General features: G+C 70.6%; 38 protein-coding genes (1 of these 38 running past the window's edge). 21 read left to right on the forward strand and 17 right to left on the reverse strand.

The features are described 5' to 3' along the window. The 4 genes in view from ACIQM3_RS23915 to ACIQM3_RS23930 are tightly spaced (at most 55 nt apart) and all read right to left on the reverse strand, a layout consistent with a single transcriptional unit that may run on beyond the window. Positions 1-551, reverse strand: partial view of a 1,4-beta-glucanase gene (locus ACIQM3_RS23915; RefSeq protein ID WP_401627360.1) — the beginning only. 1,687 nt of this gene lie to the left of the window's left edge; 551 of the gene's 2,238 nt are visible here — the first part of the coding sequence; its start codon is at positions 549-551; its stop codon lies beyond the left edge, outside the window. Between the two features lie 55 nt (positions 552-606). Further along, the gene (locus ACIQM3_RS23920) at positions 607-1,542 is read right to left on the reverse strand and encodes a carbohydrate ABC transporter permease (protein WP_401627450.1); all 936 of its coding nucleotides are present in this window, start codon (positions 1,540-1,542) and stop codon (positions 607-609) included. Positions 1,543-1,547: 5 nt separating this feature from the next. Beyond that, a complete protein-coding gene (locus ACIQM3_RS23925) occupies positions 1,548-2,564 on the reverse strand; it encodes an ABC transporter permease (RefSeq protein WP_401627362.1) in 1,017 nt (338 codons plus the stop codon). Position 2,565: 1 nt separating this feature from the next. Continuing rightward, positions 2,566-4,239 (reverse strand): extracellular solute-binding protein, encoded by a 1,674-nt coding sequence (locus ACIQM3_RS23930; protein WP_401627364.1) that lies wholly within the window; start codon positions 4,237-4,239, stop codon positions 2,566-2,568. A 412-nt stretch (positions 4,240-4,651) separates the two neighbouring features. Here ACIQM3_RS23930 and ACIQM3_RS23935 point away from each other — a divergent pair, with 412 nt between their 5' ends. Both ACIQM3_RS23935 and yicI read left to right on the forward strand, forming a co-directional pair. Continuing rightward, the gene (locus ACIQM3_RS23935; protein WP_401627366.1) at positions 4,652-7,534 is read left to right on the forward strand and encodes a glycoside hydrolase family 3 C-terminal domain-containing protein; all 2,883 of its coding nucleotides are present in this window, start codon (positions 4,652-4,654) and stop codon (positions 7,532-7,534) included. Continuing rightward, a complete protein-coding gene (gene yicI, locus ACIQM3_RS23940) occupies positions 7,531-9,798 on the forward strand; it encodes an alpha-xylosidase (protein ID WP_401627368.1) in 2,268 nt (755 codons plus the stop codon). Before ACIQM3_RS23935 ends, yicI begins: the two co-directional genes overlap by 4 nt. A gap of 69 nt (positions 9,799-9,867) precedes the next feature. Here the strand turns inward: yicI and ACIQM3_RS23945 are convergent, their stop codons facing one another. After that, on the reverse strand, positions 9,868-10,515 hold the full coding sequence (locus ACIQM3_RS23945; protein ID WP_401627369.1) for a nitroreductase family protein: 648 nt from the start codon (positions 10,513-10,515) through the stop codon (positions 9,868-9,870). Positions 10,516-10,809: 294 nt separating this feature from the next. Between ACIQM3_RS23945 and ACIQM3_RS23950 the strand changes: the two genes are divergently transcribed. The 8 genes from ACIQM3_RS23950 (at position 10,810) to ACIQM3_RS23985 (ending at position 20,761) form a co-directional block, all read left to right on the forward strand. Next, complete coding sequence (locus ACIQM3_RS23950) at positions 10,810-12,342, forward strand: aldehyde dehydrogenase family protein (RefSeq protein ID WP_401627371.1); 1,533 nt, start codon at positions 10,810-10,812, stop codon at positions 12,340-12,342. Positions 12,343-12,415: 73 nt separating this feature from the next. Further along, positions 12,416-13,987 (forward strand): GMC family oxidoreductase, encoded by a 1,572-nt coding sequence (locus ACIQM3_RS23955; RefSeq protein WP_401627372.1) that lies wholly within the window; start codon positions 12,416-12,418, stop codon positions 13,985-13,987. Further along, the gene (locus tag ACIQM3_RS23960; protein WP_401627373.1) at positions 13,984-15,036 is read left to right on the forward strand and encodes a glycine betaine/L-proline ABC transporter ATP-binding protein; all 1,053 of its coding nucleotides are present in this window, start codon (positions 13,984-13,986) and stop codon (positions 15,034-15,036) included. The genes ACIQM3_RS23955 and ACIQM3_RS23960 overlap by 4 nt, the downstream gene beginning before the upstream one ends. Beyond that, positions 15,036-17,018 carry an ABC transporter permease gene (locus ACIQM3_RS23965; protein WP_401627375.1) on the forward strand — a complete coding sequence of 661 codons (1,983 nt, stop codon included), beginning with the start codon at positions 15,036-15,038 and terminating at the stop codon, positions 17,016-17,018. Before ACIQM3_RS23960 ends, ACIQM3_RS23965 begins: the two co-directional genes overlap by 1 nt. 1 nt (position 17,019) lies before the next feature. Further along, positions 17,020-18,003 carry an ABC transporter substrate-binding protein gene (locus ACIQM3_RS23970; protein ID WP_401627377.1) on the forward strand — a complete coding sequence of 328 codons (984 nt, stop codon included), beginning with the start codon at positions 17,020-17,022 and terminating at the stop codon, positions 18,001-18,003. Positions 18,004-18,127: 124 nt separating this feature from the next. Then, complete coding sequence (locus ACIQM3_RS23975; RefSeq protein ID WP_401627379.1) at positions 18,128-18,697, forward strand: PadR family transcriptional regulator; 570 nt, start codon at positions 18,128-18,130, stop codon at positions 18,695-18,697. Beyond that, positions 18,694-19,440: an ABC transporter ATP-binding protein gene (locus tag ACIQM3_RS23980; protein WP_401627381.1), complete on the forward strand. Its 747-nt coding sequence runs from the start codon at positions 18,694-18,696 to the stop codon at positions 19,438-19,440. The genes ACIQM3_RS23975 and ACIQM3_RS23980 overlap by 4 nt, the downstream gene beginning before the upstream one ends. Beyond that, complete coding sequence (locus tag ACIQM3_RS23985; RefSeq protein WP_401627383.1) at positions 19,430-20,761, forward strand: FtsX-like permease family protein; 1,332 nt, start codon at positions 19,430-19,432, stop codon at positions 20,759-20,761. Before ACIQM3_RS23980 ends, ACIQM3_RS23985 begins: the two co-directional genes overlap by 11 nt. Here the strand turns inward: ACIQM3_RS23985 and ACIQM3_RS23990 are convergent. The 4 genes from ACIQM3_RS23990 to ACIQM3_RS24005 form a co-directional block, all read right to left on the reverse strand. Beyond that, positions 20,754-21,950: a low temperature requirement protein A gene (locus ACIQM3_RS23990; protein WP_401627384.1), complete on the reverse strand. Its 1,197-nt coding sequence runs from the start codon at positions 21,948-21,950 to the stop codon at positions 20,754-20,756. The two genes, ACIQM3_RS23985 and ACIQM3_RS23990, sit on opposite strands and share 8 nt — an antisense overlap. Before the next feature lie 76 nt (positions 21,951-22,026). Continuing rightward, the gene (locus tag ACIQM3_RS23995; protein WP_401627452.1) at positions 22,027-22,422 is read right to left on the reverse strand and encodes a DinB family protein; all 396 of its coding nucleotides are present in this window, start codon (positions 22,420-22,422) and stop codon (positions 22,027-22,029) included. 21 nt (positions 22,423-22,443) lie between these two features. Next, positions 22,444-23,538 (reverse strand): zinc-binding dehydrogenase, encoded by a 1,095-nt coding sequence (locus tag ACIQM3_RS24000; RefSeq protein ID WP_401627385.1) that lies wholly within the window; start codon positions 23,536-23,538, stop codon positions 22,444-22,446. A gap of 43 nt (positions 23,539-23,581) precedes the next feature. After that, on the reverse strand, positions 23,582-24,049 hold the full coding sequence (locus ACIQM3_RS24005) for a DUF4334 domain-containing protein (protein ID WP_401627387.1): 468 nt from the start codon (positions 24,047-24,049) through the stop codon (positions 23,582-23,584). A gap of 168 nt (positions 24,050-24,217) precedes the next feature. On the opposite strand from ACIQM3_RS24005, the gene ACIQM3_RS24010 reads away from it, so the two are divergent. Continuing rightward, a complete protein-coding gene (locus tag ACIQM3_RS24010) occupies positions 24,218-24,586 on the forward strand; it encodes a VOC family protein (RefSeq protein ID WP_401627389.1) in 369 nt (122 codons plus the stop codon). 64 nt (positions 24,587-24,650) lie between these two features. On the opposite strand, the gene ACIQM3_RS24015 is transcribed toward ACIQM3_RS24010, so the two are convergent. The 3 genes from ACIQM3_RS24015 to ACIQM3_RS24025 form a co-directional block, all read right to left on the reverse strand. Further along, entirely contained in the window at positions 24,651-26,543 is a 1,893-nt protein-coding gene (locus tag ACIQM3_RS24015; RefSeq protein ID WP_401627390.1) for an ABC transporter ATP-binding protein, read from the reverse strand. A 96-nt stretch (positions 26,544-26,639) separates the two neighbouring features. Beyond that, positions 26,640-28,007, reverse strand: a complete 1,368-nt coding sequence (locus ACIQM3_RS24020; protein WP_401627392.1) for a cytochrome P450 — start codon at positions 28,005-28,007, stop codon at positions 26,640-26,642. A gap of 111 nt (positions 28,008-28,118) precedes the next feature. Continuing rightward, complete coding sequence (locus ACIQM3_RS24025) at positions 28,119-29,174, reverse strand: LacI family DNA-binding transcriptional regulator (protein WP_401627394.1); 1,056 nt, start codon at positions 29,172-29,174, stop codon at positions 28,119-28,121. A gap of 222 nt (positions 29,175-29,396) precedes the next feature. Between ACIQM3_RS24025 and ACIQM3_RS24030 the strand changes: the two genes are divergently transcribed. The 8 genes from ACIQM3_RS24030 (at position 29,397) to ACIQM3_RS24065 (ending at position 43,684) form a co-directional block, all read left to right on the forward strand. Then, positions 29,397-30,983 carry a glycoside hydrolase family 43 protein gene (locus tag ACIQM3_RS24030; protein WP_401627396.1) on the forward strand — a complete coding sequence of 529 codons (1,587 nt, stop codon included), beginning with the start codon at positions 29,397-29,399 and terminating at the stop codon, positions 30,981-30,983. A 380-nt stretch (positions 30,984-31,363) separates the two neighbouring features. Next, positions 31,364-32,383 (forward strand): hydroxyacid dehydrogenase, encoded by a 1,020-nt coding sequence (locus tag ACIQM3_RS24035; RefSeq protein ID WP_401627398.1) that lies wholly within the window; start codon positions 31,364-31,366, stop codon positions 32,381-32,383. Continuing rightward, positions 32,380-34,494: an alpha-galactosidase gene (locus ACIQM3_RS24040; protein ID WP_401627400.1), complete on the forward strand. Its 2,115-nt coding sequence runs from the start codon at positions 32,380-32,382 to the stop codon at positions 34,492-34,494. Before ACIQM3_RS24035 ends, ACIQM3_RS24040 begins: the two co-directional genes overlap by 4 nt. A gap of 38 nt (positions 34,495-34,532) precedes the next feature. Beyond that, a complete protein-coding gene (locus tag ACIQM3_RS24045; protein WP_401627402.1) occupies positions 34,533-35,597 on the forward strand; it encodes a LacI family DNA-binding transcriptional regulator in 1,065 nt (354 codons plus the stop codon). A gap of 303 nt (positions 35,598-35,900) precedes the next feature. Then, positions 35,901-37,232, forward strand: a complete 1,332-nt coding sequence (locus tag ACIQM3_RS24050) for an ABC transporter substrate-binding protein (protein WP_401627404.1) — start codon at positions 35,901-35,903, stop codon at positions 37,230-37,232. 19 nt (positions 37,233-37,251) lie between these two features. Further along, the gene (locus ACIQM3_RS24055) at positions 37,252-38,181 is read left to right on the forward strand and encodes a carbohydrate ABC transporter permease (protein ID WP_401627406.1); all 930 of its coding nucleotides are present in this window, start codon (positions 37,252-37,254) and stop codon (positions 38,179-38,181) included. Beyond that, the gene (locus tag ACIQM3_RS24060; protein ID WP_401627408.1) at positions 38,178-39,107 is read left to right on the forward strand and encodes a carbohydrate ABC transporter permease; all 930 of its coding nucleotides are present in this window, start codon (positions 38,178-38,180) and stop codon (positions 39,105-39,107) included. Before ACIQM3_RS24055 ends, ACIQM3_RS24060 begins: the two co-directional genes overlap by 4 nt. A gap of 68 nt (positions 39,108-39,175) precedes the next feature. Beyond that, a complete protein-coding gene (locus tag ACIQM3_RS24065; RefSeq protein ID WP_401627410.1) occupies positions 39,176-43,684 on the forward strand; it encodes a Tat pathway signal protein in 4,509 nt (1,502 codons plus the stop codon). Positions 43,685-43,717: 33 nt separating this feature from the next. Here ACIQM3_RS24065 and ACIQM3_RS24070 read toward each other — a convergent pair whose 3' ends face one another. Next, positions 43,718-44,518: an alpha/beta fold hydrolase gene (locus ACIQM3_RS24070; protein WP_401627411.1), complete on the reverse strand. Its 801-nt coding sequence runs from the start codon at positions 44,516-44,518 to the stop codon at positions 43,718-43,720. Between the two features lie 104 nt (positions 44,519-44,622). Between ACIQM3_RS24070 and ACIQM3_RS24075 the strand changes: the two genes are divergently transcribed. Then, the gene (locus tag ACIQM3_RS24075; protein ID WP_401627454.1) at positions 44,623-45,324 is read left to right on the forward strand and encodes a ThuA domain-containing protein; all 702 of its coding nucleotides are present in this window, start codon (positions 44,623-44,625) and stop codon (positions 45,322-45,324) included. A 59-nt stretch (positions 45,325-45,383) separates the two neighbouring features. After that, complete coding sequence (locus ACIQM3_RS24080) at positions 45,384-46,625, forward strand: alginate lyase family protein (RefSeq protein ID WP_401627413.1); 1,242 nt, start codon at positions 45,384-45,386, stop codon at positions 46,623-46,625. Between the two features lie 50 nt (positions 46,626-46,675). On the opposite strand, the gene ACIQM3_RS24085 is transcribed toward ACIQM3_RS24080, so the two are convergent. From ACIQM3_RS24085 to xylB, 4 genes are all read right to left on the reverse strand, one after another. Then, positions 46,676-49,651 (reverse strand): glycoside hydrolase family 2 TIM barrel-domain containing protein, encoded by a 2,976-nt coding sequence (locus ACIQM3_RS24085; RefSeq protein ID WP_401627415.1) that lies wholly within the window; start codon positions 49,649-49,651, stop codon positions 46,676-46,678. Positions 49,652-49,814: 163 nt separating this feature from the next. After that, positions 49,815-50,639 carry a hypothetical protein gene (locus tag ACIQM3_RS24090; protein ID WP_401627416.1) on the reverse strand — a complete coding sequence of 275 codons (825 nt, stop codon included), beginning with the start codon at positions 50,637-50,639 and terminating at the stop codon, positions 49,815-49,817. Next, the gene (locus tag ACIQM3_RS24095) at positions 50,639-51,919 is read right to left on the reverse strand and encodes a VWA domain-containing protein (protein ID WP_401627418.1); all 1,281 of its coding nucleotides are present in this window, start codon (positions 51,917-51,919) and stop codon (positions 50,639-50,641) included. Before ACIQM3_RS24095 ends, ACIQM3_RS24090 begins: the two co-directional genes overlap by 1 nt. A 71-nt stretch (positions 51,920-51,990) precedes the next feature. Beyond that, positions 51,991-53,472 (reverse strand): xylulokinase, encoded by a 1,482-nt coding sequence (xylB, locus tag ACIQM3_RS24100; RefSeq protein WP_401627419.1) that lies wholly within the window; start codon positions 53,470-53,472, stop codon positions 51,991-51,993. Between the last annotated feature and the right edge of the window lie 324 nt (positions 53,473-53,796).

A 53,796-nucleotide genomic window follows, 5' to 3' on the forward strand; every position in this document is an offset into this window, starting at 1 on the left:
CCGCTGTCGCGGGGATCGACGAGGAGCCGTTCGCCGCAGCCCCGGCCGTCCTCGTTGGCCCCCAGCCGCACGGTGAGATCCGTGCGCGCCCACGTCGCGCCACGGTCCTCGGACCTGAGCACCGCACCCGGGGAGGCGTACGCCTGCGTGTACGTCCCCAGCGCCAGGTACAGCCGGTCCGGATGTGCCGGGTCGACGGCCATCGCCTCGACGCCCAGCAGATTCCAGTCGTCCCAGCCGATGTGGTCGATGAGCGGGGTCCACCGGGACCTCCGGTCGTCCCACCGGTAGGCGCCGCCGATGTCCGTGCGGGCGTAGGCGAGACCCCGCACGGCGGGATGGAACAGGATGCCCGTCACGAAGCCCGTACCGCCGATCGCCGCGGTGCGCCAGCGGTGCGGCTGCGTCTTCGCGGGCCGCCGGGAGGCCTTGGCCGCGCCCGCCGCCGGCAGCACGGTGGCCGCGGCCGCGGCCACCGCCGCACCGGCCAGGACGGTTCGGCGGCGGGGACGCGGTGCGGGTTCTGGCTGCGGAACGGGCGAAGCGCGCATGACGAAGACCCTCCGGTTCGGGGAGTGACGGGTGGATGCGGGTCAGGGACGGAGCTCAGCCCTTGACGGCGCCGGTGAGCATGCCTTCCTTGAAGTGCTTCTGGACGAACGGCGACAGGAACGCGACCGGGATCAGAGCCAGCACCATGACCGCCATCTGGATGGCGAGCGGCGACAGATGGCCGGTGTTGATGGCCTGGGCGAGGCCGGTGGGGCGCTCCTGCTTGAGGACCAGCTGGTTCATCACGTTCTGCAGCGGCAGCATCTGCGGGTCGCTGATGTAGATGGACGCGTTGAACCAGGCGCTCCAGTAGCCGACCGCGTAGAACAGCGTGATCACGGCGATGACCGCGCGGGACAGCGGCATGACGATCTGCCACAGGATGCGGAAGTCGCCTGCCCCGTCGATCCGGGCGCTCTCGATGAGCTCCTGGGCCGTACTCATGAAGAAGGCGCGCAGGACCAGGATGTTGAAGACGTTCAGCGCGCTCGGCAGGATCAGCGCCAGATAGGAGTCGGTGAGACCGAGCCCCTGGACCACCAGATAGGTGGGGATGAGACCCGCCCCGAAGAACATCGTGGCGAGCATGAACACCAGCAGCGGCCGGTGCAGCACGGACCCGGTACGCGAAAGGCCGTACGCGCACATGATGGACACCGTCATGCTGAAGAGCGTCCCGACCACCGTCACACAGAGGCTGATCACGGTGGCCCGGGTGACCTGGCCGCCGCCGAGGAGCTCCTGGTAGGCGACGAAGGTGACGCCGCGCGGGATCACCACCAGCCCGCCCGCCTCGGTGATGGCCCTCACCGAGGAGAGACTGGTGACGATCACCACCCACAGTGGGAAGAGGACCGCCAGGCAGATCAGGACCAGGACCACGCCCTTGGAGGCGAGACCCGTCCTCGACGGTTCCTCCTCCCACACCGGGCGCAGCCGGCCGCGCGTACCCGGCTTCACACCGGCCAAGCCGGTCAGTCCGGAGAGCAGGCTGCTCACTTCTTGTACACCCCCTGCTCACCCATGAGATGGGCGACCTTGTTGGCTCCGAGGACCAGCAGCAGACCGAAGATTCCCTTGACGATCCCGACGGCCGCCGCGTAGCTGAATCCGCCGTTGGTGAGGCCGACGTTCCAGACGTAGGTGTCCAGCACCTCCGAGGCGCCCGGGCCGACCGCCGTGCGCTGGAGCAGGATCTGCTCGAAGCCCACGGTCAGCGCGTTGCCGACCTGGAGCACCAGCAGCAGGGCCACGACGGGGCGCAGGGCGGGCAGGGTGATGTGCCACATCCGGCGCCAGCGGTTCGCGCCGTCCATGGCGCTCGCCTCGTACAGGTCGGGGCTGACCGCCGCCAGGGCGGCGAGGAAGACGATGACGCCCCAGCCGGCGTCCTTCCAGATCATCTCGAAGGTGATCAGAAACTTGAACAGACCGGGGTCGGTCATCAGGTCGATGCCCTCGTGACCGTGCTCCCGCAGCGTCTGCGCGATGAGCCCGGCCCCGCCGAACATCTGCTGGAACACAGTCACGACCAGGACCCACGAGAAGAAGTGCGGCAGGTAGAGGATCGCCTGCGCCACCGCCCGGACCCGGGGCCGCACGAAGCTGTTGATGAACAGCGCGAGCAGGACCGGCACCGGGAAGAACAGGGTCAGCTGCAGGAGGAAGATCGCCAGCGTGTTCCGCAGCGCGGACCAGAACAGCCGGTCGTCCACCATCTGCTGGAACCACTCGAACCCGACCCAGGGGCTCTGCGCGATGGCCTGGAACGCGTTGTCCGCGATGTACGGGTCGTAGTCCTGGAAGGCGACGACGTTGCCCGCGAGCGGGACGTACGCGAAGACCAGCAGAAGCAGCATCGCCGGCAGGGTCATCAGCAGCAGGGTGCGATCCCTGCGCAGCCGGTGCCGCAGGGGCACCTTCGTGGCGAGGGGCCCGCCGCCGGCCGCCCGTGTCTTGACCGGCGGCGTCCGTGACTCCTGCGCGCGCCGGTCCTCTGTGCTCAGTGACATGTCAGGAAGCCGACTCGCCGGTCTCGTCGAGCAGCTTCTTGTACCAGTCGCGAAGCTTGTCGCCGCCCTTGGTCTTCCAGTCCGAGACCTGCTGCTGCATGTCGCTGACCTTCTTGCGGCCGCGCACGATGTCCTTCTCCAGGTCCTCGAACTGCGCGTTGAGCTCGGTGTAGCGGGTCGGCTCCTGGATCTGCATGCCGTGGAAGAGCGGCTTCTTCAGGTGTGCACCCTGACGCTGCTGCCATTCGATGACGCCCTTGGCGACGTCGGGGTGGTCGGGGTAGGCCCGGAACGGGGCCGAGGTGGCGACGTACTCGTAGGTGGCGAAGACCTGGTTGTTGCCCTTCTCCGTCTTGGTGAGCACACCGTCCTTGAGGGTGTGGTGGGTGCCCTCGATGCCGTACGCCTTCAGGCGCTGCTCCTTGGTGCCGTAGGGAGCGGCGGTGTAGTTGGCGAGGGCGAGGATGTCCTCGATCGTCTTCTTGTCCGCGTTCTTGTTGACGAAGCACCAGATGTTGGAGGGCGCGGCCTCGTAGATGACCGGGTCGCCACCGTCATGGGCGAAGAAGTCCATCGCCCCCATGCGGAAGCCCGGCTTGTCCAGCCGCTGGATCGCGGTGGCCGCGTACCAGTCCGAGATGTCGGCGTTGTACATGAGGGCGTTGCCGGACGAGAAGGTGGTCCGCATGTCACCCGTCTCGGCCTTCGCGTCGGGGTGCACGAAGCCCGCCGAGTACAGGGAGCGCGACCACTCCAGGGCCTCGAGGTACTCGTCGGTCTCGTAGCGGTTGACCAGCTTGTCGTCGACGAGCTTCCAGTAGTACGGCTTCTCCGGCAGCACGCCGAAGAAGACGAACGCCGACCAGGTCATGTCGCTGCACGCCCACACCTTGCTCTTCGGGGCGTTGATCTCCTTGCAGAGGTCGTAGAACTCCTGCGTGGTGGTCGGGACCTCGTACCCCTTCTCCTCGAAGATGTCCGCGCGGTAGAAGGGGGTGATGTTCGGGGTCGCCTCGGCCGGCATGGGCAGGCCGCGCAGCTTCTCGGCGAAGACCCCGCGCTGCCAGGCGCCGGTGGGGATGGCAGCCAGGTTCGGGTAGGCCTTGACCTTGTCGCCCGAGAGGTAGGGGCCGAGGTCGGCGAACTTGTTGGCGATGGCGGACGGTATCTTGCCGCCAAGCTCCCAGCCGGGGACGACGACGGCGTCCGGGATGCTGCTGGAGGCGAGCACCGCGCCGAGCTTCTGGCCGTAGACGTTGCCGTCCTGGTTCTGCCACTTGACCTTGACGCCGACGGCCTCGTCCATGGCCGTCCAGTACGGGTTGCCCTCACCCGGCGAGGTGCCCCACAGCGGCGCCATGACGGTGAGCTCGCTGCCCTTGCCGAGCCTCTTCGGCACCGAGACCGCCAGCTCCGAGGCCGGGAGCGCGGTGGTGAATCCGACCGCGGAACCGTTCTTGCTGGGGATGTCCGGGGTGACCGCCTTCGACGGCACGTAGGTGGGAAGCAGGTCCTTCAGCTTCTTGCCCGTGGTCGTGCCCTCGTTCTTCGAACCGCCGGCACCGCCGCCGCAGGCGGCGAGGAGCGGCATCCCGCCGCCCACGGCTGCCGCGACAACCACGGAGGAGGCGAGGATTCGTCTCCGACTGGGAGCGGAGGGGGAGTTCGGCGTCATGGGGTCAACCCTTCGTGGTGCAACAGGACGGCCCGCGGCGGCGATTGCCGCTCGGCCCTGTGTCTGAGGTAGGGGGCGTTACCGGCCGAGCCGGTGGCACTGCACCGGCTGAGCTGAAGCGGTCAACGGACTGCCTCGTCGAAGCGCTTCGATGTTGCAGCGAGGTTAAGTGAAGGGTCACGGCCACACAAGAGCTCGTTTCGATATTCCTCGGACCTGTTTCCGAACCGTTTCCCGCCATGGTGCGGCTCCCGTATGCCCGGGGGAGCTCTCCGACGCGGCAACGCCCTTGACACCTAAGGGGTAGGCCACGGAGCATCGAAGCGCTTCGAAAGATCTTCTCTTCGCGTCGAAGGACCACTCGGCGCACGCAGAGCCCGAAAACCTCCCACCTCTCCAAGGGGACCCGCACGTGACGGACCATCCGTTTCCCTTCCGCGACCCGCAGCTGTCCTTCTCCCGGCGCACCGACGATCTGCTGGGACGGCTCACGCTCGACGAGCGGATCGCGATGCTGCACCAGTTCGCCCCCGCGGTGGAGCGGCTGGGTCTCGGCCCGTTCCGTACCGGGCAGGAGGCCCTGCACGGGGTCGCCTGGATGGGGCCCGCCACCGTCTTCCCGCAGGCCGTCGGTCTCGGCGCCACCTGGAACGACGACCTGGTCCGCCGGATCGGCGAGGCCGTCGGCAACGAAGTACGGGCCAAGCGCGCCCAGGACGACCGTGTCGGGCTCAACGTCTGGGCACCGACGGTGAATCTGCTGCGTCACCCGCTGTGGGGCCGTGGCGAGGAGGGGTACTCCGAGGACCCGGCCCTCACCTCCGCCATCGCCGTCGCCTACACCCGGGGGCTGCGCGGGGAGGACCCCCACTACTGGCGCACCGCCCCCGTGCTCAAGCACTGGCTCGCGCACAACAACGAGACCGACCGCGACACCGCCTCCTCCTCGGTCCGCCCGCGCGTCCTGCACGAGTACGACCTGCGCGCCTTCCGCGACGCCGTACGCGCGGGGGCCGTCGCCGGGGTCATGCCGGCCTACAACCTCGTCAACGGCCGCCCCAACCACGTCTCGCCGCTCCTCGGCCAGTACCTGCGGCGCTGGACCGACCAGCCGCTGGTCGTCTGCTCGGACGCGGGCGCGCCCTCCAACCTGGTCGACTCCGAGCACTACTTCGACACCCACGAGGAGGCCACCGCGGCCTCTCTGAAGGCGGGCGTCGACAGCTTCACCGACCACGGCACGGACTCCACGGTCATGACCGGCCGCATCCGCGACGCGCTCGCCAAGGGACTCATCGACGAGAGGGACATCGACACGGCGGTCCGCCGGCTGCTCACCATGCGCTTCGCACTCGGCGAGTTCGACCCGGAGCTCGATCCGTACGCGAAGGTGGACGCCCTGGACACCGAGGAGCACCGGGCGCTCGCCCGGGAAGCCGCCGAGCAGGCCGTCGTTTTGCTGAAGAACGACAGCCTGCTGCCCCTGGAGCCGAAGCGCGGCCGTACCGTCGCCGTCGTCGGGCTTCTCGGCGACGCCTGCAAGCTCGACTGGTACAGCGGGACACTCATGCACCGCTCGTCGCCGCTCGACGGGATCCGCGAGCGGTACGGCGCCGAGAACGTCCTCTTCGCGGAGGGTGTGGACCGGATCAGGCTGAAGTGCTCCCAGGGCTGGCTCCAGGTGCCCGTGGCCGAAGGGGCGGCGGACGGAGAGGCGCGCGGCTCGGAAGGCGCCCTCGACCCGGCCCTCCTCGCCGGACGTACCGATCTGCCCCCGCTGACCTGCGGCGAGGAGGCCACCGAACTGGCCCTCGTCGACTGGGGCGACGGCGTTCTCACCCTGCGTACCGACGACGGGCTGTACCTCTCCGTCGCCGACGACGGATACGTCAGGGCCTCCGCGGACGAGCCGGGCGGCTGGGTCGTCCAGGAGACGTTCCGCCTGGAAGCGGTGGAGGGGCACGACGGCGGGCACCGCCTTCTGCACATCGGGACCGGTGGGTACGTGTCTGTCGCCGCCGGCGGAGCGAAGGTTGCCGAGTCCGGCGAGAAGATTTCCCGGGACGCCGCCACGGTCTTCGAGCGGGAGACCGTCGAGCACGGCACCGACGCCGTGGCCCGGGCCGCCGCGGCGGCCGACACCGTCATCGTCGTCGCGGGCAACGACCCCCACATCAACGGCCGCGAGACCGAGGACCGCACGACCCTCGCCCTCCCCGGCCAGCAGGACCGGCTGTGGCGTGCCGCGCACGCCGCGAATCCGCGTACGGTCCTCGTCCTGACCTCCGCCTACCCCTACGCGGTCGGCGACGCGGCGGACGAGCTTCCAGCCCTGCTGTGGACGGCGCACGGCGGCCAGGCCGCGGGCACCGCGCTCGCCCGCGTCCTCGCCGGCGACGTGTCCCCGGCCGGCCGTCTCCCGCAGACCTGGTACGCGAGCGACGACGACCTGCCCGGCCTGTTCGACTACGACATCATCGGTTCCCGGCAGACGTACCTCTACTTCGAAGGCACCCCGCTCTATCCCTTCGGACACGGCCTCGGCTACGCCGACTTCACCTACTCCGCGCTGCGGACGGAGGTGGACGGCGAGCGCCTGCGGATGTCGCTGACCGTCACCAACGACGGCAGTGTCCCCGCCGACGAGGTGGCCCAGCTCTACGTCCGCGCGGCCGGGCCGGGGGAGACGGACCTGCCCCTGCGCAAGCTCGTCGGCCATCGCAGGCTGCACCTCGCGCCGGGTGCGGTGGAACGGGTCGAATTCGACGTGCCTGTGGAGGAGTTGGGGTACTGGAGCGTGGCACACGGCCGGTGGGCCGTCGAGCCGGGCGCGTACGAGATCCTCGCCGGCGCGTCGAGCGCCGACATCCGGCTCACCGCCACGGTGGCCATCGACGGCGAAGCGCAGGGCCCGCGCCCGGTGGCGGCGCACGGTCTGGAGGCCGCCGACTACGACTGGCAGCGGGGTACGGAGATCGTCGACCGCACGAAGAAGGAGGGTGACGCCGTCACGCCCGACTCCGCCGACGGCGAGGGACAACTCGTCTACCGGGCATGCGACTTCGGCGACGGAGTGGACGGCCTGAGGTTTTTGGCCGCGGGGGAGGGGACCATCACCGTGCACGCGAACGGCCGCAGCCTGGGGCTCCAGCTGCCGGATACCGGCGGACCGTACGACTACCGCGTCCTCGAAACCGCGCTCGGCATCCAGGGGGTGCAGGGGCTGCGTATCGACCTCACAGGGGCCATGCGTCTCGCCCGCATCGACGTCATCCACGGCAAGGAGACCGCATGAGGTTCACCGACGGTTTCTGGCTGATGCGTGAGGGCGTCCGAGCCTCCTACGCGACCGAGATCCGTGATCTGCGGGTCGACCCCGACCGGTTCACCGCGTACGCGTCGGTCAAGCGTGTCGCCGCGCGCGGCGACACGCTCAACACCCCGCTGATCACGGTCGAATGCTTCTCCCCGGCCGAGGGTGTCATCGGCGTACGCACCACCCATCACGCGGGCAGGGCCCGGCGCGGGCCGGACTTCGCCCTCCTGGCGGACAAAACCACGGGGTCCGGGGCTCTCACCCGCAGGGACGGCGCGGTCACCGAACTCACCAGCGGGCCACTGACGTTGCGCATGGACGGCGACGGGCCCTGGGGGATCACCTTCCTCGACGGCGACGGACGCCGCCTCACCGGTGTGGACCCGAAGGGGACCGCCTTCGCGACCACACCTGACGGCATCCACCACATGATCGCCCAACTCGCTCTGGAGGTCGGCGAGAACGTCTACGGCCTCGGTGAACGCTTCACCCCGTACGTGAAGAACGGCCAGACCGTCGACATCTGGCAGGCGGACGGTGGCACCAGCAGTGAACTCGCCTACAAGAACATCCCGTTCTACCTCTCCTCACGCGGCTACGGTGTCTTCGTCAACCACCCCGGCAAGGTCTCCTTCGAGATCGGGTCGGAGTCCGTCGGACAGGTGCAGTTCAGCGTCGAGGACCAGTCGCTGGAGTACTACGTCGTCGCCGGCCCGACCCCGAAGGAGGTCCTGTCCCGCTACACGGCCCTGACCGGCAGGCCCGCACTGCCGCCGGCCTGGTCGTTCGGCCTCTGGCTGACCACGTCGTTCTGCACGTCCTACGACGAGGGGACCGTCACCTCCTTCGTCGACGGCATGGCCGAGCGCGGCATCCCGCTGAGCGTCTTCCACTTCGACTGCTTCTGGATGCGCGAGTACCAGTGGTCGGACTTCCTCTGGGACCCCGAGGTCTTCCCCGACCCGGAGGGGATGCTGGCCCGCCTCAAGGAGCGCGGGCTGCGCATCAGCATGTGGATCAACCCCTACATCGCCCAGAAGTCGGTTCTGTTCGCGGAGGGTGCCGAACAGGGCTACCTGGTACGGCGGGTTAACGGCGACATCTGGCAGTGGGACCTGTGGCAGCCGGGCATGGCACTGGTCGACTTCACCAACCCGGCGGCCCGCGCCTGGTACGACGACAAGCTGCGTCTGCTGCTCGACCAGGGCGTCGACTGCTTCAAGACGGACTTCGGCGAGCGCATCCCCACGGACGTCGTCTGGCACGACGGCTCCGATCCGGAGCGGATGCACAACTACTACGCGCAGATCTACAACCGCACCGTCTTCGAGCTCCTGGAGAAGGAGCGGGGCGCGGGGGAGGCGGTGCTCTTCGCCCGGTCGGCGACGGCGGGCGGGCAGCAGTTCCCGGTGCACTGGGGCGGCGACTGCTTCGCGTCGTTCACGGCGATGGCGGAGTCACTGCGCGGCGGTCTCTCCCTGTCGCTGTCCGGCTTCGGCTTCTGGAGCCACGACATCGGCGGCTTCGAGGGCACCCCCGACCCGGCCGTATTCAAGCGCTGGCTCGCCTTCGGCCTGCTCTCCTCGCACAGCCGGCTCCATGGCAACGTCTCCTACCGGGTGCCGTGGGAGTTCGGCGAGGAAGCCGTCGACGTGGCACGGAAGTTCACCCTGCTCAAGCACCGGCTCATGCCCTATCTGTACGGAGTGGCCGTGGAAGCGCACCGTACCGGCGTCCCGATGATGCGGCCGATGCTGGCGGAGTTCCCCGGCGACCCCGCCTCCCGCACCCTGGACCGGCAGTACATGCTCGGCCCGGACCTGCTGGTCGCCCCGGTCTTCACGGAGGACGGCGAGGTCGAGTACTACGTCCCCGAGGGCACCTGGACCTCGCTGCTCACCGGCGAGCGCGTCACCGGCCCCGCCTGGCGGCACGAGACGCACGGCTTCGACAGCCTGCCGCTGCTGGTCAGGGACGGCGCCGTACTGCCGTGGGGCGCCGACGACCAGCGCCCGGACGGTGACTGGCTGGGCGGCCTCACCCTGCGGGTCTTCGGCACCGGCACGGACGAGCGCACGGTCACCGTGCCGGACCTGACCGGCGCCCCTGCGGCCACGTTCCGTGTCGTACGGGACGCGACCGGCGTGCACGTCACGGTGGAGGGCAGCGGTCTGCCGTACCGCGTGAGCGTGGAGGCCTCCGGTGCGTCGGGGGAGGGGGCCGGGAAGGTGACCGTCGCCTGACCCGTACGACGGGCCCGAGAGGCTTCCCCGGCGGCCCGGAGCGTTCTCACGCTCCGGGCCGCCGGGGTTTCACCAGGTGTCCCAATGGGTGATGTCGTCCGGGCCGACACGGGGCCCGGCGCGGAAGTCCGTGCCGATCGTGTGCGCGACCGGTACCAGAGCGGCCTGGAGCACCTTCCCGTACGGGATGCCGAGCAGCTCGGCCGCCTCACGCTCGTAGTGCAGGTGCGGTGTCGTCCAGGCGGTTCCCAGCCCCCGGGAACGCGCGGCGAGCATGAACTGCCAGACGGCCGGCAGCACCGATCCCCAGGTGTTCGCCTGCCCCACGTGCGAATCGGTCTCGTGACGTCCCTCGACGCGGATGCACGGAATGAGCAGCACGGGTACCTCGTGCAGGTGGTCGAAGAGGTACCGCGCGCTGTCCGCGATCCGCTGCCCGCGTACCGGATCGCCGCGGTTCACGCCGTCCTGGACGACCCGTCCGCGAGGGCGGGAGAGGCCCAGCCGGTACAGATCCGCCAGCGCGGCACGCTTGGCCGGGTCCGTGACCAGGACGAAGTCCCAGCGCTGGCGGTTGCGCCCGGTGGGGGCCTGGGTGGCGAGCTGTAGACACTCCTCGATCAGTTCGCGTTCCACCGGACGGTTCAGATCGAGCCGTCTGCGGACGGCCCTGGTGGTGGTCAGTACTTCGTCGGCGGTCAGATCGAGCGGCGGCATGAGGTTCCGTTCGTTTCCTCAGGGGTCCGGCGTGCGGACCACCGGTACGGAGACGCTTGTCTGCCAGTCAATCATCTACATGAAGATTAAATATTGCGGGATTGTGTCGCTTTCTCCCGCGTTCTCGTTTCCGGCCAGTGAGTCATGTCACCCAGGGTGAGTTTCTCGGCATACATTCCGCCGGACCGGAGAGGATTCCCGGCTGCTGGTGCGCCCTCATCCCGGCCACCTGCGTACGACAGTGCTCGGCCGGACCGGTGCGGAGCAATTCAGGCACGGAAGGCAGACCACTACATGTCGGCTCCCACATCGTCGGCCCCCACTGCGGCGGCGCTCGAGACCGTCCACATCGACGGAACATGGCTCCCCGCCGTCTCCGGAGCCACCCGGGAGATCCTCGACCCCGCCGACGCCACCGTCCTGGCCCTCGTCTCCGAGGGCGGCGCCGAGGACACCGACGCGGCCGTGGCCGCCGCCCGTCGCGCCTTCGACGACGGCCCCTGGCCCCACCGGCCCGTCGCCGAGCGCGCCGAGCTGCTGCGCCGGGTCGCCGGGCTCCTCCAGCGGGACCGCGAGGAGATCGCGATCACCGAGAGCCGCGACACCGGCAAGACCCTGGAGGAGGGCCGCGTCGACGTCGACGACGTCACCAACGCCTTCCGCTACTTCGCCGACCTCGTCATGAACGAGAGCGGCGGCCGGGTCGTCGACGCCGGCGACCCCGATGTCCACAGCGTCGTCGTGCACGAGCCGGTCGGTGTCTGCGCCCTGATCGCACCGTGGAACTACCCGCTGCTCCAGGCCAGCTGGAAGATCGCCCCGGCGCTCGCGGCGGGCAACACCTTCGTGCTCAAGCCCAGCGAGGTCACCCCGCTCTCCACCGTCCACCTGATCCGGCTGCTCGCCGAGGCAGGACTGCCCGACGGTGCCGCCAACCTCGTCACCGGCGCGGGCGACCCCGTCGGCGCCCGGCTCTCCGAACACCCGGACGTCGACCTGGTCTCCTTCACCGGCGGGCTCGCCAGCGGTACGAAGGTCGCCCAGGCCGCGGCGCCCACGGTCAAGAAGGTCGCCCTGGAGCTCGGCGGCAAGAACCCCAACGTCGTGTTCGCCGACGCCTGCGCCACCGACGAAGGCTTCGACACCACCGTCGACCAGGCGCTCAACGCCGCGTTCTTCCACAGCGGCCAGGTCTGCTCCGCCGGGGCCCGCCTCATCATCGAGGAGTCCGTCCGCGACCGTTTCGTCACCGAACTCGCCCGCCGCGCCGACGCGATCCGGCTCGGCCGGGGCACCGTCGACGGCGTCGAGTGCGGCCCGCTGGTCTCCGCGCAGCAACTCGCCAAGGTCGAGGCGTACGTGGCGTCCGCCCGCGAGGAGGGCGCGGTCGTCCGCTCCGGCGGAGCGCGCCCCGAGCCCTCGGACGTCAGGCCGGCGAGCGGCTACTTCTACCGGCCCACCGTCCTGGACGGCTGCCACCGGGAGATGAAGGTGGTCCGCGAGGAGACCTTCGGCCCGATCCTCACCGTCGAGACCTTCCGTACCGAGGAAGAGGCCGTCACGCTGGCCAACGACACGGACTACGGCCTCGCGGGCGCCGTGTGGACCACCGACGCGGGCCGCGCCCGGCGCGTCGCCGGCCGGCTGCGGCACGGCACCGTCTGGATCAACGACTACCACCCGTACCTCCCGCAGGCCGAGTGGGGCGGCTTCGGCAAGTCCGGCACGGGCCGCGAGCTCGGCCCCACCGGGCTCGCCGAGTACCGCGAGTCCAAGCACATCTACCAGAACCTCAACCCGCGCCCGCAGCGCTGGTTCGCCGGCTGAACGCAACCGCCCCTCCCCGCCCGGCTGTTCGCAGCACCACGCACACGCCAGCACCTTGCAGAAGGAGCAACCGATGCCACCGTCCCCCAGCACCGCACGCCCCGAACCCGTCGACTACGTGATCGTGGGAGGCGGCACCGCCGGCTCGGTCATAGCCTCCCGCCTCACCGAGGACCCCGATGTCACCGTCACCGTCATCGAGGGCGGCCCCACCGACATCGACCGCGAGGACGTCCTCACCCTCCGCCGCTGGCTCGGCCTCCTTGGCGGCGACCTCGACTACGACTACCCCACCACCGAACAGCCCCGCGGCAACTCCCACATCCGGCACAGCCGCGCCCGCGTCCTCGGCGGCTGCTCCTCGCACAACACACTGATCAGCTTCAAGCCGCTGCCCGGGGACTGGGACGAATGGGCCGAGGCCGGCGCCGACGGCTGGGACGCCGCCGCGATGGACCCCTACTTCGCCCGGCTGCGCAACAACATCGTGCCCGTCGACGAGAAGGACCGGAACGCCATCGCCCGCGACTTCGTCGACGCCGCCCAGGCGGCGGCCGACGTCCCGCGCGTGGACGGCTTCAACAAGAAGCCCTTCCACGAGGGCGCCGGCTTCTTCGACCTGGCCTACCACCCGGAGAACAACAAGCGCTCCTCCGCGTCCGTCGCCTACCTCCACCCGCACATCGAGGCCGGCGACCGCCCCAACCTCTCGATCCTGCTGGAGACATGGGCGTACCGCCTGGAGTTCGACGGCAACCGGGCCACCGGGGTGCACGTACGCACCAAGGACGGCGAGGAGATGCTGCTGCGCGCCGCCCGTGAAGTCATCGTCTGCGCGGGCGCGGTGGACACGCCCCGGCTGCTGATGCACTCCGGAATCGGCCCGGCGAAGGACCTCGCCGAGCTCGGAATCCCGGTCCTCCACGACGCACCGGGCGTCGGCGAGAACCTGCTCGACCACCCCGAGTCGGTCATCGTCTGGGAGACCGACGGGCCCATCCCGGAGAACTCCGCCATGGACTCCGACGCGGGCCTCTTCGTACGGCGCGACCCCGGATCCCGGGGCCCCGACCTGATGTTCCACTTCTACCAGATCCCCTTCACCGACAATCCGGAGCGCCTCGGCTACGAGAAGCCCGAGCACGGCGTGTCGATGACCCCGAACATCCCCAAGCCGCGCAGCCGCGGCCGCCTCTACCTCACGAGCGCCGATCCCGAGGTCAAGCCGGCCCTGGACTTCCGTTACTTCACCGACGAGGACGACTACGACGGCCGCACCCTGGTCGACGGCATCAAGCTCGCCCGCGCGATAGCGAAGACCGAACCGCTGGCCCACTGGCTCAAGCGCGAGGTGTGCCCGGGGCCCGAGGTCACGTCCGACGAGGACATCAGCGAGTACGCCCGCAAGGTCGCGCACACCGTCTACCACCCGGCCGGCACCTGCCGGATCGGAGCCGAGGGCGACCCGGCGGCAGTCGTCGACCCCCAGCTGCGGATCCAGGGCCTCGAGGGCATCCGGATCGCCGACGCGTCCGTCTTCCCGACCATGCCCGCGGTGAACCCCATGATCGGCGTCCTGATGGTGGGCGAGAAGTGCGCCGAACTGCTCCGAGCGACCCCGACCGACGGAGGCGATGTCCGATGACCGAAGCCAGCACTCCTGTGTTCAGTGTCAAGGACCTCTGGAAGGTCTTCGGCCCCAAGGCCGACCGCATCCCCGGCAGCGAGTACGCCGCTCTGCCCCCCGCCGAACTGCGCGAGCGCACCGGCTGCACCGCCGCTGTGCGTGACGTCTCCTTCGACGTCCAGAAGGGCGAAGTCTTCGTCGTCATGGGCCTGTCGGGCTCCGGCAAGTCCACCCTCGTACGCTGTCTGACCCGGCTCATCGAGCCCACCAGCGGCACCCTCGCCATCGACGGCGAGGACGTCCTGGCCATGGACACCGCCCGGCTGCGTGAACTGCGCCGCCACCGCGCCGCGATGGTCTTCCAGCACTTCGGGCTGCTGCCGCACCGAACCGTCCTCGACAACGTCGCCTACGGCCTGGAGATCCAGGGCCTCGGCAAGGCCGAACGCCGGGCCAAGGCCGCCGAACTGGTGGAGAAGGTAGGCCTCGCCGGTCTCGAGGACCGCCGCCCCGCCCAGCTCTCCGGCGGTCAGCAGCAGCGCGTCGGCCTCGCCCGCGCACTCGCCGTCGACCCGTCCGTCCTCCTCTTCGACGAACCGTTCAGCGCGCTCGACCCGCTGATCCGGCGCGAGATGCAGGACGAGGTCGTCCGGCTGCACCGCGAGGAGGGCCGCACGATGGTCTTCATCACCCACGACCTCAGCGAGGCGCTCCGGCTGGGGACCCGCATCGCGCTGATGCGTGACGGCGGCATCGTCCAGCTCGGCACCCCCGAGGAGATCGTCGGCTCGCCCGCCGACGACTACGTACGCGAGTTCGTCCGGGACGTCCCCCGCGAACAGGTACTCACCGTCGCCACAGCCATGCGCCCGCCGACCCCCGGCGAGGGCGACAACGGCCCCGCCGTCCGGCCCGGCGCCACCGTCTCCGAGGCCATCGAGGCCGTCGCCCGCTCCGGCGACCCGGTCGCGCGGGTGATGGAGGGCGGCAAGCTGCTCGGTGTCGTCGACCACGCGTGCCTGCTCGACGTAGTCGCGGGTTCGGAGCCCCGCGAGGTGGCAGTCTGATGGCCACCGCCCAAGCCACCGCCCGTACCGCGTCCGGACCCCCGGGTACCGGCCCCCTCGCCGCCCTGCGCGCCCGGCCGGCTCTCGGAAAGATCCTTCTGCTGTTGGTGATCGCCGCCGTCGCCGTACCCTTCGCGCACGCCCGCTGGGGCGGCGGGGTCTGGCCCGGCGCCCTCACCGTCGACCTGAGCGGACCGCTCGGCGATGTCAACGACTGGATCATCGGCAACCGCGACAGCCACCCGCTGTTCCTCTACTTCTTCGGCCACATCAGCAACGCCGTCGTCCTGTCGGTGCGCGGGGTCTACCTGGCGCTGCTCGCCCTCGGCTGGGCCGGTGTCACCGCCGTCGCCGCGCTCGTCGCCTGGCGTACGGCGGGATGGCGCCTCGCGCTGACCGCCGGGCTCTCCTTCCTCGTCTGCGGGCTGCTCGGCATGTGGGTGCCGACCATGCAGACCCTCGCCCTGATGACCGTCGCGGTCCTCACCTCCGTGGTGCTGGGACTGCTCCTCGGACTCGCCGCCGGCCTCTCGGACCGTACGTTCCGTGTCCTGCGCCCCGTCCTGGACACCATGCAGGTGTTGCCCGCCTTCGCCTATCTGCTTCCCGTCGTGCTGGTCTTCGGCATCGGCGTGCCGGGCGCGGTCCTCGCGACCGTCGTCTACGCGGCTCCGCCGATGGCCCGGCTCACCGCACTCGGACTGCGCGGCGCCGACGCGGGCGTCATGGAGGCCGTCGCCTCGCTCGGCGCGACCGGCAGGCAGCGCCTGCTCAGCGCGCGGCTGCCGCTGGCCCGCAAGGAACTGCTCCTGGGCCTCAACCAGACCATCATGATGGCGCTGTCCATGGCCGTCATCGCCTCCGTGATCGGCGCCGGCGGTCTCGGCGACCGCGTCTACCAGGCGCTCTCCTCCGTCGACGTCGGCGCCGCGCTCGCCGCGGGCATCCCCATCGTGCTGCTGGCCGTCGTGCTGGACCGCACCACCGAGGCGGCCGGCCGGAAGATCGGTACGGAACCCACCGGTCCCCAGGCACTGCGTGGGGTACGCGGCTGGGGGCTCGCCGCCCTGATCGCCGCTGCCGTAGCCCTCGTGGGCCGCTTCACCGGAGGCCGCATCTGGCCCGAGGGCGGCATCGTCGCCATCGCGCAACCGGTCAACGCGGCCAAGGACTGGATGGTCGACCACCTCTACACCGGCATCCCCGTCATCGGAGGAACAGCCGACTGGGCGGCGCACTTCACCAACTGGATCCTCAACCCGCTCCGCAGCGGACTGCAGGGCCTGCCCTGGTGGGGCGTGCTGCTGATCGTCGCCGCCCTCGCCTGGACCATCGGCACCTGGCGGACCGCGCTCACCGCCGTGCTGGCCATGGCCGCCATCGGTGTCCTCGGCGTATGGGACCTGTCGATGGACACGCTCAGCCAGGTCATCGCCGCCGTCGCCGTCACCCTGGTCCTGGGCTTCGGCATCGCCGTCGGCGCCGCGCGCAGCAGGCGCCTCGAACGTCTGCTGCGCCCCGTCCTGGACGTCTTCCAGACGATGCCGCAGTTCGTCTACCTCATCCCGGTCGTCGCCCTCTTCGGCGTCGGCCGCGCCCCCGCCGCCGCGGCGGCGGTCGTCTACGCGCTCCCCGCCGTGGTCCGCATCACCACCCAGGGACTGCGGGGCGTCGACCCCGCCGCGATGGAGTGCGCCCGCTCGCTCGGCGCCACCAGCGGCCAGCAGCTGCGCCAGGTCCAGATCCCCCTGGCCAGGCCCGCACTGCTGCTGGCCGTCAACCAGGGCGTCGTCCTGGTCCTCGCGGTCGTCATCATCGGCGGTCTCGTCGGCTCTGGCGCACTCGGTTACGAGGTCGTGTTCGGCCTCGCCCAGGGCGACCTGGCCACCGGCCTCGTCGCGGGCGCCGCCATCGTCTGCCTGGGGCTGATGCTGGACCGTGTCACCCAGCCCACCGCCCGCCGCCAGCGGAAGGAGAGCTGAGATGGCTCGCACCCGTACCCGCTCCCGCCTCCGCACGTCCGCGATCGTCGCCTCGGCCGGCGCGCTGCTGGCCGTCACCGGCTGCGGAGCGGCGGACATGACCAAGCAGGCCTCGCCGTTCGCTGCGCCCGCGGACATCAAGACCGTCACCCTCTCCGTCCAGTCCTGGGTCGGCGCACAGGCCAACGTCGCCGTCGCGCAGAAGATCCTCGAGGACAAGCTCGGCTACCGCGTCGACCTCGTCCAGACCGACGAGGTGCCCGCCTGGGACGCCCTCAGCCAGGGCCGGGTGGACGCCATCCTGGAGGACTGGGGCCACCCCGACCAGGAGCAGCTGTACGTCAAGGACAAGAAGACCATCGTGTCCGGCGGCGACCTCGGAGTCACGGGCCACATCGGCTGGTACGTCCCCAAGTACTGGGCGGACGAGCACCCTGACGTCACGAACTGGAAGAACCTCGACAAGTACGCCGACGAGCTGCGCACCGCGGAGAGCGGTGACAAGGGCCAGCTGATGGACGGTTCGCCGTCCTACGTCACCAACGACAAGGCGCTGGTGAAGAACCTCGGCCTGGACTACAAGGTCGTCTTCGCCGGCTCCGAGGCCGCGCAGATCACCCAGATGCAGCAGTTCGCCAAGGAGAAGAAGCCCTTCCTCAGCTACTGGTACCAGCCGCAGTGGCTGTTCAACGAGGTGCCGATGGTCGAGGTGAAGCTCCCCGCGTACTCCGACGCCTGCGCGGCCAAGGACCCGGCGGACATCGACTGCGCGTACCCGACGACCCCGCTCCAGAAGTACCTCAACGCGGACTTCTCGAAGCGGGGCGGGGAAGCCGCCGCCTTCCTGAAGAAGTTCACGTGGTCGGAGAAGGACCAGAACGAGGTCTCCGAGCTGATCGCCTCCGAACGCCTGACACCCGACGAGGCGGCAACCCGCTGGATCGAGAAGCACCCGGACACCTGGAAGAAGTGGCTGGACCGGTGACCTGAGCCCAGGACTCCTTCCGGCCCCGTCAGCCGCCGCGACACCCTCCGCGGCGGCTGACGCGCGTCCGGGGACCTCGGCCTAGCTATTCACTCAGTACATGTACTGAGGATATAGTCCGCACATGAGTACCCGTCACGTCCTCCTGGGCCTGCTCGCGGCCGGGCCCTGCCACGGCTACGACCTGAAGCGGCAGTACGACGCCCGCTTCCCGCAGGCCCGCCCGCTCGCGTACGGGCAGGTCTACACGACGCTGCAACGCCTGGTACGTGACGGCCTGGCCGCGGTCGACGGCACCGATTCCGACGGCGGCCCGGAACGCACCCTCTACCGGTCCACCGGTGAGGGAGCACGTGAACTGGAGCGCTGGGCCGAGGAGATCACCGCCCCCGCGCCCTTCGTGACGAATGAGATCTTCGCGAAGGTCGTGGTCTCGATCCTCGTCGCGGCGGTCCCCGCGCAGCCGGGCCAGGACGGACGGAAGCCCGACGCCGCAGCGCATCTGAGGGCCCAGCGCGCCGCCCACATGGAGCGCATGCGTGAGCTCACCGCACTCAAGACCGCGCCGGGCGCCGATCTCAGCACGGTGCTCTCGGCCGACTACGCCCTTGTCCATCTCGACGCCGACGTGCGGTGGATGACCACCACCGCGGCCCGCATCGACACATTGACCGCGGAGGTCAACGGAACATGAACACGAACGCACGTGACGAACAGCCCTTATCGAGGACGGGCGTGCTGATCTCGGCGCGCGGTCTGCGGAAGTCGTACGGGAAGACGGAGGCGCTGCGGGGCGCCTCCCTCGACCTCCACGAGGGCGAGATCCTGGCAGTCACCGGCACGAGCGGCAGCGGGAAGTCCACTCTGCTGCACTGCCTCGCCGGGATCGTCCGCCCCGACGAAGGGGTCGTCGACTACGGGGGCGAACAGCTCGACCGGTCGTCCGAGGCGCGGCTCGGTGAACTGCGGCGCCGCGACTTCGGGGTGGTGTTCCAGTTCGGGCAGCTGATCCCCGAGCTCACCGCGCTCGACAACGTGGCGCTGCCGCTGCTGCTCGCGGGGACACGCCGCGGCCCGGCGCGTCAGAAGGCAGGGGAGTGGCTGGAGCGATTCGGCGTGCGGGGGCAGGCCGACCTGCGTCCCGGCGAAATGAGCGGCGGGCAGAGCCAACGGGTCGCACTGGCACGCGCCTTGGTCACCGCACCCAGGGTGGCCTTCGCGGACGAGCCGACCGGGGCTCTCGACTCGCTCGCCGGGGAACAGGTGATGACCGCGCTGGTGCACACCGCGAGGGAGGCGGGTACGGCAGTGCTGCTGATCACCCACGACGCCCAGATCGCGGCCTACTCGGACCGCGAGGTGTGGTTGCGGGACGGGGCCGTCCACTCCGGCGCGGCCGATGTCCTCGCTCGGGAGGCTGCTCGCCGTGAAGGATGACATCCGTATCGCATGGATCCTCGCGCGCGGCTCGGAGCGCCGCGAGTGGTGGAGGATCTCGCTCACCCTTCTGGGCGCCCTGACGGCCACGGGCTTCGCCCTGGCGGCGGCGACGATCGCCGCCGTGCAGGGGCAGGTCTCGATCCCGTACGCCCATGGGCTGTTCGACCAGCCCGGTCAGCGCGCAGGGGTGGTGTTCGCGCTCGTGCTTCTGCTGGCCCCGGTGCTCGGCTTCCTCGGGCAGTGCTCGCGCGTCGGCGCCGTGCACCGTCATCGGCGGATGGCCGGGATGCGGCTCGCCGGGGCAACCCCAGCACAGGTGCGGAGGATCGCCGCGGCGGAATCCGCGTTCGTATGTCTGGCGGGCTCCATGGCCGGGTTCGCCGCCTTCGCCGTGCTCCTCGCCGTAGCGGGCCACACCCCGCCTCCGGTGGCGTGGGCGGGCTTCGTGGTGGTTGTCCTCGCCGTTCCGGTGGTCGCCGCGCTGGTAAGCGTCTTCGCGCTGCGTCACGTGGTCGCTTCGCCCCTCGACCATGTGCGCAGGACGGGCCCGGACCGGGGGCGCCGGGCGGCCCTCGCCTCCCTGCTCGCGGTCGGGCTGTTCGCGGCGGCGGCACTCCTGCATCTGTCCTCGGCCGGCCGGGGCGTGAAGCCGTTCGTGCTGCTGGTTCTCGGCCTGGTGCTCCTCACCGGGGCGGGCGCGATCTGGGTGACCGGAGCGTTCGCAGCATTCATGGGCCGCAGGCTCACCCTCCGTGCGAAGAGCCCGGCGGTGCTCATCGCCGCGAGCCGCCTCGCCCACGACCCGTGGGCGGCCGCGCGCACCCACGCCGCGCTGCTGCTGGTCACGGTCGTCGGCGTGGGCTTCGTGGGGGTCCGCGGGGTGCTGCTGGAGGCGCTGGGGGAGGTCGGCTACCAGCCGAGGAACCTGGCCTTCTACACCACCGGCATCGACCTCGCCGGCGCGGCCGTCCTGGTCGCCCTGGCGATCAGCCTCTGCGGCCTCGCCGTGGGCACCGCCGAGTCGCTGGCCACCCGCCGCAGGGGCCTGGCGGCACAGGCCGCCGCCGGGGTGCCCCACGGGGTCCTGGCCCGAGCGGCGCTCCTGGAGACCGCGCTCCCTCTGGCGCCCGCGCTTCTGCTCGCGGGCACCGGGGGGACGGTGGTGTATCTGTCGTACGCCATGCTCGTGGGCGGGCCCGTTCCTCTGCTCCCGCTCCTTGTCCCTGTGGCGGTCTACGCGGCCTGCCTGCTGGCCGCGGCGACATCTCTGCCGCTCCTGCGGCGCGTGTCGCATCCGGCCGAACTCCGGTTCACGTAGCGGCTTTGGAGAGATCCGCCCCGCCGCCCGCTCGCGCCGCCACCACCAGCGTCGCGGCGACCAGCGCGGCGGCCAGGAGGCCGGTGGCGAGGACCGGGACATGGGTGAACGTCATGGCCAGCACGGCGAGGGCGGCCACCGGGTGGATGAGGTCGTTCCGGCTGCGGAGCTCCTCCGCCCGGTGGTGCAGCAGCCACACCAGGGTGACGAAGACGGCCACGGGGATGGTGAACGTGGCCGCGGCGGCGTGGTCGGAGAGGTGGCCGTGACCGGTGGAGTGGGCGACGTTGACCGCCAGTCCGGCGCCGACCGCGGCAGCCGAGGCGAAGACGAGGTAGTGGCCGTAGCCCCACAGGAGCGCCGCCTTGAGGCCGGTGAGCCGTCGCGGGGCGTTCTGCGAGAAGTAGAGCCACCACAGGGCGAACACGGTGAGTACGCCTCCGACGACGAGGGTCGCGATGTCGCCGAGCGCGGTCTCCTCGTCGAGGGCCGTACGGACGGCCGCGGTGGCTGCCGTCATGGTCTCGCCGAGGACGATGAGCGTGAACAGGCCGTACCGCTCGGCGATGTGGTGAGGGTGCCAGGTGGTCATGGCCGCGCTCTCGGCCCAGACGGGGACGGCGATCTCGGCCAGGACCAGGACGGCGAACGTCGGCAGACCCCAGTCCTCCGGCAGGGCCAGGCGGGCGACCCAGCCGACCTGCACGATCAGGATGCCGATCGCGTAACGCAGGCAGGAGCGCCGCCTTTCGGGGTCGGAGCGGGCGGCGCGCAGCCATTGGGTGACCATGGCCAGCCGCATGATCACGTAACCCCAGGTGATGACGGTGAAGTCCTCGTGCTGGAGGGCCTCGGCCGCACCGGCGGCCATGACGAGGGCACCGGCGATCTGGACCAGCGTCAGCAGCCGGTACGGGACGTCGTCGGTGTCGTACGCGGAGGCGAACCAGGTGAAGTTCATCCACGCCCACCAGATGGCGAAGAACACCATGGCGTAGCCGAGGACCCCGTGTCCGATGTGGCCTTCGGCGAGTTCGTGCTCGAAGGCGGCCGCCGCCTGGGCGACCGCGGCGACGAAGCACAGGTCGAAGAAGAGCTCGAGCATGGTCGCCGAGCGGTGTTCCTCCCCGGTGTGGCGGGCGGTCATCGGCCGGATCCATGCGCCGAAGGGGGAGTGTGACTGACTCATGCGTACCCGGTTTCAGCGGTGGGAGGGGCAGTGCGGGCCGCGCCCGGAACGATCGGCTCCGCGGTCAACGGTCACGTTACGAGCCGTCCGCAGAAGCACGCAACGCCGACAGGCGGTGCCGTGCGACCGGGGCCGATGACAGCTCAGCCGGTGGACAGGGCGCGCATGAGCCGGATCCGGCGATCTCAGCCGCGTTCTTCATCAGCTCGGTGTTCACCCACGCCACCGTGTGGGCACCTGTGTGCTCGGGGTCGTCCGCCCACCGGAGCGGGGCAACGGCGTCAAGCTCCGTGTCGTCGAGGCCCTCCAGTACGACCAGCCACTCCTTCCGGAGCTCACGCAGCCGGCTGATGGTTCTCCCGGCGTCACCGGGCCAGGCGACCTCGGCCCGGTCCTGTGGCTGCCGGCCCGGGCAGTGCGCGATCGTCGTACTCCCCCCGGCACCGCCCGAGTGTGTTTCGGGCCCGCACAGCCACCGGGTCCTGGTGCTCGATCAGAAGGACGTGATGACGATCCGTGCCACATCAGGGTCCTTCAGGGCGGCGTATCCGGCGTCGACCTCGTCGAGGGCGATCCGCCGGGAGACGAGGTCGTCGAGGTTCAGGCGCCCCCTCAGATAGAGGTCCGCGTAACGGGGGATGTCACGCCGGGGGTTCCCCGATCCCATGATCAGGCCCTGCATCCGCTTCTGTTGCAGCAGCAGCCGGGGGAGCGACAGCTTCAGGTCACCTCCGCCCGCCGCCAGGCCCACGACGTACACACCGCCGCCGAGGGCCGTCATGCGCAGCGCCAGTTCAGTCGTCGCTCCCGCGCCTACGATGTCGAAGGCGTGCTGCACGCCCCCGCCGGTCAGCTCGCGGACGGCCGCGACGGCGTCCGTGGTGGCTGAGTTGACGGCATCCGTGGCGCCGAAGGCGAGCGCACGCCGGAGTTTGCCGTCCTGCACGTCGACCGCGACGATGCGGGAGGCCCCGGCGATCCGCGCCGCGCCCACCGCGTTGAGTCCGACGCCCCCGGCGCCGATGACCGCAACGGTCTCGCCTGCCGCGACGCGCGCCCCGTTGAGGACCGACCCCGCGCCGGTCAGCACCCCGCACCCCAGGAGGGCGGCCTGGGCGAAGGGCAGCCGACGGGGTACGGCGGTCAGCTGGTTCTCGTGGACGAGGGCCCGCTCCGCGAAGCCGCCCAGCCCCATCCCCTGCGTGAGGGGACGGCCGGCGCGGCTGAGCCGCGGCCCCTCACGCAGGGGATCGCGCTGCGTCGCCCCGGGGCTGCCGCACTGGTACACCCTGCCGCCGAGGCATGCCGGGCAGTGGCCGCACCACTGGACCAGGCAGCCCACGACGTGGTCCCCGGCCACGAACGTCCCGGCGTCCGGGCCGACTGCGACGACGACACCGGCGAGCTCGTGCCCCAGGACGACGGGCGGAGGAAAGTCACCGAAGGCGTGGGTGGCGACGGTGAGGTCGGTGTGGCAGAGACCGGACGCCCTCACCTCCACCAGCACCTCGCGGCCCATGGGCTCGGCGATGTCGACGTCCTGGAGGGCGAATCCACTGCCCAGCGCGTCCACCACTGCGGCTCTCACGAATCAGCTCCGTCCCCATCGGCCGGGCACCTCGGCCCCGCGCTCAGACGCGGTCGAGGAAGAAGTAGTAGAAGGGGCCGTCCGGGCCGACGCCCTTGCGGTTCATCACGCCCATCAAGGTGCGGTCGTCGACCGCCTTGAAGTGGTCGAACACCGGTTGACCGTCGTAGACCATGGTTGCCGTCGGCTCACCCCGGAACTCGACCATCCACAGGCTCGCCTCCCCCTTGCCCAGTTCGGTGTCGCTGTAGAGCCGGCCGTCCTCCCCTCGCATCATGAGGGGCTTCGCGTCTCCGGCGGAGAGGAACGTCTTGCCGTACCAACCGGCTTTCTGCAGCATCCCGTTGAGCGGATGTCCGGTCTCGAACTCGCCGCCCTTCCACTCGCCGAGGATCTCCTCGACACGGACAGCCGGCAATGCGGCCCAGACGGCGTCGAGTTCCTCGGCCGGGACGGCGGAGTCCTTGGCGCGCAGGGCGGCGAACAGGGTCCGGGCCTCGTCGATGTCCATGGCTTCCCTCCTGTCGTTGTGAAACAAGAATCCGTAGTATGTATCAGTGTTACGTCCTGGGCCAGAGGGCGGGCGGAACGGCTCGGTCACCGCTTCGACCGCGTGCCGTCACCCCGCAGCCGCCGTACCGTGGGAGGCGGGCAGTGTTCCACGGATACGGGAGCCGACATGGCCGGAGAGATCTCGTTCTTCGAACTGGGCGTCGCCGAACCCGAGCGGGCCCGGACCTTCTACGCCGGGCTGTTCGGCTGGACGTTCGAGCCCGGGACGGCAGAAGGCGGCGGCTTCGCGATCAGCACGCCCGGTGCCCCCGGCGGTGTGCACGGAGGGGACCCCGGAGCAGGGCCGTACGTCTTCTTCCGGGTCGACGACATGCGGACGGCCGTCGCCCTCGTGCGCGAGCTCGGCGGCACGGTCACCGACGAGATCGATGTCGGCGGTGACGAGGAGACGATCGCACGCTTCGGCCGTTTCCAGCTGTGTCACGACGACCAGGGCTCTCCTTTCGGCCTTCACCAGCCACCGGCCGGCACCTGACGTACGACGAGGGGCCCACGTCCGTACCCGACGGCACGGACGTGGGCCCCGGGGCGCGAACCGGTCAACGCACGGGCGGGGCCGCTTTCTCCGCCCCCGGGCGCTCGAACTGTGTGCGGTGCAGCTCCTCGTACCGTCCTTCGGCGGCCAGCAGTTCCTCGTGAGTGCCCCGCTCGACGACCCGGCCGTCCTCGACGACCAGGATCAGATCCGCCGCCCGCACCGTCGACAGCCGGTGGGCGATGACCACGGCCGTTCGTCCCTCCAGGGCCTCGGCCAGTGCCTCCTGGACGGCCGCCTCCGAGGTGGAGTCCAGGTGCGCGGTCGCCTCGTCGAGGATCACGACCCGCTGACGGGCCAGCAGCAGCCGGGCGATGGTGAGCCGCTGGCGTTCGCCGCCGGAGAGGCGGTAGCCACGCTCGCCGACCACGGTGTCCAGTCCCTCGGGCAGCGACGCCACCAGGCCGTCCAGGCGGGAGCGGCGCAGCGCGTCCCAGATCTCCTCCTCGGTGGCCTCCGGCCGGGCGAGCAGCAGATTGGCGCGCACCGACTCGTGGAAGAGGTGCCCGTCCTGGGTGACCATGCCGAGCGTCTCCCGGATCGAATCGGCCGTCAGGTCGCGTACGTCCACCCCGTTCAGCCGCACGGCGCCCGCGTCGGCGTCGTACAGACGGGGGAGGAGCTGCGCGATCGTCGACTTCCCGGCTCCGGACGAGCCCACGAGCGCGATCATCCTGCCCGGCTCGGCCGTGAAGGAGACGTCGTGCAGCACCTGTGCGCCGCCCCCTGTGTCGAGTGTGGCGACCTCTTCGAGCGAGGCGAGGGACACCTTGTCGGCGGTGGGGTAGCCGAAGGAGACCCCGTCGAACTCCACGGAGACCGGCCCGTCCGGCACCCGGCGGGCATCGGGCTTCTCGGCGATCAGCGGCTTCAGGTCGAGGATCTCGAAGACCCGCTCGAAGCTGACGAGGGCGCTCATCACCTCGACCCGGGCCCCCGCCAGCGCCGTCAGTGGTGCGTAGAGCCGGGTGAGGAGCAGGGCCAGCGCGACGACCGCCCCGGGCTCCAGGCTGCCCCGCAGCGCGTAGTAGCCGCCGAGTCCGTAGACCAGCGCGAGGGCCAGCGCCGACACGAGGGTGAGCGCCGTGATGAAGGTGGACTGCAGCATCGCCGTACGGACACCGATGTCACGCACCCGGCCCGCGCGGGCGGCGAATTCGGCGGACTCGTCGGCGGGGCGCCCGAACAGCTTGATGAGCGTCGCGCCCGGTGCCGAGAATCGCTCGGTCATCTGGGTGCCCATGGTGGCGTTGTGGCCGGCGGCCTCCCGCTGGAGACCGGCCATGCGGGAACCCATCCGGCGGGCGGGCACGACGAACACCGGCAGCAGTACCAGGGCGAGCAGCGTGATCTGCCAGGAGATCGTGAGCATCACGGCCAGGGTCAGCAGCAGCGTGACGAGGTTGGAGACGACACCGGAAAGAGTGTTGCTGAACGCCCGCTGGGCGCCGATCACGTCGTTGTTGAGCCGGCTGACCAGCGCACCGGTCCTGGTGCGCGTGAAGAAGGCGACGGGCATCCGCTGGACGTGGTCGAAGACGGCGGTACGCAGATCGAGGATCAGCCCTTCGCCGAGGGTCGCCGACAGCCACCGGATGAGGAGCCCGAGCCCCGCCTCGACCACAGCGATCACGGCGATCAGCAGGGCGAGCCGGGTGACCGTCCCATCGTCCTTGCCCTGCACGATCGCGTTCACGACCCGCCCCGCCAGCACCGGGGTGGCCACCGCCAGCAGAGCGGTGACCACACTGACCAGCAGGAAGCGGAGGATCCTGCCCCGGTGCGGCCGGGCGAACGCCGCGATGCGGCGCAGCGTGGCCCTGGAGAAGGGTCTGCGGTCCTTCTCCGCGTTCAGCGTGCTGTGCAGCGAATGCCATGCGGTGACTTCCATGTCCATGCGGTGCCTCCGGAGTAGGTCGGTACGCACAGCACGCTAGGACCGCAAGTAAAGTTGAGGTCAAGCGTTCCCGGAGTGCTTCACCCGTCGGCGCGCTCAGCGTTCCCGTACGGTCGCCATGATCTCCCGGTCGGGCTGCAGCGTCAGCGTCGGCACGGGGTTGACGGTGCCCGGGTCCACCTCCAGCCGGAACCGGCGCGCCAGGACGGCGAGGATCAGCACCGCCTCGACCATCGCGAAGCGCGTACCGAGGCAGACCCGGGGGCCGCCGCCGAACGGATACCAGGCGTACTCCGGGATGTCGTCCCCGTCCTCCGCGTCCCAGCGCTCCGGGCGGAACGCCTCGGGCTCGGGGAACCACCGCTCGTCCCGGTGCGTGACCCACTGGCTGCTCCACACCCGCGTGCCCTCCGGCATCGGTATGCCCCCGATCCGGGCCCCCTCCTTGGCGATCCCGGTGACCAGCCAGATCGTCGGATACAGCCGAAGGGTCTCCTTCACCACGGCCTGGGCGTACGGCAGTTGTGCGTAGTCGTCGATGCCCGGCTCCCGGTCGCCGAGGACCCGGTCCAGCTCCTCGGTGAGCGCCGCCAGGGCGTGCGGGGTGCGGGAGAGGAGGTACCAGGCCCACACCAGCGTGGAACTGGTCGTCTCGTGACCACCGATGTAGAGCGTGACGGTCTCGTCGCGGATCTCCTGGTCGGAGAGGTGCGTCCCGCTCTCGTCCACCGCTGTGAGCAGCCTGCTCAGCAGGTCGGGGCGTTCCCCGTCCCCGTCGCGATGGCGGGCCACCACGCGTCCGACCTCCGCGTCGATCACCGCCGCGGCCTTCCTGATCCTGGCCCGCCCGGGTGTGGGCACCCAGTCGGGCAGGACGGCGCCGAGGCCGCTGAACTCCTTGCCGATCTCCTGCTGGGCGATGTCCATCGCGCGCCCCATCGACTCCGCGTCGGCCGGTGTGTCCACCCCGAAGATGGTGCGCACGGCGATCTTCTGCGTCAGGGCCGCCATCTCCCGCTTGATGTCCACGCGTTCACCGCCCGACCAGGTGCCGGCCAGCTCCACCGCGCACGCCGTCATCGTGGAGGCGTACGACTTCACCTGCTTGGGCCGCACCGAGGGCTGCACGAGCGACCGCTTGCGCCGCCAGTCGGTGCCGCGCGCGACGACGACGCCGTTGCCCATGACCGTTCGGAAGGCGATGCCCAACAGCGGCTGGTCGAAGGTGCGTTCCGTCTCGGTGAGCAGCTCCCCGATGCACTCGGGATCGGCGATGAAAACGCAGTCGTTGCCACCGAAGCGCCAGCGGACCATGTCCCCGTACCCTCGCAGCCGCTCGAAGAAGGCCAGGGGGTCCTTGCCGAACTGCGGCAGGCTTCCCAGCAGGGGGAGGCCCCTCGGCCCCTGAACGAGCCGGTGACCGCGCGGCTCGGCGTCGAGGGCCGCGCCGGTTTCCGTGGACATGAAGGACTCCGCTCACTTGGGGGCGCCGCCACGGCATCTGAGTGGCGAGCAAACAGCTGATGGGACGTCATCAAAGGTATGTGGCCTACGAGTTCAATTGAAGTCGGTGCGTCAGCCGACCGGAGGTGGCGGTGCCGTACTCCGCCGCACGACCAGTTCGGTCGGCAGTTCAATGCGTGCGTTCGTCGGAGCCTCTCCCTCGACGAGGCGTACGAGCAGCCGCAACCCGGCCGCTCCCATGGCGGAAAGTGGCTGGCGCACGGTCGTCAGGGCGGGGGAGGCCCACCGCGCCTCGGGCAGGTCGTCGAAGCCGACGACGCTGATGTCCTGGGGGACCCGCAGCCCGCGCTCCGCCACCGCCGCGTAGACGCCGAGCGCCATGGCGTCCGAGCACACGAAGACCGCGGTGGGCGGCACCGTCAGGTCGAGCAGTTCCAGCATCGCGCTGCGGGCACCGGACGCCGCGAAGTGTCCGTAACGTACGTACTCGGGCCTCCGCGGAATCCCCGCAGCGGCCAGGGCGGCGTGGTGGCCGGCGACGCGGGCGCTGCTGCACCGCTTGCGGCGGTAGCCGCCGATGACGGCGATCCGCTCGTGACCGAGGGCCAGCAGGTGCCCGGTCGCGGCCAGGCCGCCCCGTAGATTCTCCGCGCCCACGGTGTACACCCCCGGCGGGGGCTCCAGCACAGGGTCGATCATGACGAAGGGGATCCCGCGTTGATCAAGCCATGCGTACTGGGAGTCGGTCAGATCGGCCAGGTTGAACAGCACCCCGGAGGAGCCCCGGGTGCCGATACGGTCGAGGGTGCCCCGCTCCGGGCGGCCGGCGGCGGACCGTGTGAGCCCCGCCGACACCACTACGTCCCACCCCACCTCGTGCGCGGCGGCCTCGGCGCCGTGCAGCACCGCCCCCGACCAGGAACTGTCCAGGGAATGCACCATCAGGTCCACCAGGGCGGGACGGCGGCCTGCGTCGAAGCGGATGCGGCGTACGTAACCGAGACGGTCCAACGCCTCGGTCACCCTGCGGCGGGTGTCCGGTGCGACGTCCTCCCGGCCGTTGACCACCTTGGACGCGGTGGGCACGGACACGCAGGCCTCCCGGGCCACGACCGCGAGGGTGGGGCCGCTCGCGCTGCCACCGGTGATGCCGCCGGAGGGTCTCATCGCGGGTGCTCTCCGTCCTGCCCACGGCCCAGGACGGGCCGGACTCCGTCGAAAAGTTTCGCATCGGGCCGGGCTGCCACAGCGGCGTTGACCGGACCGAAACCGGTTTCTACATTAGGGCGGTCCCGCGCTGCGCGGAAGCCCGGCGGCGGCCGCGGTGCGGGGACGGCAGCCGGACGCCCGGTGGCCGGGACACATCGAGCGAGCGGAAGGCCCAGAGCGATGGCAGGGCATATACACAATCCGGTGCTGACCGGTTTCCACCCGGACCCCAGCATCGTGCTGGCCGGGGACCACTACTACCTCGCCACGTCCACCTTCGAATGGTTCCCCGGTGTCCCGGTGCACCGTTCGGCCGATCTCGTCGACTGGGAGCCGATCGGCCACATCCTGGACAGCCCCGACCTGCTCGATCTGCGCGGGGTGGCCGACTCCGCGGGAGTCTGGGCGCCCTCGCTCTCCTACCACGACGGCCAGTTCTGGCTGGTCCACAGCATCGTCCGCACCGTCGCCAGCCCCTACAAGGACGTCGACAACTACCTCATCACGGCACCGTCCATCCAGGGACCGTGGTCGGAGCCCGTCTACCTCAACTCCTCCGGCTTCGACGCCTCCCTCTTCCACGACGACGACGGCCGCAAGTGGCTGGTCAGCATGGAGTGGGACCACCGCGCGGGCCACAACTCCTTCGCCGGCATCGTGCTCCAGGAGTACGACCACACGGCGCGCGCCCTGACGGGCCGGGCCAGGACCGTCCTGCGGCAGGACACCCTCATCGAGGGGCCGAACCTCTACCGGCGCGACGGCTGGTACTACCTGATGCTCGCCGAGGGAGGCACCGGCTGGAACCACGGCATCCTGATGGCCCGCTCCCGGACATTGGCCGGGCCGTACGAAGTTGATCCGGCCGGCTCCCTGCTGACCACCCGGAACGATCCGGACCACCCGTTGCAGAAGGCCGGCCACGGGGAACTCGTCCGGACCCCGGAGGGGGAGTGGTACCTCGCCCACCTGGCGTCCAGGCCGGTGGCGACGCCCGAGGGGCCGCGCTGCACGCTGGGCCGGGAGACGTGCCTCCAGCGGGTCGTGTGGACCGAGGACGGCTGGCTGCGCCTGGCCCACGGAGGTCACCTGCCCCAGGTGGACGTCGTCGCGCCTTCGAGTGCCCGCCCCGGCCCCGCCCAGGCCCTGTCCGGCACCGACGACTTCGACGGCCCGGTTCTCGACACCCGGCGCTGGAGCACACTCCGGACCCCGGCCGACCCCTCCTGGCTCAGCCTCACGGAACGGCCGGGGTGGCTGCGGCTGCGTGGCGGCCGGAGCCCCCACTCCCGCTTCGGCCAGAGTCTCGTGGCCCAGCGCCTGCGCTCGGCCGACAGCATGGCCACAGTCGTCCTCGACTACGCGCCGGCCCACTTCTCCCAGTTCGCCGGCCTCATCTGCTGGTACGACACCAGTACCCACTACTACCTGCGCGTCACGCACGACGAAGACCGTGGCCGGGTCCTCGGAATCGTTCTCACCGACGACGGCGTCTACGAGGAACTCACCGAGAGCGAACTGGCCGTGGACGACTGGCCGGTGATGCATCTGCGGGCCCGGATCACCGGAGCGGCACTGCGCTTCTCCGCATCGCCAGACGGCAGGGACTGGCTGGACGTCGGCCCGGTACTGGACGCGAGCAGACTCTCCGACGACTACGGCAGCCTGCTGCGGTTCACCGGTGCGTTCGTCGGCCTGTGCGCCCATGACCTGTCGGGTACCGGAACCACCGCCGACTTCGACCGCTTCGAGCTCCGCAGCCTCTGACGCCCGGTCCGCGGCCACGAAGAGGGTGCTGCCGTGCAACAGGCGCAGGCCTCCTGGCCCGCGGCCCGCCCGGGCGCCCGGGTTGCACGGCCGCACCGTCCGGCACCACCCTCCCGCCGTGAGTCGCGTGCCGACCCAATCCTGCTCAGGTGTGAAACCGGTAGCTACCTGCCGTGGGCTGATCCAAAGGACGTACAACCCCCCGCTTGCACAGGGGTTTTGCCGACACGGCCATTGACCCTCGATGAATCGATGCCTAGCGTAGAGACCGGTTGCTACGCCGTATCCACGAGCGTACCCACGCGAGGTCCCCTGGGACCCCCCGGAATCCTCGAGATCCCGGAGCGCGGCCACACGTACGAGCCGGAGGCCATTTCCCCTTGCCTGAGCGTCCCCTGGCGTTGTTCGCCATGAGTGCAGAGAACCCGCCTTTGGTCTTCCCGCCCGATGTGCTGCGGCGCATCCGCGCGTCGGTGGACATCGACCCCGCCCTGGTCGCGGAGACGTTCGACAACCGCCCGGACAACGCCGCTGTGCGTGCCGCACTGGCCGAGGCCGAGGTGCTCATCACCGGCTGGGGCAGCCCGCCCGTGGACGCCACCGTCCTGGCGGCTGCACCGCGGCTGCGTGCCGTGCTGCATTCCGCCGGATCGGTGAAGGGACTGATCGGCACGGACTGCTGGGAGCGCGGCGTCATCGTCTCGTCCGCTGCCGACGCCAACGCCCTGCCCGTCGCCGAATACACCCTCGGCGTGATCATGCTGGCCGGCAAGGACCTGTTCGCCGCCAGGGAGCGCTACCGCGCCGCACGGACCTTCACCCTGGCCGAAATCGTTCCGGGCATCGGCAACTTCGGCCGACGCATCGGCATTGTCGGAGCCTCCAGGATCGGTCGTAGGCTCATCGAGCTGCTCCGCCCGTTCGACTTCCGGGTCGGTCTCGCCGACCCGTACGTGGACGATGCGGAAGCGGCCGCGCTGGGGGTGACGCGCATGAGCCTGGACACGCTGCTGGGCCGCAGCGACATCGTCTCCGTGCACGCCCCCGCGACCCCCGAGACCAGGCACCTCATCGGCCGTCGCGAGCTCGGGCTGATGCCCGACGGCGCCGTCCTCGTCAACACCGCACGCGGCAGCCTCGTCGACACCGAAGCGCTGGTCCCGGAGCTGATCTCGGGCCGCATCAGCGCCGTACTCGACGTCACCGAGCCCGAGCCGCTCCCCGCCTCGTCCCCGCTCTTCGACCTCCCGAACGCCTTCCTGACCCCCCACCTCGCCGGATCCCAGGGCAACGAACTCGCCCGGCTCGGCCTGAGCGTGGCGGAAGAGCTCGAACGCCTGCTGCACGGGCTGCCGCTCTCCCACCAGATCGACCGCACAGCGCTGGAGCGTGCCGCATGAACCCGATGCCCGCCACCTGGGGCAACGCCGCCCTCACCCTCCACTTCTCGACCGACCCGGACGGCCCTGTGCGGCTCACCGGCGTGAACGGCACCACCACGGGCCGGGCCGCCCTCCCGCTCGTCGAGATCGAACTGGCCGGCCACGGCCGCGCCGGCACGTCCGGCACCCGCCACGTCGACGGCGCGGTCTCCCGCAGGATGCGGTACACCGGCCACGCCTCGACCAGCCGACGGCTGACCGTGCACATGGCCGACCCCGTGTCCGGGCTGCGGACCGCAGTGCACTACCGGCTCCCGGAGTCGGACGATCTGCCCGTCCTGACCGCCTGGGCCGAGGTCACCGCCGGCGAGCAGGACGTACGCGTCGAGAGCGTCAGCACCCTGGTCCTCTCCGGGCTCGGTGCCGTGCTCGGCGCGTCGCGATGGGAGCGGGACATCGAGTCGTGGACGGCGGACAACCCGTGGAGCGGTGAGTACCGCTGGCGCGGCGAACCGCTCGCCGAGGCGGGCCTCATCGACACCGGCATGACCCGCTACGGGCAGACCGGCACCAAGAACCGCGTCGCTCTCACCAGCACCGGATCCTGGCCCTCCGCCCAGAAGCTCCCCATGGGCTGGCTCTCCGGCCCCGGGGCCACCCTGGCCTGGCAGATCGAGCACAACGGCTCCTGGCACGCCGAACTCGCCGACAGATACGACGAGTTGTACCTGCTCCTGTCCGGACCCGCTCACCGCGAACACCAGTGGGCCGTCCGCCTGGCCCCCGGCGAGAGCTTCACCACCGTCCCGGCCACCGTCGCGCTCGCCGCCGACCGGGACGCTGCGCTCGCAGCCCTGACCCGGCACCGCAGGGCCACCCGCCGGCCGCATCCGGACAACGTCGCGCTGCCCGTCGTGTTCAACGACTTCATGAACTGCCTTCTCGGCGACCCGACGACCGGAGAACTGCTCCCGCTGATCGCGGCCGCCGCCGAGGCGGGCGCCGAGTACTTCTGCGTCGACGCAGGTTGGTACGACGAGGAGCACGCCGGCCCCGGAGCGGGCGGCGTGCCCGGCTGGTGGGACTCGGTCGGCGCCTGGGAACCCTCGCGGTCCCGCTTTCCCGGCGGACTCGCCGAAGTGACCGACGCCGTCAGAGCGGCGGGCATGATCCCCGGCCTGTGGCTGGAACCCGAGGTCGTCGGCGTACGCAGCAGCGTCGTCGCCACCCTTCCCGACGAGGCGTTCTTCCGCCGGGACGGCCGGCGGGTCACCGAGTGGGGCCGCCATCAGCTCGACCTGCGCCACCCGGCGGCCGTCGCCCACCTCGACGCCGCCGTGGACCGGCTCGTCGAGGACTTCGGCCTCGGCTATCTCAAGTTCGACTACAACATCGACATCGGTGCCGGCACGGACAGTGCTCCGCACGACCCGGGCCACGGCCTCCTGGAGCACAACCGGGCCTATCTGCGCTGGCTCCGCGGTGTGATGGACCGTCACCCGGGACTGGTCGTGGAAGGCTGTGCCGCGGGAGGCATGCGCATCGACCACGCCACCCTCGCCACCGTCCCCGTCCAGTCGCTCACCGACCAGCAGGACTTTCTCCTCATCGCGGCCATCGCCGCTGCCGCACCCGCCGCCGTGCCCCCCGAGCAGGGCGCCGTCTGGGCATACCCGGAAGCGGAGTGGAGCGACGACGAGGTCGCGTTCACCATGGTCTCCGCGCTCCTCGGCCGGATCCACCTCAGCGGCCGGCTCGACAAGCTCGATGCGCATCGACTCGCCCTGGTGGCCGAAGCCGTGGCCGTCTACCGCACCTATCGGGGCTCACTCGCCCACGCGGTGCCCTCCTGGCCGCTCGGCCTGCCGGGCTGGCGCGACGACTGGCTCGCCCTGGCCCTCGACACCGGTACGGTGACGCTGCTGGCCGTCTGGCGCAGGGGAGGCGAGGAACACACCCGTGAGCTGCCCGTGCCGGCCGGGACCACAGGGGTGGAGCGGCTCTACCCGGCGGACACGGGCGGCGACGCCGTCCTCGACGTCGCGAGAGGCCGCCTCGGGGTGACCCTGCCGGGCGTTCCGTCCGCCCAGCTGCTGCGGCTGACCAAGGGCGGAGCTCCACTATCGTGAGCGCACACACCGGTGGCAGGGGACAGGGGAACAGGCACGTGGACAGGAAAACACCCGGCTCGGCCGGCGGCGACGCCTCCACGGTCAGGGACGTCGCCAAACGCGCCGGAGTCTCCGCCTCCACCGTCTCCCGGGTGCTCGGCGGCACCTATCCGGTCGCCGCCGCGACCAAGGCGAGGGTGCTCCGCGCCATGCGCGACCTCGACTACGTCGTCAACGCGCACGCCCGCGCGCTCGGAGGCGCCACGAACAAGACGGTCGCCTTCGTCGTCGACGACGTGACGGGGCCCTTCTACGCCCATGTCGCGCGCGGCGTGGAGGAGCAGGCGTCCGCCGAAGGGCGGCTGTGCATGCTCTGCACGACGCACGGCGACCCCCAACGCGTCCTCGCCGTCGTCGAGATGATGCGTGAGCAGCGGGCCGACGCGGTCATCGTCGTCGGCGGCGCCTGGGAGGACAAGGCCTACCAGGACCGGATGATGCACTTCGCGCACGCGCTGGACCGCGCCGGTTCGCGGCTGGTGCTGGTCGGCAGGCCACCGCTGGGGTCCGGGGTGCCCGCCACCGTCGTCGAGTACGACAACGAGGGCGGCGCCTTCGCGATGACCACCCACCTGCTGAGCTCGGGACACCAGAGGATCGCCTATCTCGGCGCCGTACCCGGGCTGAGCACGAGCAGGCAGCGCACCGACGGCTTCCGCCGTGCCCACGAGATGCTCGGTCTCGCACCGGACCCGAAGCTGATCCGGGAAGGCGATTTCACCCGTTCCTACGGCTATCGCGGGACGCGTGAACTCATCGCCGAGGGCGCCGAGTTCACCGCCATCTTCGCCGGTACGGACATGGTGGCGGCAGGAGCCATGCAGGCGCTGCGCGAGGGCGGGCTGAGAGTGCCCGAGGACGTCTCGGTGGTCGGATACGACGACGTCCCGGTGGCGATAGACGTCGTACCGGCCCTGACGACGGTAAGCATCCCGCACGAGGAGCTGGGGCGCACGGCCGTACGGCTCGCGTTGCACCGGGACGAGTTTCCGGAGAGCCAGCATCAGGTTCTCGGCACCCACATCGTGGTACGCGGCTCGACCCGCCGGCCAGGCGGCTGAGCACACGGTCAGTCGAGTGCAGGCCGCCATCAGGCGACCGATTCCAGGAAACCGATCTCTATCCGCTTGACTGGGCTCCGGTCCGGCCCGTGGGTCGATCGACCCTGCCTCGACAGAGGGCGATCAGTTCGAAATACCGTACCTGACCCGGTTACTTCCTGGAATTGTGAGATTTTCAGGTCCGACATCTTGTCCGGGCCGGGGCTCCGTTCTAGCTTCCATAGAGACCGATTTCTAGGCACCGGTTTCTGTTCCGGTGCCGTCGTGTCCAGACACCCACGCAGTAACCCCGAGGAGGGGTCCATGAACGGCAAGCACCTCAGACTGGCCGCAACGGGCATCGCCGCCCTTTCCGTCGTCCTCACCGGCTGCGGCAGCGGCACGGACACGCAGGACGCGGCCTCGGAGGGGCCGGTCACCATCGAGTGGTGGTCCTGGGAGGAGAGCAAGTACACCGAACCCGTGGCCGCGAAGTTCAACGCCACCCACGAGGACATCAAGATCAAGCTGGTCAAGCAGGCGGACAATCCGGGCACCGCGCAGAACGTGCGCAACGTGGTGGCCTCGGGCAAGGACGTCCCGTGCCTGGTGAAGAACTTCGGCGAGGTGCCGGGGCTGGTCGGCGAGGGTCTCCTGTCCGACATCACCGAGGCATTCGAGCCGCACGCGAAGAAGGGCGTCTTCAACGAGCAGGCACTCCCCGCTGTCCGGGCGGGCGGCAGGTACTTCGCCGTACCGACCGGGTTCAACCCCTCGTTCCTCATGATCAACCGCGAGGTCTACGACCGGTACGGCGTCCAGCCCCCGAAGACCTGGGACGAACTGATCAGCGCGGGCAAGGAGCTCAAGAAGCACGGCGTCTACGTGATGAACCTCGCCGGCGAGGACCCGTCGACGCTGGTCAACCTCGTGCAGCAGGCCGGCGGCAGCTGGTACGAACAGGGCGAGGACGCATGGAAGGTCGACTTCCTGTCGCCCGAGTCACTCAAGGCGGCAGACGTCGTGCAGCAGCTCGTCGACAACGACCTGGTCGCCAACCAGACCTACCAGGACCGCCCCGCGCTCATCAACTACTTCGACTCGGGGAAGATGGTCTCCCTCCCCACCCAGACCTGGCAGTTGCCGAACTACGAGCTCAACTACAAGCAGTCGCTGGGGGACTGGGAGCCGATCGACCTGCCCCAGTTCGCCGGCGCCGAGTTCGTCACTCCGGCCCACAGCGCCAACAGCGGGCTCCTCGTCCCCAAGGGCTGCAAGCACGTCGAGGAAGCCGTCGAGGCCGGCGTGTGGATGAACACCACGAAGGAAGCCGTCGACGCCACGTACCAGAAGGACACCAAGCAGTACTCCTGGCCGGGCGCCATGCCCGACGTCACGCCGTGGGTGGACTCCACGGTTCCCGAGAAGCTGTTCGGGCCCAGCAAGTCCGAGGCCAGGGGCGTGATCCTCAAGTCCGTGAAGGCAGCCAAGGACTCGTGGACCGTGGGCCCCAACTACACAGGTGTCTTCGCCGAACTGCAGGACCAGTGGGCCAGGATCGTGACCAAGAAGATCACGGTGGAGCAGGCGCTGAAGCACCTCCAGGAGTTCACGGTCAAGGACCTGAAGTCGAAGAACATCAACGTCGAAGGCTGAGCACACCGTGAGCCGCACCATGGATACACCGGCCGGCCCCCGCGCCACCCCACGCCTGGGATGGAAGCGGATCATGGCCCTCAAGGGGGCTTCCTTCACCCTCCCCTTCTTCCTCGGGTTCGCCCTGTTCACCGCCGTTCCGATGGTCATGGCCCTGAAGGAGAGCCTCTACACGGAGAAGGGGTCCGGGCTCGGCTTCGGTGCGAAGACCGTCGAATTCGTCGGCCTGGACAACTTCGTCCAGGGCTTCAGCGACGGGCGCTTCTGGGCCTCGATGCTGCGTGTCGCACTCTTCGCCGTCATCAGCATCCCGCTGATCCAGGTGGCGAGCGTCGGCCTCGCCCTCCTGCTCGACGCCTCCGCCCAGCGGGTCGCCGACCGCTTCCGGATCCCGCTGCTCGTTCCGTACATGATCCCGGGCATCGTCGCCACACTCATCTGGATCTACCTCTACAGTCCGGCGGTCGGGCCGCTGACCCCGTTCCTGGCCCTCTTCGGCATCGAGGCCGACTTCTACAGCGGCGACCTGATCTGGGTGTCCATCGGCAACCTGATGGCCTGGAGCGGCATCGGCTTCAACATGCTGATCGTCTACGCGGCGCTGCGCTCCGTGGACCCCGGCGTGTACGACGCGGCCCGCATCGACGGTGCTTCCGAGTGGCGGATCGCCTGGTCCATCAAGGTGCCCCTGGTGCGGCGTTCCCTGGTGCTCACCACCGTCCTGAGCATCATCGGCACGCTGCAGATCTTCAGCGACCCCATGCTGTTCAAGTCGATGGCCCCGGAGACCGTCACCCGCGACTTCACTCCGATCATGAGCATCTACGACTGGGCGTTCCAGCAGGGCAACTTCAACTACGCCGCCGCTCTGTCGGTCATCCTGGCGCTCGTCGTCGGCGCCGCGTCCGCGCTCTTCTACCGGCTCACGAACAAGGCGCCCACCTCATGACAACGACTCTCCCCGCAGCTCCCGCGAAAAACCCCGGAACCACCGGGCGCAGGCCCGTGAACCCCCGGGCCGGCACGGGCCGCGCCCGGCACAGCAGGCGCACCAAGGCCCTCGTCCTGGGAGGGCTGGTGTTCTTCACGATCTACTCCCTGGCGCCCATCTGGTGGCTGATCGTCTCCGCGACCAAGAGCCAGCGCGACCTCTACACCAGCAACGGCCTCTGGTTCGCGGACATGCACCTCATGGACAACCTGAGGCAGCTGTTCACCTACCAGGACGGCATCTTCCTCAAATGGATGTGGAACACCGTCTTCTACGGTGTGGTCGGCACCACCGGCATGACACTGCTCTGCGTCGCCTGCGGTTACGGCCTGGCGATGTACGACTTCAAAGGCCGCGGCTTCCTCATGGGATGCATCATCGGCTCGTTCCTCGTCCCGCACGCCCTGCTCACGATCCCGTCCTTCCTGCTCTTCACCGACCTCCAGATGATCGACACCCCCTGGGCGATCATCGTGCCGAGCTTCTTCAACGCCTTCTCCGTCTACCTCGCCAAGGTGTACGCGGAGGGCGCCATCCCGCCAGAACTGCTGGAGGCCGCACGGATCGACGGTGCGGGGGAGTACCGCATCTTCTTCACCATCGGCGCCCGGCTGATGTCGACGGGCGCGGCCACGGTCTTCCTGCTCGGCTTCGTCGGTTCGTGGAACTCCTTCTTCGGGCCGCTCGTCTTCCTGCGGAGCCCGGAGAAGTGGACCGTCATGGTCGGGCTCTACTCATGGCTCAAGGTCAAGGTCGACGCCTCGGCCGACCTCACCGGCATGGTCGTCGTCGGCTCCATGATCTCGCTCGTCCCGATGGTCGTCCTGATGCTCTCGATGCAGCGCTACTGGCGCTCCGGCGTCACGCTCGGCTCGCTGAAGTAGGCACCTGGCTCGTGCCACCAGCCGTCCTTTCCCCGTATCCCGTATCCGTCCCAGAGAGGACGATCCGTATGAGTACCGAGATCAGCCGGAGATCAGTGCTGCGTACCGCCGCGGTCACGACCGGCACCGTCGCCGCCGGCGGCCTGCTCGGGCATCCGGCCGCACCACTCGCAGCGGCGGCGGAGCCCTCCGGTGCCGGCGCCCGCCCCGGTCGGCTGGACATGATCGACTTCGGTGATCCCGCCTCCGAGTCCGCGCACGCACTCGCCGCCGAGTCGACCGAAGCCGTGGACGGGCACGCCGGCGACCGGGCCAGGGTCGCCAAGCCCCTCGACACCCCCGGCATCAAGGGCGGCGAACTCGCCTTCACGCTGAAGACCGATCCCGTGGCCCAGAACTACCTGACGGTGAAGTTCTGGGGCGGTGACACCTCGACGTACAAGACGATCGCCTACATCAACGGCGAACAAATCGGCTACCGCCGCTCAGGAGATTACGAAGCCATCAACACGGGCGGTTCCCGTCCCCTGGTGGGGCGCTTCTTCTACAACACGGTGATGCTCCCCCTGGAATCGACGCGCGGCCAGGACCAGGTGCGCGTCACGCTGCGCACCTACGACAGCGGATTCGCCAAGGACGTCACCGAGGACTCCCGCGGCTACTACCGCGCCTACACCCACACCGGCGCCCTGCTCGACGTCGACGGTGAGCCGCAAGGCGACTTCGTTCCGTCTGCCTCCCCTGCTCCCGACCTCACGGACGCCGAGAAGCAGGCCCTCGTCGACGGATATCTGGCCGCCCAGATCAAGCTGTTCCACGACTACTCGGCCAAGGTCGACAGCGCCGCCGAAGGCCGGCTGTCCATCGTCCGCTACCAGGACGAACTCCGCTTCTACGCCGCCGCGCTGACCGCCGACTGGTGCCCGGCGCGCACCGCCGCCGAGCGGACGGCAGCCGTGCGCCGCGTCCTGAAGTGCGTCGACAACCACACCAGGGACTACTACGCCGACACCAGGCTGCTCGCCCGAGGCGGTCACCAGGGGGACTGGGGCGGCTACTACGGCGCCCTCGGCGAAGCGCTCTACCTGGTCGAGAACCTGCTCGCCGACGACGAGGTCCTGGGGTCGGCGGCCTTCGACGCCTACCTGGACGAACGCTTCGTCACCGGCACCACCGAGGGCGAAACCTCCCTGTCGGACACGGACTTCGACGGCGGCCCGCTCACCCGTCGTTCTGCCTGGGGCCGGGTCCTGAAGGCGAACTTCGACTATGCCCGCTCCAGGCTCTCGTACATCTACAACCAGGTGATGTACACCTACGAAGGCGCCTGGGAGGCGCACGAGGGCCTGCGGGTCATCGGCTCCGGGTTCTACGAGGGCAGGAAGCGCAGCCACCGGATCGCGGGCGAGGCGCTCGGCTGGGAGCCGTTCCTGGGTGAGGAGGTCCTCGTGGGGCCCGACGGTCAGGACCTCGACCTCTACCACTCGCTCTTCTACCACGACACCACGGCCCGCTGGACCGATGACTACCTCCGCTTCGTCATCAAGGGGCTGGCCAGGAGCAAGCTCGACAAGCACGGGAACGTCGTCCGCCGCCGGCCCTTCGGCGACCACTTCACCACCGTCACCGAGGCCGGTCTCACCCGCGAGAACGGCTACGTGGCCAACTACGGCGAAGCGACGAACTACCTGCCCGAGTGGTTCCACCGCACCTGGGGGCACAAGGGCGACGAGGAGCTCAACGACCGGATCCTGCGGCACGCCCTGCGCAACCTGGACGCTCGCGCGCAGGCCCGCCACACCGATGTCGACGACAAGCTCCAGCGTGTCATGCGCATGGAAATGGTGATCGACGAGCGCAACACCAACTACCCGGGATTTCCCGGCTACGCCCTCCGCATCTCGGAGGGCAAGATCCTCAACTACGTCTCCCTCGAGAAGCACATGCGTGACCACGCCGACCGCTATCGGGGCGCGAGCTGGAAGGAGACCTGGGAACACGCCCGGGCCGCCGTCGGCTACGCCCAGCAGCAGCTCGCCGACCACCAGTACTTCAACTCGTTCGCCTCCGTCATGGCCAAGAAGAACTGTGATCTGAAGCTCGCGGACACCTACGCCTACCTCAAGGACCGCGAACCCGCCGGCATCGTCCACCCGCACACCGACTTCGCCTACTACTCGAAGGCCGAGATCAAGGCGCTGGGCGTCGACCCGTCCGACTACGAACGCTTCGCCTGGACCGACGTGGACTGCATGTTCGTCTCCGTACGCGACGGCGACCTGCACATCTTCGGGCAGCTCAACGAACGCCAGCGCGGCTTCGCCCGGAACGGCCGTCTCCACGTCATCAACGGCACGCACGACAACATCGTGCAGATCAACACCGACGCCCGCTTCCGGTTCGACGACTACTGGATCCGCCACGACAACATCGACGTCGACTTCATGGAGGACCAGCAGACAGCCGACGGCACGGCGCCGCAGGCTCTCGCGGGAGAAATCGCCCCGGTCACCCTCCAGCCGGGCGTCGGAACCGTCAACCGGGACAACTTCGAGGCCGATCACGCCTATTCGGGCTACCCGGACCTGCTCACCGCCCGCTACGGCCGCTACTTCTTCGTCCTCAACACCACGCGAGCGGTGTACGGCAACGAGCAGACGTTCACCGTCGAGCTCCCGGAAGACCATCGTGGTGGCACCGTCCTGGATTTGGTCACCGGAAAGGACCTGCCCCTTCACAAGGGTGCGGTGCGCATCGAGCCCCGGCGCGGCTATGTCCTCAGGCTCTCCGACTCCACCGACCAGGGCGCTCCCGGCCCCGCCCACGTCGACTTCGTACACACCCTGCCCGGGGACGACTCCATCACCGTGACCTGGCAGACCACCGCCGGCGCCACCCACTACGAGGTGCGCAGGGCAACCCGCGCCCGCGGCCCGTACACCGTCCTCGCGCCCCGGGTCACCGGCCGCTGCTTCACCGACTCGACGGCCCGACGCGGCAGTGCCTACCACTACACCGTCACCGCCGTGAACCAGCACGGGACCGGCTGGGCCTCGCACGCCGTACGCGGCGAACTGCCCGCCCCCGCTTCGCCGGGGCTGGCCCGTTCCGGCTGGCGCGACGACGCGTTCGGCGGCGCCCGTGAGGGCAGTGCCACCGCACGTGGCACCACACTGCGCGTGATCGGCGTCAAGGGAGCCGGACTCGGGGACGGTGACGACAACAGGCTGCTCGAGCGGGACATCCGGGACGCTCTCCACTACGTCAGCCGCCCCGCCGAGGGCGGCTTCACCCTGACCGCGCGCATCGACGCCCACCGCGGCCCGCTCACCGGCCTGATGCTCCGCGACCGCCTCGTCGCCGACACCCGCTACCTGTACTTCGGCCCGGACGCCGACGGAAAGCTCGTGTTCCGCAACCGCACGCGCGACAGCCGGCACGACTGGCAGGACGATCCACGCAGCCCGCTCACCGCGGACCTGCCGGAACATACCGTCGCCGCCACCCCGTACCTGCGCCTCGTCCGGGACCTCGCCACCCACCGAGTCCAGGCCCAGGTCTCCGCCGACGGCGCGACCTGGACTTCCGTGGCCTCGCTCTTCACCCCCTTTCCGTACGCCGTGCACGCGGGGTTGGCAGCCACCGGGGACGCCACGTTCAGCAGGGTGGCCCTCGGGCCGATCGCACCCGGTGCCGTTCTCGCGTTCGTCGAGCGGAAGGACGACACGGCCGTCGTGCGCTGGAACAAGCCCGAGGACGCCATCGCCTTCACCCTGCATCGCACCACCGACCCGGAGAGGCCGCTCGCCGACTGGGAGGAACTGGTCAGCGGGACGACCGCATACGCGTACACCGACGAGAACCTGCGTCACGGCACCCGCTCCTACAAGGTGTCCGCCACGCTCGTGGGCGGCGGCACCCGCGTCACCACCGAGGCGGTCACCGCCCGTGCCCAGACCCTGGCCCAGGTGCTCGCCCGGGCCTCGGCGACCGGTCCGGCGGCATGGACGAAGCGCAGCCACGCCGCGTTCACCACCGAGATCGCACGCATCGAGACGGCCGGCGGGAAACCGGGAGCGGACGAGGACGCCCTGATCGACGCCGTGTACGACGCGTACGACCTGCTGGTCTCCCGCGACACACTGCTCAGGAAGTTCCCCGTCACCCAAAAAATGGTGGCGGCCTCGACCGTCGAATGGCCCGGCACCGGCACCAAGGAGTCCAACGGCTGGCGGGCCTTCGACGGCAGCACCACCACCTACACCGACACCCTCGCCGCCGTGAGCTGGATCGACGTCGACGCCGGCGACGCCGGGCCGGTCACCGTCGACGTCCTGCGCGTCCGCCCGCGGGCCGGCCAGGCCGGCCGCGCCACCGGCACCGTCCTCCAGGGTTCCGACGACGGCACCGCCTGGACGGACCTGCACACCGTCGGGGCGGTCACGGACGGCCAGTGGTACGAGGCGAAACTCGGGACGAGGGCCTCCTACCGCCGGATGCGGCTGTACGACGGCCACGACGGGCGGGCCAACCTCGCCGAGGTCGAGTTCTGGTACTACCTGCCCGACGAGGACTGACCGGCCCGGAGTGGGTGGCCTCAGGCCGGGACCTCAGGTCGTGGTCGCGGACGGAGGCCACACCGTCCCGACCAGGGCCGCGAGGTCCCGTGGCCGCTCCTCGTGGAGATAGTGACCGCAGCCCTCCCACACGACCGTCCGCGAACCCGGCGGCGCGTGCGTGGCGGCCTCCCAGGCCGCCGCCCGCCGCGTCGAGTACACCGAGAGGACCGGGCAGCGGCGGCCGGCCAAGTAGGCGGCCGCCGCCTCCCGCGATCCGAAGGCGTCAGGAGCCAGATACATACCGTCCCGGCACAACGCCAGCACCTCGGGATCCATGGCGGCCATCAGCCGCTCGTGCCGCGCCCGCGACGCCTCGGGCGCCCCGGGTCCGAACGCGCCCGCCACGAACCGGACCGCCCACGCCGCCCCTTCCGCGCGCAGGGCCCGCTGCTCCCCGGGCAGGCGCCCCAGCTCCGCCGCGTCCGCGCCGTACGCCGGATCCAGCACGACCAGGGCACGGACCAGCCCGGGATGCTCGACGGCGAGCGCGGTGACCGCCTGGCCCCCCATCGAGTGGCCCACCGCCACCACCGGACCCGTGCCCAGACGCCTCACGAGCGCGGCGAGGTCCGCCGCGAGGTCCCGGGGTCCGTAACCGGAGGACGGCCGCGGGGAACGCCCATGGCCCCGCAGATCGGGTATGACCACCCGCCGGTCTGCCCACAGCCGGCGATGTGCGGCCCACTCCGCTCCGTCGCCGCCCCAGCCGTGCACCAGCAGCAGCGCGGGGCCCTTCCCCCGCTGGTCGACGTGGTGCAGCGGCACGGGGGCGGCGGACGGTGACGCAGGCATGGGGGGATCGTAGAACGGGGCGGACAGGGCGCACCGCCGACCGCGTCCCGAAAACTTTCGCGGCCCGGCCCCTGTGACGACACGGTGGCCCGACGCCACACATGATGAGCCCCGGCCGCCCGTCCCCTCGCCCCTCGGAGCCCGCGTTGCCCAGCCTGTCGGTCCTCGTCTACACCCGCACCACCGCCTATCGGCACGACTCCATCCCCGACGGCGTCACGGCCTTCAGGGAACTGGGCGCGGAACACGGTTTCACCGTCGACGCCACGGAGCGCCCGGCGGCCTTCGAGGACGGGCTCGGCGGATACGCGGCCGTCATCTTCCTCTCCACCAGCGGTGACGTCCTCACCCCGAGGGGGCGCGAGGCCCTCCGGGCCCACTGCGCGGCGGGCGGCGGGTTCATGGGCGTACACGCCGCAGCCTGCACCGAGTACGACTGGCCGTTCTACGGCGACCTCCTCGGCGCCCGCTTCGCCCGCCACCCCGACCTGCAGCCGGGCACCCTCACCGTGGAGGACCACGACCACCCGTCGACCCGGCACCTGGGCGCGGCCTGGCGCCTGACCGACGAGTGGTACGACTTCACCACCAATCCGCGCGGCGCCGTACGCGTGCTGGCCAGCGCCGACGAGTCCACGTACGAGGGCGGGGGCATGGGCACCGACCACCCCCTGGTCTGGGCCCATGAGCACGGTGGCGCCCAGGTCTTCTACACCGGCCTCGGCCACACCCGCGAGGTGTACAGCGACCCCGCTTTCCGTGCCCACCTCCTCGGCGGACTCCGTCAGGTGATGAGGCGCGGCTGAACCCCGCGCATCCCGTGACCCCGCACGTTCCGTATCCCCACGACGAATCGGAGACCCCCATGCCACAGCACCCGGACGACCGCACGCCCCGGCACCGGCTCTCCCGCCGCGGCCTCCTGAAGCTCACCGGAGGCCTGGCGGTGGCCGGAGCCGCAGGCGGTACGGCGGCGATCACCATCGGGGGCAGCGCGGACGCCGCTCCCGCCGCGTTCACCCACCCCGGACTGCTGCACGCCTACGGCGAACTCAACCGGGCCAAGGTGAGGGTGGCCGCCGGCACCGACCCATGGCTGGCCGGCTGGAACAGGCTGACCGCCAACTCCCACTCCCAGTCCACCTGGACCCCGCGCCCCGTGGCCACCGTCGTCCGGGGAGGCACCGGCGAGAACTACGGCTCGCTCTACAACGACATCCACGCCGCCTACCAGAACGCGCTCCGATGGAAGATCGCGGGAACGGCCGCCCACGGCGACTGCGCCGTCGCCATCCTCAACGCCTGGTCCTCCACCCTGACGACCGTCACCGGCAACGCCGACCGCTTCCTCGCTGCCGGGCTCTACGGCTGGCAGTTCGCCAACGCCGCCGAACTGATGCGTGACCATTCCGGTTTCGACCTCGGCCGGTTCCGCACGATGATGAAGGAGGTCTTCCACCCGCTCAACGAGCAGTTCCTCACGGGGCACAACGACGCCTGCATCACCAACTACTGGGCGAACTGGGACCTGTGCAACGTCGCGTCGGTGATGGCCATCGGCATCCTCTGCGACGACTCGGCCCTGTACGACCGGGCCGTGGACTACTTCAAGAACGGGGCGGGCAACGGCGCGATCCGCAAGGCGGTCCCCTTCCTGCACCCCGACGGCCTGGCCCAGTGGCAGGAATCCGGCCGCGACCAGGGCCACACGATGATGGGAATGGGCCAGATGGGAGCGATCTGCGAGATGGCCTGGAACCAGGGCGACGACCTGTACGGCTACGACGACAACCGCTTCATGAAGGCCGCGCAGTACGTCGCCAAGTACAACCTCGGTCAGAGCGTGCCGTTCACCACGTACTCCTGGGGCAGCGGCCAGAACTGTGCCTACAACGAGCACACGGCCATATCCGCCTCCGCGCGGGGACAGAGCCGGCCCGTGTGGGACCTGCTCCACTACCACTACGCGCGCCGTCGGGGCCTCGCGGTGCCGTACATCACCGCCATGGCCGAGCAGGGCAGACCTGAGGGCGGCGGCGGGGACTACGGGACCAACAGCGGAGGCTTCGACCAGCTGGGATTCGGCACCCTGCTCTACGCCAGGTGACGCGTGGGCCGCGCCCCTTCGGACCCGAGGGGCGCGGCGCACGGACGGGGTCAGTCCGTCACGGCCTGGAAGCCCACGGTGAGCACGGCCGGCCCGGGCAGCAGCCGGTGGGCGGGGAGCACGCCGGGGCCGCAGGAGGCGCTGCCGATGCCCTGCTGGGCCAGGTCGACGTTGACGTACAGGGCGTCGCGCGGGACGAGGTCCGTCGGATGGCGGGCCGCGTCGAGGTCCTCGCTCGTCCACGGGCGGACCGAGAGCCCGAAATGCGGGGCGCCCAGGACCAGGAGTCCCTCGCCCGCCTCGTCCGTCAGCCGGGCCCATCGCACGTCCGTCCGGGCGCCGTTCTCCTGCGGGAAGAGGTACGGCGTCTGCAGCCCGGCCACGGAGGATCGGAAGCGGCTGACCCGCGCTGCGGCCCTGGTGTCCGGGTAGGCCTCGCCGGGGCCGGCGCCGAACCAGGTGACCGTCGAGAGGGACGGGGCCACCGTCGCCCGCACCCCCAGCCGGGGCAGCGGGAACGGCCACTCGCCCGTCGGGCGTACCTCCAGCGTCAGCCACAGGCGGTCCGGTGTGTCCTCGGGGACCGACCAGCGGTAGTCGGCGGCCATCGCGGCGTCCGTGCCGGCCGCCGCGACCCGTGCGCGCACCGTCAGCCCGTCCGCCCCGGGCTCCACTGCGAGGACCTTGTGCTCCAGCCGGTCGAGTCCGGCCGCCCGCCAGCGTTCGGCCACCGAGCCGCGCCAGCCGCGCAGATCGTTGTCGGTGGGCGCGCGCCACAGATCCAGTCGCAGTTCCTCGACCGCGTGTTCGCCGATCCGAGCCAGTCGCCCCGAGCGCACGTCGAACTCGGCGGGGCCGAGAGTGAGGAGCCGCCCGGACCGAACAGGAGCGGAACCCGGGGCGACGGCCCGTACGGCCGGGAGCGCCTCCAGCAGGGTCTGCTGCCACGCGACCTCGTGCCCGGCAGGCGCCCAGGGCAGGTCCGTCGCCAGGACGGCCCGGACCGTCAGCCACCGCTCGCCCCCGGCCGCCGTGCCCGCCGCCTTCCGGAGCTCCGCGGGCCAGGGAACGAAGACCGTTTCCCCCGCCGGCACGACGGGGAACGCGCACTCACCGTCCGCGACCGGCTCCCCGCCGTCCTCGATCTGCCACAGCCAGCGCAGTGCGGCCGTGTCGGCGAAGTCCTGGCCGTTGCGCACCGACACCGTGGCGGACGCCGCGTCGATGGCGATCGACACGGGCTCGATGACCTTCTTGTACTCGACGAGCCCGGGGGACGGGGTCCGGTCGGGGAAAACCAGCCCGTCGGCGACGAAGTTGCTGTCGTGGACGGGCTCGCCGAAATCACCGCCGTACGCGAAGAACCCGCGTCCGTCGGGGGTGTGCTGCCGGATGCCGTGGTCGATCCACTCCCAGACGAACCCGCCCTGGCAGCGCGGATGCTGTTCGAACAGGCGCTGGTACTCGCTCAGTCCGCCCGGACCGTTGCCCATGGCGTGGGCGTACTCGCAGAGGATGAAGGGCAGGGACCGCCGGTGCCCGTCGAGCTCCGGGTCGGTCGTCGGCTCCTCCGCCCGCCTGCCGATACGGTCCGTCTCGTCGTGGTCGGCGTACATCCTGCTGTAGACGTCGACGTATCCGCTGTCCCAGTCGCCCTCGTAGTGGACCGGCCGCGCGGGATCACGTTCGTGCGTCCAGTCGGCCATGGCGCGCAGATTGTCCCCGGTGCCGGACTCGTTGCCCAGGGACCACATGATGACGCTCGGGTGGTTCTTGTCCCGTTCGACCATCCGGCTCATCCGGTCCAGATACGCCTCGCGCCAGGCCGGGTCGGCGCTGGGGTTGTCCCGCCAGCCGTTGAGGTGGAAGCCGTGGGTCTCCAGATCGCACTCGTCGATCACCCACAGCCCCAGCTCGTCGCAGAGCGAGAGGAACGTGCGGTCCGGCGGATAGTGGCTGGTGCGCACGGCGTTGATGTTGTGCCGCTTCATCAGCTCGATGTCCTGGAGCATGGTGGCGCGGTCCAGGGTGCGGCCGGTCTCCGGGTGCCATTCATGACGGTTGACGCCGCGGAGCAGGATGCGCCTGCCGTTCACGGTGAGCAGACCGTCCTCGACGGCCACCCGCCGGAAACCGACACGCAGCGGGACGCGTTCGGCCGCAGTGGCGATCACCGCGTCGTACAGCCGGGGTGTCTCGGCCGTCCATGGCTGTACGGGCACGCGCGCGGTCTCCCCCGGGGCCAGGTCGAGGCCCAGCTCCGGGACGGTGATCCTGGCGTCCGGGCCCGCCACGGCGTCGACCCGCAGGACTCCCTCGCCGGTCACCGGATCGAAGTCGGCGTGCACGAACACGTCGTCGATCCCGCCGGACGGCCGGTGCAGCAGACGCACGGACCGGAAGATCCCCGAGACCCACCACATGTCCTGGTCCTCGAGATAGCTGCCCGCCGACCACTGGTGGACGCGGACGGCGAGGACGTTGCGTCCGGGCCGCAGCAGCCCGGCCGTGCCGAACTCGGTCGGCAGCCTGCTGCCCTTGCCGTCTCCGAGGCGGGCCCCGTTGAGCCAGAGGGCGAAGCAGGAGTCGACGCCCTCGAAGCGCAGGACGCTCGCGCCGTCCTCGAAGGGCCAGTCCTCCGGCAGGGTGAACTCGCGCCGGTACTCGCCGGTGGGATTCGCGTCGGGTACGCGGGGCGGGTCGACGGGGAAGGGGAAGACCTGGTTGGTGTACGCGGGGGCGCCGTGCCGTGGTGCACCGGGTATGCCGTCCAGCTGCCAGCAGGAGGGCACGGCGATCGTTCCCCACCCGGCATGGGCCAGGTCCGGCGCCTCGAAGCCGGGTGTCAGGTCGTGGAGTCCGGCGGCGAGACGGAACTGCCAGGTGCCGTCGAGATCCAGGGCCGCCGCGTCGGACACGAACCCGGCACGCGGGGGTTGCCGGCCATCGCCGGGCGAACGGCTCTCCACATAGTCCAGCGGATCGTGGCCGGGCACGGCATCAGCAGCGGAACGGCTCGTCGTCACAGCCGCAGTCCCTTCGCTCGGGCAGCAGGAGGCAGAATTCCCGGCTGAGCCTAGGTCGGCGTGGAGGCCGACGGGGGCCCGTCGACCGGTCGAAACTTTCGAAAACGCCATGCCTCCGCCCGAGGGCCGGGCGGAGGCACACTGGGAAGGCGGGCAGAGCCGCTCAGACCCCCGGCGGCACCCGGGAAGGACGGCCGCCGCCGCGGGTGAGGCCGTAGCCGAACACCGCGGCCAGCGCCGCGAGTACGCCTCCGCCGACGGTCCACAGCCAGCGGTCGGTCCACCATCCGGAGGACCAGCCGTCCTCCGGTTCGGCGGCGGCCGGGGCGCTGCCCTGCGCGGAGGCGACGGAGACGCCCGGCACCAGCGGTTCGGCGAGGGAGCCGTCCACGTCGTGGGCGCCGCCCCGGCCGTCGGAGGTGACCTGGGTCTCGACGTGGACCGGCAGACCGAGGTCCTCCTCGGCCAGGCCGACCACCGTCAGGCGTACGTAGTAGCTGCCGGGCAGCGGGTCGGACGCCCACGGCTCGGACCAGGCGCGGACCGTACGCAGCACACAGGACAGCTCGACGGTGCCCGCGTCCGGTGCCGCCTTCCTGGTCTGGTGGCCGTACATGCAGGCCTGCCGGCGGCGGAGCCCGTCGTAGACGTCGACCTGCCAGGTCGACGCGCCGTGCCGGGTGGCGCTCTCCGGAAGGCTCACCTTCGCGCGGACGGTGGGGCGTTGGCCGGAGTCCGCCGGGAAGGACCAGTAGAGGTAGTCACCCGTGGACGCGTCGGCGGTGGCCGTCTGCTCCTGGCGCATCGCCGTGGCGGTGCGGAAGGTGGTGCCGGCCTCGGTCGGTCCCGCCGTCCCGTCCTCCGCGGGGCTCGCGCTCGCCGACGGGTCGTCGGCGACGGCGGCGCCCGCCGAGGTCAGCAGGGTGACGGCGGCCAGCAGCGCACCCGCACATGCGCGTCCGAAGGTGGTTCTGCCTGTGGTACGCATCAGTTGGTCCTCCATACGGCGACGCGCCAGCGCGAGATCCAGCCGAACAGCAGACCCGCGATCAGTCCGGTCAGCACCATGACGCCGAGCAGCCACCAGCCACGTCCGAGGCCGAAGGCGGCGACGTCGGATGCGTCGTCAGGAGCGTCCACGACGTCGATGGTGAGCTCGACGGGCATGCCGGGCGTGGTCTTCACGGACGGGGGTGCCGAGAAGGAGTTGCTGAGCTGGAGGCAGACGGCCTCGGCGGCGGGCTTCACGTCCGCGTCGTCCGCGTCGTCCTGTTCGGGCTTCGGGTAGCGCAGCCCTGTGGAGACGGCGTCCGTACGCCCCGTGCCGGACTCCGAGCCCCGGACGATCTCGCGGCCATGGGCGGTCACCGCGCGCAGCAGGACCCCGTAGTCGTCGTTCACGGCGCGGTCCGCCGCCACGCTCACCGAGGCGCGCAGTTCCTGGCCGGGCAGGACGTCCACCCGGTACCAGCGGTGCTTGCCGATCTCCTGGCGGTCCGTGTAGAGCCCGGCCTTCAGCTCCGGGGCCGCGGAGCAGCTGCCCGCACCCTCGGTCGCCACGGGGGTGATGACGGGCTCCGCGGCGCGGTCCACCAACTGCTTGACCCGCCCCGAGAGTTCATCGGTGTGCTGGACCGCCGTGTAGGTGCCGCCGGTGGCCTCGGCGATGCAGGTCAGCTGCTGCCGGATCTTGGCGTTCGGCACCAGGCCGAGCGTGTCGATGACCAGGTGGATCCCGCGGGCGGCGATGTCGCGCGCCACCTCGCACGGGTCGAGCGGGCCGCAGGTGTCCTCGCCGTCGGTGATCAGGACGATCCGCCGGGTGGCGTCCCCGCCCTCCAGGTCGTCGGCGGCACCGAGCAGGGCGGGCCCGATCGGGGTCCAGCCGGTCGGCGCCAGGGTTGCGACGGCCGTCTTGGCCTCGGTGCGGTCGAGCGGGCCGACCGGGTAGAGCTGCCTGGTGTCCTTGCAGCCGACCTTCCGGTCGTCGCCCGGGTAGTCGGCGCCGAGCGTACGGATGCCGAGCTCCACCTCCTCGGGCACCGCGTCCAGGACGTCGTTGAACGCCTGCTTGGCGGCGGATATGCGGGACTCGCCGTCGATGTCACGGGTGCGCATGGAGCCGCTGACGTCAAGGACCAGTTCGACCTTGGGTGATGGAGCGGTGGAGGGTTCGTCTGCGGCGGCCGGAAGGGCGGTGCCGAGCCCGGCGGCCAGGGTGGCGAGCAGGACGCACACCCCGGCCGTCAGCCGTTTTCTTATGATCATCGCCGGATCCTATTGAAGATCCACGGTCATCCCCAAAACGCCTGTGCCGGAGGCGATTTCGGGACCCTGCCTCATCCGCCGAGCAGGGGCTCCGCGGCCTTGTCCAGCACCGAACCGACGCGCTCCCAGGTCTCGGTGTCCCGTTCCACCGGCGGGAGTTCGGCGTCGTCCGACTTGGCGTTCCAGCGCGTCGCGATCGCGACCGGATCGCCACCGCCCGCCGCGGAAGCGGCCAGCGCGGCCGCACCCAGTGCGACCAGTTCGCCGCTGCCCGGCACGATCAGGGGCCGGCCGGAGAGCCGGCGCACGGTCTCCACCCAGGTGCGGCCCTGGGCGCCTCCGCCGATCAGCCGCAGCGGCCGGCCCGCGACCTCGGGGTCGGCCGGGTCGAGGCCGCAGGCCCGCAGGAGCTCGTCGAGCGCCCGCAGCACGGTGAAGGCCGCGCCCTCGTACGCCGCTCCCAGCAGCTGCTGCGGTGTGGTGTCGTGCCGGAGCCCGGTGAGGAGTCCGGAGGAGGTGGGCAGGTCCGGGGTGCGCTCCCCGTCCAGGTACGGGAGGAGGACGGCCTCGCCGCCGGGCGTCGCGTCGTCGCGGTGCAGCCCCAGCAGGGAGGCCACCTTGTCGACGGCCAGGGTGCAGTTGAGGGTGCAGGCCAGCGGGAGGTACGTGCCGTCGGCGGCGGCGAAGCCGGAGAGGGCCGTGGACGCCGGGCGGGTCCGGGAGGCGGCGAAGACCGTGCCCGAGGTGCCGAGGCTCAGGACCGGGTGGTCCAGCAGCCCCGCACCGCCCAGGCCGAGACCCACCGCGGCGCTCATGTTGTCACCGGTGCCCGCCGCGACCGCGATCCCGGCCGGCAGGCCGAGCGCCTCCGCCGCGGACTCGGTCAGGGAGCCGATCCGGGTCCCGCCCGTCGTCGCCACCTCGGGCAGCATGGAGAGGTCCAGGCCGAGCCGGTCCAGAAGCTCCGGGTCGTAGGCGCCCGTGGCGGTGGAGTACCAGCACGTGCCCGACGCGTCGCCCGGGTCCGTCGCGGCGACGCCCGCGAGCCGCTCCGTGAGGAAGTCGTGGGGCAGCCGCACGGAGGCCGTCGCCTCGGCGTTCGCCGGGTCGTTCTCGCGCAGCCACCGCCACTTCGTCGCGGTCATGGAGGCGACGGGCACCGTGCCCGTGCGCGCGGTCCACGCCTCGGGGCCGCCCAGCTCGGCGACGAGCGCGGCGGCCTGGGGCGCGGAGCGCGTGTCGTTCCACAGGAGCGCGGGGCGCAGCGGGCGGCCGGTCCGGTCGAGGGTCACGAGTCCGTGCTGCTGGCCCGCGACGGCGATGCCGGTGACGGAGGACGCGGAGAGGCCGGACTCCTTGAGCCCGGCCGCCACCGCGTCGCACAGCGCACGCCACCAGACCTCGGGGTCGGTCTCGCGCGCCCCGCCCTCGCCCGTGACGACGTGCTGGGCGCGGCCGACGGCCAGCAGCTCACCGGTCTCGGTGTCGGTGACTGCAGCCTTCGTGGACTGGGTGGAGCTGTCCACGCCGATGACGACGGTACGCGGCGGCATGGGCTACCTCTTCTCGTGCGGTTTCCGGCGGTGCGGGTTTTGGGAGTGCGACAAACAAATTACGTGATCGGCGGCGTCCGGAACAGGGGCGGCCCCCGTTTCGCCTTCCGGGGGGTTACGTCCACGTGGTGCCGTGTGCATAATTAATCATGTCAGTGAACAAATAGGTTCGGGTACTGGCGACGGGTCCGGACCCCAGGCAGGCGAAGGCGGACACATCATGACGGATCGCTTCACCCCCACTCCCGCGGACAGGTTCACCTTCGGTCTCTGGACCGTGGGCTGGCGTGGCAACGACCCGTTCGGTGACGCGACGCGTCCCGC

Source organism: Streptomyces sp. NPDC091271, from assembly GCF_044757505.1.
Taxonomy (GTDB): domain Bacteria; phylum Actinomycetota; class Actinomycetes; order Streptomycetales; family Streptomycetaceae; genus Streptomyces.

Bases quoted from the DNA above. Each gene is read 5' to 3' on its own strand.
- ACIQM3_RS23925 (WP_401627362.1), bottom strand. From the start codon at position 2,564: ATGTCACTGAGCACAGAGGACCGGCGCGCGCAGGAGTCACGGACGCCG.
- ACIQM3_RS23930 (WP_401627364.1), bottom strand. From the start codon at position 4,239: ATGACGCCGAACTCCCCCTCCGCTCCCAGTCGGAGACGAATCCTCGCC.
- yicI (WP_401627368.1), top strand. From the start codon at position 7,531: ATGAGGTTCACCGACGGTTTCTGGCTGATGCGTGAGGGCGTCCGAGCC.
- ACIQM3_RS23945 (WP_401627369.1), bottom strand. From the start codon at position 10,515: ATGCCGCCGCTCGATCTGACCGCCGACGAAGTACTGACCACCACCAGG.
- ACIQM3_RS23950 (WP_401627371.1), top strand. From the start codon at position 10,810: ATGTCGGCTCCCACATCGTCGGCCCCCACTGCGGCGGCGCTCGAGACC.
- ACIQM3_RS23955 (WP_401627372.1), top strand. From the start codon at position 12,416: ATGCCACCGTCCCCCAGCACCGCACGCCCCGAACCCGTCGACTACGTG.
- ACIQM3_RS23960 (WP_401627373.1), top strand. From the start codon at position 13,984: ATGACCGAAGCCAGCACTCCTGTGTTCAGTGTCAAGGACCTCTGGAAG.
- ACIQM3_RS23965 (WP_401627375.1), top strand. From the start codon at position 15,036: ATGGCCACCGCCCAAGCCACCGCCCGTACCGCGTCCGGACCCCCGGGT.
- ACIQM3_RS23970 (WP_401627377.1), top strand. From the start codon at position 17,020: ATGGCTCGCACCCGTACCCGCTCCCGCCTCCGCACGTCCGCGATCGTC.
- ACIQM3_RS23975 (WP_401627379.1), top strand. From the start codon at position 18,128: ATGAGTACCCGTCACGTCCTCCTGGGCCTGCTCGCGGCCGGGCCCTGC.
- ACIQM3_RS23980 (WP_401627381.1), top strand. From the start codon at position 18,694: ATGAACACGAACGCACGTGACGAACAGCCCTTATCGAGGACGGGCGTG.
- ACIQM3_RS23990 (WP_401627384.1), bottom strand. From the start codon at position 21,950: ATGAGTCAGTCACACTCCCCCTTCGGCGCATGGATCCGGCCGATGACC.
- ACIQM3_RS24005 (WP_401627387.1), bottom strand. From the start codon at position 24,049: ATGGACATCGACGAGGCCCGGACCCTGTTCGCCGCCCTGCGCGCCAAG.
- ACIQM3_RS24010 (WP_401627389.1), top strand. From the start codon at position 24,218: ATGGCCGGAGAGATCTCGTTCTTCGAACTGGGCGTCGCCGAACCCGAG.
- ACIQM3_RS24015 (WP_401627390.1), bottom strand. From the start codon at position 26,543: ATGGACATGGAAGTCACCGCATGGCATTCGCTGCACAGCACGCTGAAC.
- ACIQM3_RS24020 (WP_401627392.1), bottom strand. From the start codon at position 28,007: ATGTCCACGGAAACCGGCGCGGCCCTCGACGCCGAGCCGCGCGGTCAC.
- ACIQM3_RS24025 (WP_401627394.1), bottom strand. From the start codon at position 29,174: ATGAGACCCTCCGGCGGCATCACCGGTGGCAGCGCGAGCGGCCCCACC.
- ACIQM3_RS24030 (WP_401627396.1), top strand. From the start codon at position 29,397: ATGGCAGGGCATATACACAATCCGGTGCTGACCGGTTTCCACCCGGAC.
- ACIQM3_RS24040 (WP_401627400.1), top strand. From the start codon at position 32,380: ATGAACCCGATGCCCGCCACCTGGGGCAACGCCGCCCTCACCCTCCAC.
- ACIQM3_RS24050 (WP_401627404.1), top strand. From the start codon at position 35,901: ATGAACGGCAAGCACCTCAGACTGGCCGCAACGGGCATCGCCGCCCTT.
- ACIQM3_RS24055 (WP_401627406.1), top strand. From the start codon at position 37,252: ATGGATACACCGGCCGGCCCCCGCGCCACCCCACGCCTGGGATGGAAG.
- ACIQM3_RS24060 (WP_401627408.1), top strand. From the start codon at position 38,178: ATGACAACGACTCTCCCCGCAGCTCCCGCGAAAAACCCCGGAACCACC.
- ACIQM3_RS24065 (WP_401627410.1), top strand. From the start codon at position 39,176: ATGAGTACCGAGATCAGCCGGAGATCAGTGCTGCGTACCGCCGCGGTC.
- ACIQM3_RS24070 (WP_401627411.1), bottom strand. From the start codon at position 44,518: ATGCCTGCGTCACCGTCCGCCGCCCCCGTGCCGCTGCACCACGTCGAC.
- ACIQM3_RS24075 (WP_401627454.1), top strand. From the start codon at position 44,623: ATGAGCCCCGGCCGCCCGTCCCCTCGCCCCTCGGAGCCCGCGTTGCCC.
- ACIQM3_RS24080 (WP_401627413.1), top strand. From the start codon at position 45,384: ATGCCACAGCACCCGGACGACCGCACGCCCCGGCACCGGCTCTCCCGC.
- ACIQM3_RS24090 (WP_401627416.1), bottom strand. From the start codon at position 50,639: ATGCGTACCACAGGCAGAACCACCTTCGGACGCGCATGTGCGGGTGCG.
- ACIQM3_RS24095 (WP_401627418.1), bottom strand. From the start codon at position 51,919: ATGATCATAAGAAAACGGCTGACGGCCGGGGTGTGCGTCCTGCTCGCC.
- xylB (WP_401627419.1), bottom strand. From the start codon at position 53,472: ATGCCGCCGCGTACCGTCGTCATCGGCGTGGACAGCTCCACCCAGTCC.